At 64.7% G+C, this 56665-nt stretch carries 59 protein-coding genes (1 of these 59 cut by a window edge); 38 read left to right on the top strand and 21 right to left on the bottom strand.

Going from position 1 to position 56665, the window contains the following annotated elements; genetic code table 11:
• The 4 genes from ACIGGF_RS10705 to ACIGGF_RS10690 all read right to left on the bottom strand — a co-directional run.
• A protein-coding gene (locus tag ACIGGF_RS10705) for a hypothetical protein (protein WP_397521297.1) crosses the window boundary here: on the bottom strand, positions 1–201 show its 5' portion. It extends 30 nt beyond the left edge of the window; 201 of the gene's 231 nt are visible here — the first part of the coding sequence; its start codon is at positions 199–201; the stop codon falls past the left edge of the window.
• Between the two features lie 73 nt (positions 202–274).
• Positions 275–1414, bottom strand: coding sequence for a glutamate--cysteine ligase (locus ACIGGF_RS10700; protein ID WP_397521296.1), 1140 nt, complete (start codon positions 1412–1414; stop codon positions 275–277).
• A gap of 31 nt (positions 1415–1445) precedes the next feature.
• Positions 1446–1658 carry a hypothetical protein gene (locus ACIGGF_RS10695; protein ID WP_397521295.1) on the bottom strand — a complete coding sequence of 71 codons (213 nt, stop codon included), beginning with the start codon at positions 1656–1658 and terminating at the stop codon, positions 1446–1448.
• Between the two features lie 8 nt (positions 1659–1666).
• On the bottom strand, positions 1667–2026 hold the full coding sequence (locus ACIGGF_RS10690) for an STAS domain-containing protein (RefSeq protein ID WP_397521421.1): 360 nt from the start codon (positions 2024–2026) through the stop codon (positions 1667–1669).
• A gap of 659 nt (positions 2027–2685) precedes the next feature.
• On the opposite strand from ACIGGF_RS10690, the gene ACIGGF_RS10685 reads away from it, so the two are divergent.
• Positions 2686–3912: a glycosyltransferase gene (locus ACIGGF_RS10685; RefSeq protein ID WP_397521294.1), complete on the top strand. Its 1227-nt coding sequence runs from the start codon at positions 2686–2688 to the stop codon at positions 3910–3912.
• A gap of 205 nt (positions 3913–4117) precedes the next feature.
• Here ACIGGF_RS10685 and ACIGGF_RS10680 read toward each other — a convergent pair whose 3' ends face one another.
• The gene (locus ACIGGF_RS10680) at positions 4118–4411 is read right to left on the bottom strand and encodes a hypothetical protein (protein WP_397521293.1); all 294 of its coding nucleotides are present in this window, start codon (positions 4409–4411) and stop codon (positions 4118–4120) included.
• A 323-nt stretch (positions 4412–4734) separates the two neighbouring features.
• Between ACIGGF_RS10680 and ACIGGF_RS10675 the strand changes: the two genes are divergently transcribed.
• The gene (locus ACIGGF_RS10675) at positions 4735–5229 is read left to right on the top strand and encodes a DUF6328 family protein (protein ID WP_397521292.1); all 495 of its coding nucleotides are present in this window, start codon (positions 4735–4737) and stop codon (positions 5227–5229) included.
• Positions 5230–5394: 165 nt separating this feature from the next.
• A complete protein-coding gene (locus ACIGGF_RS10670) occupies positions 5395–6243 on the top strand; it encodes a GAF domain-containing protein (protein WP_397521291.1) in 849 nt (282 codons plus the stop codon).
• A gap of 34 nt (positions 6244–6277) precedes the next feature.
• Here ACIGGF_RS10670 and ACIGGF_RS10665 read toward each other — a convergent pair whose 3' ends face one another.
• Positions 6278–7138 carry a class I SAM-dependent methyltransferase gene (locus ACIGGF_RS10665; protein ID WP_397521290.1) on the bottom strand — a complete coding sequence of 287 codons (861 nt, stop codon included), beginning with the start codon at positions 7136–7138 and terminating at the stop codon, positions 6278–6280.
• Between the two features lie 63 nt (positions 7139–7201).
• On the opposite strand from ACIGGF_RS10665, the gene ACIGGF_RS10660 reads away from it, so the two are divergent.
• The 5 genes from ACIGGF_RS10660 (at position 7202) to ACIGGF_RS10640 (ending at position 12065) form a co-directional block, all read left to right on the top strand.
• Positions 7202–8014: a class I SAM-dependent methyltransferase gene (locus ACIGGF_RS10660; protein ID WP_397521289.1), complete on the top strand. Its 813-nt coding sequence runs from the start codon at positions 7202–7204 to the stop codon at positions 8012–8014.
• Positions 8005–8979: a phytanoyl-CoA dioxygenase family protein gene (locus ACIGGF_RS10655; protein ID WP_397521288.1), complete on the top strand. Its 975-nt coding sequence runs from the start codon at positions 8005–8007 to the stop codon at positions 8977–8979. Before ACIGGF_RS10660 ends, ACIGGF_RS10655 begins: the two co-directional genes overlap by 10 nt.
• Positions 8980–9017: 38 nt before the next feature.
• The gene (locus tag ACIGGF_RS10650; RefSeq protein WP_397521287.1) at positions 9018–10313 is read left to right on the top strand and encodes an esterase/lipase family protein; all 1296 of its coding nucleotides are present in this window, start codon (positions 9018–9020) and stop codon (positions 10311–10313) included.
• An 81-nt stretch (positions 10314–10394) separates the two neighbouring features.
• Positions 10395–10994 carry an NAD(P)H:quinone oxidoreductase gene (wrbA, locus tag ACIGGF_RS10645; RefSeq protein WP_397521286.1) on the top strand — a complete coding sequence of 200 codons (600 nt, stop codon included), beginning with the start codon at positions 10395–10397 and terminating at the stop codon, positions 10992–10994.
• 156 nt (positions 10995–11150) lie between these two features.
• Positions 11151–12065 (top strand): aldo/keto reductase, encoded by a 915-nt coding sequence (locus ACIGGF_RS10640; protein WP_397521285.1) that lies wholly within the window; start codon positions 11151–11153, stop codon positions 12063–12065.
• A gap of 38 nt (positions 12066–12103) precedes the next feature.
• Here ACIGGF_RS10640 and mftD (ACIGGF_RS10635) read toward each other — a convergent pair whose 3' ends face one another.
• The 5 genes from mftD (ACIGGF_RS10635) to mftA all read right to left on the bottom strand — a co-directional run bounded on the left by mftD (ACIGGF_RS10635) (position 12104) and on the right by mftA (position 16178).
• A complete protein-coding gene (mftD, locus tag ACIGGF_RS10635; protein WP_397521284.1) occupies positions 12104–13282 on the bottom strand; it encodes a pre-mycofactocin synthase MftD in 1179 nt (392 codons plus the stop codon).
• Complete coding sequence (mftD, locus tag ACIGGF_RS10630) at positions 13279–14457, bottom strand: pre-mycofactocin synthase MftD (protein WP_397521283.1); 1179 nt, start codon at positions 14455–14457, stop codon at positions 13279–13281. Before mftD (ACIGGF_RS10630) ends, mftD (ACIGGF_RS10635) begins: the two co-directional genes overlap by 4 nt.
• Positions 14458–14465: 8 nt before the next feature.
• Positions 14466–15689: a mycofactocin radical SAM maturase gene (gene mftC / locus ACIGGF_RS10625; protein ID WP_397521282.1), complete on the bottom strand. Its 1224-nt coding sequence runs from the start codon at positions 15687–15689 to the stop codon at positions 14466–14468.
• Positions 15690–15780: 91 nt separating this feature from the next.
• Complete coding sequence (gene mftB, locus ACIGGF_RS10620) at positions 15781–16065, bottom strand: mycofactocin biosynthesis chaperone MftB (RefSeq protein ID WP_397521281.1); 285 nt, start codon at positions 16063–16065, stop codon at positions 15781–15783.
• 2 nt (positions 16066–16067) lie between these two features.
• Positions 16068–16178 carry a mycofactocin precursor MftA gene (gene mftA, locus ACIGGF_RS10615; RefSeq protein WP_397521280.1) on the bottom strand — a complete coding sequence of 37 codons (111 nt, stop codon included), beginning with the start codon at positions 16176–16178 and terminating at the stop codon, positions 16068–16070.
• A gap of 106 nt (positions 16179–16284) precedes the next feature.
• On the opposite strand from mftA, the gene mftR reads away from it, so the two are divergent.
• Both mftR and ACIGGF_RS10605 read left to right on the top strand, forming a co-directional pair.
• Positions 16285–16890, top strand: a complete 606-nt coding sequence (gene mftR, locus ACIGGF_RS10610) for a mycofactocin system transcriptional regulator (protein ID WP_397521279.1) — start codon at positions 16285–16287, stop codon at positions 16888–16890.
• 145 nt (positions 16891–17035) lie between these two features.
• On the top strand, positions 17036–18034 hold the full coding sequence (locus ACIGGF_RS10605) for a DUF368 domain-containing protein (protein ID WP_397521278.1): 999 nt from the start codon (positions 17036–17038) through the stop codon (positions 18032–18034).
• A gap of 1301 nt (positions 18035–19335) precedes the next feature.
• Here the strand turns inward: ACIGGF_RS10605 and ACIGGF_RS10600 are convergent.
• Positions 19336–19647: an antibiotic biosynthesis monooxygenase gene (locus ACIGGF_RS10600; RefSeq protein ID WP_314142768.1), complete on the bottom strand. Its 312-nt coding sequence runs from the start codon at positions 19645–19647 to the stop codon at positions 19336–19338.
• A 107-nt stretch (positions 19648–19754) separates the two neighbouring features.
• Here ACIGGF_RS10600 and ACIGGF_RS10595 point away from each other — a divergent pair, with 107 nt between their 5' ends.
• Positions 19755–20696 (top strand): helix-turn-helix domain-containing protein, encoded by a 942-nt coding sequence (locus ACIGGF_RS10595; protein WP_341442270.1) that lies wholly within the window; start codon positions 19755–19757, stop codon positions 20694–20696.
• 463 nt (positions 20697–21159) lie between these two features.
• Here ACIGGF_RS10595 and ACIGGF_RS10590 read toward each other — a convergent pair whose 3' ends face one another.
• From ACIGGF_RS10590 to ACIGGF_RS10580, 3 genes are all read right to left on the bottom strand, one after another.
• Positions 21160–22608, bottom strand: coding sequence for an aldehyde dehydrogenase family protein (locus tag ACIGGF_RS10590; protein ID WP_243608729.1), 1449 nt, complete (start codon positions 22606–22608; stop codon positions 21160–21162).
• Between the two features lie 85 nt (positions 22609–22693).
• On the bottom strand, positions 22694–23560 hold the full coding sequence (locus ACIGGF_RS10585; protein WP_008719926.1) for an alpha/beta fold hydrolase: 867 nt from the start codon (positions 23558–23560) through the stop codon (positions 22694–22696).
• A gap of 37 nt (positions 23561–23597) precedes the next feature.
• On the bottom strand, positions 23598–24011 hold the full coding sequence (locus ACIGGF_RS10580) for a hypothetical protein (RefSeq protein ID WP_042940221.1): 414 nt from the start codon (positions 24009–24011) through the stop codon (positions 23598–23600).
• 109 nt (positions 24012–24120) lie between these two features.
• On the opposite strand from ACIGGF_RS10580, the gene ACIGGF_RS10575 reads away from it, so the two are divergent.
• The 3 genes from ACIGGF_RS10575 to ACIGGF_RS10565 all read left to right on the top strand — a co-directional run bounded on the left by ACIGGF_RS10575 (position 24121) and on the right by ACIGGF_RS10565 (position 26492).
• Positions 24121–25095 (top strand): LysR family transcriptional regulator, encoded by a 975-nt coding sequence (locus ACIGGF_RS10575; protein ID WP_243597456.1) that lies wholly within the window; start codon positions 24121–24123, stop codon positions 25093–25095.
• Between the two features lie 294 nt (positions 25096–25389).
• The gene (locus tag ACIGGF_RS10570; protein WP_314142761.1) at positions 25390–25821 is read left to right on the top strand and encodes a cupin domain-containing protein; all 432 of its coding nucleotides are present in this window, start codon (positions 25390–25392) and stop codon (positions 25819–25821) included.
• A gap of 152 nt (positions 25822–25973) precedes the next feature.
• Positions 25974–26492: a MarR family transcriptional regulator gene (locus ACIGGF_RS10565; protein WP_314142760.1), complete on the top strand. Its 519-nt coding sequence runs from the start codon at positions 25974–25976 to the stop codon at positions 26490–26492.
• Here ACIGGF_RS10565 and ACIGGF_RS10560 read toward each other — a convergent pair.
• From ACIGGF_RS10560 to ACIGGF_RS10540, 5 genes are all read right to left on the bottom strand, one after another.
• Positions 26422–27177 (bottom strand): nucleotidyl transferase AbiEii/AbiGii toxin family protein, encoded by a 756-nt coding sequence (locus ACIGGF_RS10560; protein ID WP_314142959.1) that lies wholly within the window; start codon positions 27175–27177, stop codon positions 26422–26424. The two genes, ACIGGF_RS10565 and ACIGGF_RS10560, sit on opposite strands and share 71 nt — an antisense overlap.
• A gap of 23 nt (positions 27178–27200) precedes the next feature.
• Positions 27201–27794: a type IV toxin-antitoxin system AbiEi family antitoxin gene (locus ACIGGF_RS10555; RefSeq protein WP_094662028.1), complete on the bottom strand. Its 594-nt coding sequence runs from the start codon at positions 27792–27794 to the stop codon at positions 27201–27203.
• A 1273-nt stretch (positions 27795–29067) separates the two neighbouring features.
• A complete protein-coding gene (locus tag ACIGGF_RS10550) occupies positions 29068–29595 on the bottom strand; it encodes a hypothetical protein (protein WP_068373957.1) in 528 nt (175 codons plus the stop codon).
• A 101-nt stretch (positions 29596–29696) separates the two neighbouring features.
• Complete coding sequence (locus ACIGGF_RS10545; protein WP_128645484.1) at positions 29697–30599, bottom strand: nucleotidyltransferase; 903 nt, start codon at positions 30597–30599, stop codon at positions 29697–29699.
• Between the two features lie 187 nt (positions 30600–30786).
• Positions 30787–31929 carry an integrase gene (locus ACIGGF_RS10540; RefSeq protein WP_249277103.1) on the bottom strand — a complete coding sequence of 381 codons (1143 nt, stop codon included), beginning with the start codon at positions 31927–31929 and terminating at the stop codon, positions 30787–30789.
• 394 nt (positions 31930–32323) lie between these two features.
• On the opposite strand from ACIGGF_RS10540, the gene ACIGGF_RS10535 reads away from it, so the two are divergent.
• Positions 32324–33118, top strand: a complete 795-nt coding sequence (locus ACIGGF_RS10535) for an SDR family oxidoreductase (RefSeq protein WP_237669138.1) — start codon at positions 32324–32326, stop codon at positions 33116–33118.
• Between the two features lie 54 nt (positions 33119–33172).
• Positions 33173–34174, top strand: a complete 1002-nt coding sequence (locus tag ACIGGF_RS10530; protein ID WP_094650844.1) for a GAF domain-containing protein — start codon at positions 33173–33175, stop codon at positions 34172–34174.
• A gap of 98 nt (positions 34175–34272) precedes the next feature.
• Here ACIGGF_RS10530 and ACIGGF_RS10525 read toward each other — a convergent pair whose 3' ends face one another.
• Positions 34273–34725, bottom strand: a complete 453-nt coding sequence (locus ACIGGF_RS10525) for a helix-turn-helix transcriptional regulator (protein ID WP_094650845.1) — start codon at positions 34723–34725, stop codon at positions 34273–34275.
• A gap of 1194 nt (positions 34726–35919) precedes the next feature.
• On the opposite strand from ACIGGF_RS10525, the gene ACIGGF_RS10520 reads away from it, so the two are divergent.
• From ACIGGF_RS10520 to ACIGGF_RS10415, 22 genes are all read left to right on the top strand, one after another.
• Positions 35920–36996, top strand: coding sequence for a hypothetical protein (locus ACIGGF_RS10520; protein ID WP_143537089.1), 1077 nt, complete (start codon positions 35920–35922; stop codon positions 36994–36996).
• On the top strand, positions 36984–38555 hold the full coding sequence (locus ACIGGF_RS10515; protein WP_121870943.1) for a cutinase family protein: 1572 nt from the start codon (positions 36984–36986) through the stop codon (positions 38553–38555). The genes ACIGGF_RS10520 and ACIGGF_RS10515 overlap by 13 nt, the downstream gene beginning before the upstream one ends.
• Before the next feature lie 58 nt (positions 38556–38613).
• Positions 38614–39390, top strand: a complete 777-nt coding sequence (locus tag ACIGGF_RS10510; protein WP_094650848.1) for a hypothetical protein — start codon at positions 38614–38616, stop codon at positions 39388–39390.
• Entirely contained in the window at positions 39387–40274 is an 888-nt protein-coding gene (locus ACIGGF_RS10505) for a ParA family protein (RefSeq protein WP_147458314.1), read from the top strand. The genes ACIGGF_RS10510 and ACIGGF_RS10505 overlap by 4 nt, the downstream gene beginning before the upstream one ends.
• Positions 40271–40921, top strand: coding sequence for a DUF6668 family protein (locus ACIGGF_RS10500; protein ID WP_259468021.1), 651 nt, complete (start codon positions 40271–40273; stop codon positions 40919–40921). The genes ACIGGF_RS10505 and ACIGGF_RS10500 overlap by 4 nt, the downstream gene beginning before the upstream one ends.
• Positions 40918–41199, top strand: a complete 282-nt coding sequence (locus ACIGGF_RS10495; protein WP_121870945.1) for a hypothetical protein — start codon at positions 40918–40920, stop codon at positions 41197–41199. The genes ACIGGF_RS10500 and ACIGGF_RS10495 overlap by 4 nt, the downstream gene beginning before the upstream one ends.
• Positions 41200–41209: 10 nt before the next feature.
• The gene (locus tag ACIGGF_RS10490; protein WP_032393575.1) at positions 41210–41446 is read left to right on the top strand and encodes a hypothetical protein; all 237 of its coding nucleotides are present in this window, start codon (positions 41210–41212) and stop codon (positions 41444–41446) included.
• 47 nt (positions 41447–41493) lie between these two features.
• Complete coding sequence (locus ACIGGF_RS10485; RefSeq protein WP_121870946.1) at positions 41494–42168, top strand: hypothetical protein; 675 nt, start codon at positions 41494–41496, stop codon at positions 42166–42168.
• Positions 42168–43037: a hypothetical protein gene (locus ACIGGF_RS10480; RefSeq protein WP_241259768.1), complete on the top strand. Its 870-nt coding sequence runs from the start codon at positions 42168–42170 to the stop codon at positions 43035–43037. The genes ACIGGF_RS10485 and ACIGGF_RS10480 overlap by 1 nt, the downstream gene beginning before the upstream one ends.
• A complete protein-coding gene (locus ACIGGF_RS10475; protein WP_121870947.1) occupies positions 43034–44599 on the top strand; it encodes a hypothetical protein in 1566 nt (521 codons plus the stop codon). Before ACIGGF_RS10480 ends, ACIGGF_RS10475 begins: the two co-directional genes overlap by 4 nt.
• Before the next feature lie 65 nt (positions 44600–44664).
• Positions 44665–46152 carry an SCO6880 family protein gene (locus tag ACIGGF_RS10470; protein WP_121870948.1) on the top strand — a complete coding sequence of 496 codons (1488 nt, stop codon included), beginning with the start codon at positions 44665–44667 and terminating at the stop codon, positions 46150–46152.
• 28 nt (positions 46153–46180) lie between these two features.
• Positions 46181–47890 carry a hypothetical protein gene (locus tag ACIGGF_RS10465; RefSeq protein ID WP_206511069.1) on the top strand — a complete coding sequence of 570 codons (1710 nt, stop codon included), beginning with the start codon at positions 46181–46183 and terminating at the stop codon, positions 47888–47890.
• Positions 47887–48195, top strand: a complete 309-nt coding sequence (locus ACIGGF_RS10460) for a transposase (RefSeq protein ID WP_094622100.1) — start codon at positions 47887–47889, stop codon at positions 48193–48195. The genes ACIGGF_RS10465 and ACIGGF_RS10460 overlap by 4 nt, the downstream gene beginning before the upstream one ends.
• Before the next feature lie 4 nt (positions 48196–48199).
• On the top strand, positions 48200–49858 hold the full coding sequence (locus ACIGGF_RS10455) for a peptidoglycan DD-metalloendopeptidase family protein (RefSeq protein WP_206511068.1): 1659 nt from the start codon (positions 48200–48202) through the stop codon (positions 49856–49858).
• Positions 49855–50448, top strand: a complete 594-nt coding sequence (locus ACIGGF_RS10450) for a hypothetical protein (RefSeq protein ID WP_206511067.1) — start codon at positions 49855–49857, stop codon at positions 50446–50448. The genes ACIGGF_RS10455 and ACIGGF_RS10450 overlap by 4 nt, the downstream gene beginning before the upstream one ends.
• Positions 50445–50684: a hypothetical protein gene (locus ACIGGF_RS10445; RefSeq protein WP_206511066.1), complete on the top strand. Its 240-nt coding sequence runs from the start codon at positions 50445–50447 to the stop codon at positions 50682–50684. The genes ACIGGF_RS10450 and ACIGGF_RS10445 overlap by 4 nt, the downstream gene beginning before the upstream one ends.
• A 33-nt stretch (positions 50685–50717) precedes the next feature.
• Positions 50718–52625, top strand: a complete 1908-nt coding sequence (locus ACIGGF_RS10440) for a type IV secretory system conjugative DNA transfer family protein (RefSeq protein ID WP_206511065.1) — start codon at positions 50718–50720, stop codon at positions 52623–52625.
• Entirely contained in the window at positions 52622–53233 is a 612-nt protein-coding gene (locus ACIGGF_RS10435) for a DUF4913 domain-containing protein (RefSeq protein ID WP_294638009.1), read from the top strand. Before ACIGGF_RS10440 ends, ACIGGF_RS10435 begins: the two co-directional genes overlap by 4 nt.
• Before the next feature lie 52 nt (positions 53234–53285).
• Positions 53286–54152 carry a hypothetical protein gene (locus ACIGGF_RS10430; protein ID WP_206511064.1) on the top strand — a complete coding sequence of 289 codons (867 nt, stop codon included), beginning with the start codon at positions 53286–53288 and terminating at the stop codon, positions 54150–54152.
• 41 nt (positions 54153–54193) lie between these two features.
• The gene (locus ACIGGF_RS10425; protein WP_206511063.1) at positions 54194–54631 is read left to right on the top strand and encodes a hypothetical protein; all 438 of its coding nucleotides are present in this window, start codon (positions 54194–54196) and stop codon (positions 54629–54631) included.
• A 134-nt stretch (positions 54632–54765) separates the two neighbouring features.
• Complete coding sequence (locus ACIGGF_RS10420) at positions 54766–55269, top strand: hypothetical protein (protein ID WP_347873387.1); 504 nt, start codon at positions 54766–54768, stop codon at positions 55267–55269.
• Between the two features lie 43 nt (positions 55270–55312).
• A protein-coding gene (locus ACIGGF_RS10415; RefSeq protein WP_374640496.1) for an IS3 family transposase occupies positions 55313–56457 on the top strand; the annotation gives its coding sequence in 2 pieces (ribosomal slippage) (positions 55313–55580 and positions 55580–56457; 1146 coding nt in all).
• Positions 56458–56665 lie beyond the last annotated feature (208 nt).

Here is a 56665-nt window from a genome sequence, read left to right as displayed (position 1 = left end):
AAGTCCGAGGGTCATCATTCCGAACACGAGACCGAACACCGGCGTAGCCACAGCGGCTCCGAGTACGGCGAAGCACACCAGTAGTAGCAGTGAGAGCGCCAGGACCATCGGCCACCGACGCGCTACGCCGTCGGCTCCGTCCACTGCCGACCTCGTGGCCGAGTGGACCGATCGGAAAGCCGCTTTCCGCTGAATGTTCATCTCGACCCCGTTCTACCGACTTCGGTGATTGCACCCGGTCCGGACAGACGCCGCTGGGGCCGACCGGCCGCTCTCACGTCGCCGCGTGCGCCACCGACGCACTCCAGTCGGAGGTGGTGCACCGAGCAGCAACGGTCGCCACCTCAGCGGCATCCCCGGTACGGGCGAACACCTCTCGCTGACGTTGAGCTCCATTGCCCAGGTGCTGCAGACGTTCGAGGCAGGTCTCGACGTACCGGGTGTCACCGGAGGCGGTGAGCGCAGGCTTGATGCATCGCACGAGAGAGCGCAGCAGACTCAGAGCGGGTACCAGCTTTCCGGTGAATGGATCCACTCCATCCCCGGTCAATCCGTACACCCGAGCTCGGTGATATGCCGCCGTCATGTGCCGATCCTCGACGAACGGAGCGTATTCACCGTTCTCGATCGACCGCATCGCAGTGACGACCAGTCCACGGACCAAGGCTGCGGACAGTGCCACTTCGTCGGCAACGGCAGGGACATCGCCGACCCGCACCTCGATCGTCGGCTGGTGAATGCTTGGGCGAACATCCCAGTACAGGGACGCTTCGTCGAGGATCACCCCGGTGTGGATCATGGAGGCAACCAGGTCGTCGTAGTGATCGGCCGAGTGCAGGTACGGCGGTGGACCGGCACTGGGCCACCGCCCCCACACCGTGGATCGCCACGTTGCGTGTCCGGTATCGACCCCGTCGTGTATCGGACTGTTGGACGTCATCGCCAGGAGGGCGGGTAGCCAAGGCCGCACGAAGTTGCACACCTGGACGGCAGTCGCCTTGTTCGGCACTTCCACGTGGATGTGGCCGCCACACGTGGCGACGCTGTCGGCCAGCGCGCCGTAGGTTCGGGCGAGTCGGCGGTAGCGATCGCCGTCCGAAACAGGAAGTGCCCCTGAGTCTGCGCGTGGCACCGGCGACACGCCGGTAGCCAAGAGGCGGACTCCGTGCGAGACGGCTATTGCCGACAGCACGGTACGAGTGGATATCACGTACTCGCGAAGATCGCGAAGATGCTGTAGCGGAGGCGAATTGGTCTCCACCTGCACTTGGGTGAGCTCGGAGACGGCGTCGATCCCCATGCTCCGCGCATGTGCGATGACGGCACCTCGAGTGGCCGTGGGTTGCATCGTGCCGGCGTCGATGATGAAGTACTCCTCTTCCACTCCCACTGTGGGTAGTGCGAAATTTGTCATCGTCGTCTTTCGTCTCGGTCGCCACAAAACGTCACGGTGGTGACGACATTTCCGCATACAGAACTGCCAGCTGCTCGAGCACCGCTTCGGCACGACTACGAACGTCGTCCGAGCTCGTCGAATCTCTTGCCGACGCAATCTGTTTGCTCAGCAGAGGAATCGAGTCCTGCGGAATTTGCGAGGGCCGGGCCGGCTTTCCGCGGAAAGCATCGACTCGGCGTGCCAGCGATTCGTAGTCTGTCATGGCCGTTCCTAAGCCGATCTCGAGGAGGCAGCCCTGTGCGGCCTCAGTCCTGCTCGAATCGCTTCTGCCACCGTTCCGTAGCAATCGATGCTGTGCGGAAATCCGCCCTGCCGAAGTTGATGCTGCAACTCGTTTGTGCAGCAGACCATGACGCGACAACGATGCTCGGACAATCGCGACGCTGCAGCCGACAGGATCGATACCACCGAGGGGTGTACGGATTCGACATCCAGCAGATCGACGACCAGCGAACGGCCGCACACGATTGCTTCCGAAACGCATTCGCCCAGAACCGGTACCGCTGATCTGTCGATCTTCCCGATGATTCGAATGACGACGGGTCCCCCCACCGGCTCGTCCACGGACATGGCGAATGCACTGTCCTCGAAATTGGTGGGACCACAGAACGACAGTCTGATCGACTCCGGGTCGCTGTGAACAGAACGCAGAAATACCATTGCGCACCTCCATTGCCCTTCGACCGGAGGCACCCACGAGTTCCAGAGAACGCGGTCGGCACTTCTCGCAGTCGATGTTTCTGACCACGGGGCTACTCTTCAACCGCGTGAACACAGCTTATACCAATCAGCTCCGGTCGAAACATGTTATGGCACTGGATTTTTTGGTCGTTGACGGTGCAACTTCCCGGTGGTCGGATCAGCGGAGGCAAACCCGGCACACTCCCCGATACAGCACCGAGCGGTGATACTGGAGTCGGTGAGCGACGGACGACCGAGGTTGTGAAGTCGGATTTGTCGTCACTAGTTTTCGCACAGGTAAATATTTCGCCAGAGGTTTCGCAAAGACGCCCGAGGCAATAGGGTGGGGTCGTCGATGCACGGAAGCTGGTCCGGCCGGTGAGCCGACGGCCCGCCACCCGAAGCCGAAGCCCGCGGTGGAAGACCGAGAGCGTACCGACTGCTCGACCTGCACGCCGACTCCAGGATCGGGTCGGCATACCCCGCTTCGTCGCAACCGGGGTATGCGCCCGGATCGGGCCGTGCGAACCCGACAGGGGCGAAGAACCATGCACGTTGCACTCGTTTCCGAACACCTGAGCCCGATACTGGAACCAGCCGACATCGAGTCCGAGCAATCGTGCGCTCAACTCGACCGACTGGCGACGTCCCTGACACGCGCAGGGACGCGGGTCGATGTCTACACGAGGAAACAGACTCCGAAAGCGGACGACGAAGTCCTCGCGCCCGGTGGCTACCGAGTGGTGAATCTGGCTGCAGGTCCTGCACGCCCCATGGGAGAGGAGCAGACACTCCCCCACACGAGCGCCTTCGCTTCGTCATTGCGTGATTGTCTGTCCCAGCACAAGCCCGATGTCGCACATGCTCATTCGTGGGTGTCCGGGCTGGCAACCGCGCTCGCGGCCGGTGCTGCGGAGGTACCGACGGTGGTGTCGTTTCACGGCCTGGCCGATACCGAACACCCAGGATCGTCTGCCGACGGCCATGGTTCGACCGTCCCTAGGGCATCGATGGAGAGAAAGATCGCGCGTTCTGCGGACCGCCTCATCGCATCGTGTCCGGACGAGGCCGAAACGTTGACCCGAATGGGCGTGGCCAGAGCCAAGGTGTCCATCGTGCCGACCGGTGTGGATCTGGACGACTTCGACCCGTCCGGGCCGAAAGCCCCACGCGGCACCGCGTCGTGCCGCGTTGCCATGGTCGGTTCCGATCGCGATTTCTCCACTGTCGCTGCGTTACTCGGCAAACTCGACGACACTGAACTGGTATTCGTCGGCGGCGAACGGCCGGGGACGAGCGGCGTAGCGCGTCTCCGCGAGGTGGCGGCCGCTCACGGGATGGCCGGACGCACGATCTTCACGGGCCCTGTTCGCCACCGCCACATGTCGACATTGTTGAGGTCGGCCGACCTGTTCGTCTGTTTGTCGCCGAGCGAATCCGCGGGCGTCGTCACTCTCGAGGCCATGGCATGTGGCCTGCCCGTCGTCGCATACGGGATCGGCTACACGGGCGATCTCGTGGTCGACGGAATCACCGGCAGGGCTATCGATCCGCCCGACCGGAGGCATCTGGCCCGAGAGCTGGAACTGCTCGTGCACAACGAGTCTCGACGATTCGCCCTGGGCGTGTCGGGTTCGGATCGGGCGCAGTCACGCTTCGCATGGGATCGTGTCGCCGAAGACACGGTGCGCGTGTACGAGGCGACGGCGCGCGCCGCGTACTCGCTCCTGCATCCCGAGCCGCCGATACCCGCAGCTCGCCGGTACGCGGTCTGAGGTGCGCCTCGGACCGGTTGCCGGAGCTAGAGTCCGCGACGACGGAACTCGTTGAGGAGCCGTCGTCGCATCTCTTCCAGCCTCGCGGCATCCGCTGGACTTCCGCCGCGGGCACACCTCAACTGTTGTTCTGTATCGACAAGGGCGGCATCGAGTTCGGCGATGCTCATGCCCCGAACATTCGTGACGGTGATCATGGCAGCGGTCAGCTCGAGATCCACACGCGACGACGCGCAACTGCAGCGATACGAGTGGCGAGCACCGGGCTCACGCCCAGAGCGCCGAGTTCGGTGTCCGAGCAGCGCTCGAGTATGGCAAGCACGCTGCGGTAGAAGACTCGACCGGGCATGTCGAAACGTGACTCGATATCGGTTTCCGGACCGCCACCGGAATTGACCCATCGAAGGGCGTAATCGATCATTGCACGGTCGTCGCATTCGCTGCCTGTAGGAATGGACGGCGTGTAGGTCACCGCTGATTTGTCGGAAGTCGTGGACATTGTTCGTCATCCTTCGATCTCTTTCGGACGCGCTTCCCGGCAGCCAAAACCGACTGAAGGTCCGGAAAACGGCCGATCATTCTGTGCCGACATCGATTTCGGTTGTCGACACGAATGGAGACTGGCGCGGGCTCGACCAGAGTGTCGTCGATCATACTCGGTTCGGGCCGACGCAACGGTGGCCCTGAGCGGCCCCGCCCTCTGACTGTTCAACTGACGAGGCCTGACTCGATCGTCGCGCCCGGGCGGCCACGACCGAGCTTGTTGTCGGATGCCCGACGGCACTACGGCCAAACATCTTTCGATCCGTTTAGCCTTGCACAATGACGACCGACGAAGAGGACGATCAAGCCGAGTGGAACAGCCGGGTACGCAACGAAACCCCGACCCAGCAACTGGATCGCAACTGGGCGGCTCTACTGCAGGAGCTCCGCGTCGTGCAGACCGGCGTGCAACTCCTGACCGGCTTTCTGCTGACATTGCCGTTCCAGACTCGGTTCGACGGCCTGTCCACGACAGGTCACGTGGTGTACCTGGTGACCGTCTCGGCATCGATACTCGCGACCGTGCTTCTCGTGGCTCCGGTGAGTATGCATCGCCTGCTGTTTCGTAGGCGTGCCATCGACGTCGTGGTGCGGATCGGCAACAATCTGGCGATCGCCGGCCTCTTCATGCTGGGTATGACCTTGGTCGGCTCGGCGGCATTGACCTTCGAGATCGTGCTGGGGATCGGCGCGGCGGCACCGGCGGCGGTGGTCGTCGGCCTCTTCGCGGTCGGTTTCTGGTTCGTACTCCCACGCATATATCGCAGCCGTTGACGGGGACATGGAATCGAGGTCGCTGGAGTGATTCTCCAGTAACGAACAAGGGGCGATACAGACGGTCGATTCGGCGTTAGGCTCTATTCAGAGTTCAGGCTGTGGGTGCTGCACGCGCATGCTCGGCCGAGCGCACGTAGGACTGACGCAGTTGAAAGGTCGATCATGGCATCGAACACGCCGCAGAACCCGCCGCAGAACCCGCCGCAGAACCCGCCGACAGACAAGCACTCGCCGACGGATCATTCGGGTACCGACAGCACCGAATTACCACCGGCCTCGACGATTGCCCGAGTTACGAGCTACACCCGCGCCCTGGAGAACATCTCCCGCTTGCTTCTCTCCGGCCACGACGCAGGAGCTTTGATGCAGGCGGTCTGCCGAGAAGTGTCCCTGGCGGTACCGGACGCGGACATGGTCGGTATCACGGTTCTACAAGACGGAGCCGATCACCCGACGACCGCCGCGTCGAGCGATCCCCGCGTCAACGACGTGGATGAGGATCAGTATCGAGCCGATGAGGGCCCGTGCCTGGAGGCAGCGAGAACCGGCCAGATGGTTCGGGTACGTGTCGACGACGTCGCCGAGCGCTGGCCACGCTTCGCGGCGAACGTCACCGGCATGGGTGTACGCAGCTATCTCTCGGCACCGATGTCGATGGACGACCGCCACCTCGGCGCGCTGAACATCTACAGCCGCAACTCGCACGGCTTCGAGGACATCGACGAAGTTCTGGTTCAGCTGTTTTCGACAGCAGTCGAAGCCGCGGTACGTATCACCAGCCGGGTGAAAACAGCGGAGACGGAGCTGAACGGTCTCATCACCGCAATGACAACTCGGGCCGACATCGATCAGGCCAAGGGCATCATCATGGCCGTTCGAGGCGTGTCGGCCGACGAGGCATTCGCACTGCTGTCCGAGCGGTCTCAGAACACCAACGTCAAGGTGAGCGCGCTGGCCGCCGAGATGATTCGATCGATCAGTACCGGTCCGGTCTCGTCCACGAAGGCCTGACCCGAACCGCAACCAAGGTTTTTCTCCGGGCCTGTCAGCGAACCGTTGCCGCGAACACGTCGACCGGATGCGGAACACGCTGCTCACCAACGGCACCGGGCACGGAGACCGCCTCCAAGTAGGCCCGGACGGGGCCGCGTAGCTCGGGAGTCAGACGTGCCTGTACCGCGAAGTCCAACACTTCGTCGCTCGCGGAAGACAGATCGACCAGCGCGTCCAGCGTGACCGTCTCGTCGAGGTCGATCGCGGCGGCCACGAAGGCCTTCTCGACGTCGGCGCTGAACCATTGCCGATGGCCCTCCAGCGGAGGGGCGAGAACTTCGACGAGTGCGTTGAGCGCGGCCGTCGGAGCAACGGCCACCCACAGCTGGCCGCCGGGTCGCAGCAGGTTCAGCGCACTACGCAGGGTTGCCGCCACGTCTGCAACGTAATACATCGAGTGCACGAACATGACGACGTCGAAGGTTTCGTCGACCGGTGAATCGTCGAACGATGCGACGTATGCGTGGGAGTCGAGTTCGGTGGCTTCGAGCGCAACCATTCTGGCGGTGAACAGTTCGGCACTGCCGATCCAGGGGTCGATGCCGACGTACCGCACCGGACGGCCCGGCACCTGTAGCAGCAGACCCGCGGCGAGCCGAGCATCGAGCGAACCGTCGCCGCAGCCGACCGACAACACCGACAGCGGGCCATTCCCCAACCCGGCGAGCCGTCCGGCGAAGTGCTCGGCGATCAGACCGCGCTGATCGGAGAGCATCTCGAAGGCGGCGTGGTGCTCGGCGTAGGACTCGGGCGGCAGGCTCGCCAGCGCCGCAGCTCCGCGCCGCACCGCCCGCAATCCGTCGATGAGCACGGCGGCGGTGTCGGTCGGCGAGTTCGGAGCTATGTTGGACATTGGACCGAGTCAACCATGGCGCCCCGGCCGGTGCGTCGTAGTCGGCTTTCTAGGAGGAATCTCGTGAGCAGCGGAGACACAGCCGAACGCAGTCTCGAGCATTGGAGCGAGGCGGGCCGCACGGGTATGGAAGCGTTCTACGCCTTGGCCACCGAGGACTACCACCAGCTGGCATTGGCGGCCGACTGGCCCACGCTGCTTGCCGACCGAGCGCACGACGGCTGGTCACTACTCGACGTGGCGTGTGGCAGCGGCAAATTCCCCACTGCGCTCCGCCGCTACACCGACCTGTCCGCAGTACCCGAGGTTGCCTACGACCTGCTCGACCCATCCGAATTCTCGGTGGCCGAGGCACGCGGAACCCTTGCGGCACCCTTCGTCCCCCGCCGCGATCTGGTGATGACTCTGCAGGATCTGCCCGACGATCATGCCGGCTACGACGTCGTGTGGGCCACCCACGCGCTCTACGCCCTTCCTCCTGCCGAGCTGGATGCCGCCGCCGAGAGATTCGTGGCCGCATTGGCTCCCGGCGGTCTCGGGCTTGTTGCGCAGGCCACGGAAGCCTCCCACTACATCGCGTTCTACGACGCCTTCCGCGCCGGTGTGCGTGAAGCGACGCCGTACACGACAGCCGAGCAGGTGCGCGACGCGCTGATCCGCGCGGGTGCGGACGTGCGCGATCAACGCGTCACCTACACCACCGGAACGTCCGATCGCGCCGTTGCCGAGGGCTTTCTGCAGCGATGCGCCTTCGACGACTCCGTGTCACTCGACGAGATGGAGGCGGCTCCGGTGTTGGGCGACTACCTCGCCTCGTGCCGCGACGCGTCCGGTTCCTACACCTTCTCGCACGAGGCGGCCCTGCTGTGGCTCTGACCAACGACCGACTCCCAGAACAGAACCGCGATGGCGGTATCGACCAGGAGTGGGCGGGCGACGACCAGGACTGGTGGGACTGGTACGTCACTCTCGCCGCCAACGACACGATGCCCACCGAGCTTGTCGACGGACCGGGCCTGCCGAGCGTCGAGGCGGCCACGGACGAACAGGTCGAGCGTGAGCTCGCCGAGCCCTACGACCTCGACCCCGGCGCAGTCGCCGCATTCGCTCGGAATGCCTTCGTGCGACTGCCCGCGGTGTTCTCGCCCGCCGTTGTACGACGCCTCGCCGAACGACTCGACGAGCTGCTGCGCGCCGAGCACGGCGACGACGTCGCGGGCCGGTTCACCGCGCTCGAGCAGATGTGGCTGCACGACGACCTGATGCGCGCCGTAGCGCTCTCGCCCCGAATCGGCGGCGTGGCCGCGGCACTGCTCGACGAGCCGTCCGTTCGGCTCTACCACGACAACGCGCTGTCCAAGGAGCCCGGCTGCGGCCGCACACCCTGGCACCACGACGCCGAGCATTTCCCGCTGCAGACCACCCAGGCCGTCACGGCGTGGATGCCGATGTCTGCCATACCCGGTCGGATGGGTCCGCTGTCGTTCGCCCGCGGCCGAGACGTGCTGGGCGAGGTGGCCGACCTCGAGTTCGACAAGGTCGGCACGTCGTACGACCAGGCCGTCACCGAGCGCTTCTCTCAGCGCGACGTCGCAGTGGAGTCGCTGCCGTTCGCGGTGGGTGACGTGTCGTTCCACTCCGCACTGTGCTTCCACACCGCCGGGCCGAACCTGACGACGCAGCCGCGACGGGCACTGGCCACCACCTACTTCGCCGACGGGGCACGCGTCGTGGAGTCGCCGACGCTGATCAGCGGCACCTGGCGAGAGTTTCTTCCCGGTATCGAGCCTGGCGGCCTTGCGGCGTCCGAGTTGAACCCGGTGGTCGGCCGCCGCGCCTGAGCCGATCCGTTTCAGTGGACACACGTACACTGAATCGGGTGGGGAAGAAATCTCAGCGCACGCAGGAATTGGGTGAACTCGGCGAACTCACCCTTCGCGAGCTGGCATCGGCCGCGGGGGGAGTTCGCGCGGTCCACTCCGCCATAGCCCGACGCACCTTCGCGGCCGTGAAGCGAGGCGTCGGGCCCGCGGCCCTACCGACCCAACTGATGCACGACGCCATCGCCGCCGGCACCTACGCGAGCATCGCGGCGGCCTGCACCGGCGCAGCCAAAGCCGTCGGAGCCCTGACCGGCGGTGATCCCGCAACCGTCGACGACACATCGGATGACGACCCCCGCCCGTTGCCGTCCCACACCACCCGCGGCGCACAGACCATCGCGGTCCTGCACGGTCTCATCGGCGACGACATGGAGCGCACCGCTCGGGTTCTCGCCTACCCCATGGCGATTCGCGTCGACGGACGCCCCGTTCCTCCGCAGTACCGCTCTCTGGCCGCGGCGTTTCCCACCGCGGGAGCGCACCTCGTGTTGTTCGTGCACGGCCTCGTCGAGACGGAATCGGCGTGGCGGCTCGGCGGGCGTCCGACGTACGGGGAGCGGCTGGACTCCGACGCGGCCACCACGTCGATCTTCCTGCGCTACAACACCGGACGTCGAATTGCCGCGAACGGAGTCGATCTGTCGGACCTGCTGGAGCAGCTCGTGACGGCGTGGCCCGTCCGAGTGCACCGAATAACGCTGGTAGGGCACTCCATGGGCGGCCTGGTCTCGCGAGCCGCGGCTCACCACGCAACCGAGAGCGGCCGCCGATGGGTCGACCTGTTGTCGGACGTATTCACCCTCGGGACACCACATCTGGGTGCGCCGCTCGCACACGGCGTCCATGTCGCTGCGGCCGCCATGGCGCTCGTGCCCGAGACCCGACCGTTCGCACACTTGCTGGCGCGCCGAAGCGCCGGAGTACGAGACCTGATTCATGGAGCGATCACCGAGGAAGAGGGGCACGCCCGTTATGCGGACAACTTCGACGTCGGCGCGGCCGCGGACGTGTCGATTCCGGACAGGGTGCGTCATCATCACGCATCGGCGATCGTCACCGGAAACCCGCGCAACCCGGTCGGCATGTTCGTCGGCGACGGCTTGGTGCGCACGGACAGCGCCATAGGTCGAAACACCCTGCGCAACATAGGACTTCGTCCGGACGACGGCCTGGCAATCAACAGCGCGCACCACTTCACCCTCCTCAACGACGAGAGGGTGTACGAGTGGATGCGTTGCGCACTGGTCGGCCGAAGTGCTGCCGTCGACGCTCCCGGCGACGTCAATAGTTGACACAGCAATCATCCTGGGTACTATCGAATACAGTTGACATCGCAACTACTTCGATGTCCACCCCGACGAAAGGTCACCTCGATGACGAAGATCGCGATCATCTACTACTCCTCGACCGGCCACGGAACCACGATGGCGAACAAACTCGCCGACGCAGCGACGGCAGCAGGTGCCGAGGTACGGGTGCGTCACATCGCTGAAACCCGAGACCCGAGCACCTTCGCCGACAATCCCGCATGGTCCGCCAATTACGAAGCGACCAAGGACCTTCCCGCCGCCAGCGGCGACGACATCGTCTGGGCCGACGGCGTCATCCTTGGATCTCCGACGCGTTTCGGCAACATCGCAGCACCGTTCTCGACCTTCATGGACTCCCTCGGCGGCTACTGGGCCAAGGGCGAACTCGCCAACAAGGCCTACGCAGCCTTCACCTCCAGCCAGACCGCGCACGGTGGCCAGGAGACGACGCTCACCGGTCTCTACACCTCGCTGATGCACTTCGGCGGCGTTCTGGTGCCGCCCGGATACACCGACGGGCTGAAGTTCGCCGACGGCAACCCCTACGGCGTCTCTCACGTCACCGGGCCCGAGAACAAGAACGAACTCGACGACGCAACCAGCGCAGCGCTGACGCACATGGCCACGCGCGTCGTCACCATCGCCGAGGCTCTGGCGAAGTAAGAACTCACCCCTCGGATCAGCTCCTCGGTTTCGAATTCCGGCCCTCGATCGGCGTCGGGTATCCGAAACCGGGGAGCTGATCTGTATGCAAGGCACGGGCATGCTGGTATGCATGGCCCCAGCGCACATTTCCACCCGAACGAAGGTAGCGGCGACATGACTCGACTCGGCCTCGGCCTTGCTGCCCTCGGACGCCCCGAGTATCTGACGGTCGGGCACTCCGATGCCGTCGACGGGCGATTCGATCCCGCGGCCTTGGAGCAGCTGTGTCACGCAGTACTGGACGCCGCGTGGGACAGCGGGATTCGACACATCGACGTCGCGCGCTCGTACGGGTTGGCCGAGCGATTCCTCGGGAGCTGGTTGGCTCGACGGCCGAGCAGGCGCGCGGACATCGTCATCGGCTCCAAATGGGGATACGCCTACGTGGCCGATTTCCAGCCGCACGCCGCAGTGCACGAGGTCAAGGAGCACTCGGTTGCCCGGTTGGCAGCACAGTGGCCGCAGACGCTACGCGAGCTCGGCGGCGCACCCGACCACTACCTGATCCACAGCGTCACCCCGGACAGTCCTGCTCTCGGCGATACCGAGCTGCTCGACGACCTGCGCGCCATCGCGGAGAGCGGCACCCGAATCGGTATCAGCACCAGTGGACCTCACCAGGGCGATGTGGTGGATGCAGCGCTGCAAGTCGGGGTGTTCAGCTCGGTGCAGTCGACGTGGAACCCGCTCGAACCGTCCGCCGGTTCGGCGTTGGAACGAGCACACGAGGCCGGGTGGTTCGTCGTCGTCAAGGAGGCGATGGCGAACGGCCGACTGGTCGCGGAGGATTCGGAGCTGGGGCGAATCGCGGACTCGGCAGGAGTCGGCCGCGACGCCCTCGTCCTGGCCGTTGCGCTCGCGCAACCATGGGCCGATGTCGTGCTCTCCGGTGCGGCAACCGTAGCGCAACTCGAGCAGAACGTCGCAGCTCTCACCGTTGATTCCGAACTGGTGGCAGCGGCCGACATCGACCTGGCCGAACCTCCGAAGCGTTACTGGGACAAAAGGTCTCAGCTGGCCTGGACCTGACCGTTCGACGCGTTCGGTGTCGACGGACACCCACACCGTCAGGCGGACCGGCCCGCCGACTGCGCGTCGAAGTCCGGCGGTATCACCACATCGGACGGTGAGAGTTCGTGCACCGACGCATGTCCGAGTCCGAGGACCGTCGAGTCCAGGCCGCCGCGCAGAATGTCGAGGACGTTCTCCACTCCCGCTTGACCGTTCGCCGCCAGACCCCACAGGTATGCGCGTCCGATCAGCACGGCGCGCGCACCCAGAGCGAGTGCCTTCGCCACATCACTGCCGCGCCTGATCCCGCCGTCGAGAGTGACCTCCACCTGATCGCCCACGGCGTCGGCGATCGCCGGCAACACCCGAATCGACGCCGGAGAACCGTCGAGATTGTTACCGCCGTGATTGGACACCGAGATCGCCGTGACGCCGGCGTCGACGGCCCGCAGCGCATCGTCGACCCGACCGATGCCCTTGAGCATGAACGGGCCGCCCCACTGCTCGCGTAGCCAGGCGATGTCGTCCCACGTGGGCAGCGGGGTGGATTTCCATTCGCGGTACGCGGCGAAGAACGTCGGCGCAGGCTTTCCGGGCCCGGCGAGATTGGGTGCCGTCAAATCCGGAAACGCACCCGAGCGCGCCCACCGGGCAAGCCACCGCGGACGGGCCAGCACTTCCGGTGCCAACCGCAGAATCGCTGGCAGATCGACCCTTTCGGGTATCACCGGGCTCCCCCAGTCCCGGCCCTCCGAGAACGACCAGTCCATCGTCACTATCAGCCCGACGGCTCCCGCAGCGCGGGCCCGCTCGAGCATGTGCAGCAACAACTCCCGCGAACCCACCCAGTGGAGCTGAAAGAACGTCCGCGGGTGTGCCGCGACGACCTCTTCGATGGGCTTACTCGCGAACAACGACAGCCCCATCGAAATGCCTCGCGCAGCAGCAGCTCTCGCTACCGCGACCTCACCGCCGGGGTGCACGGCCTGCACACCCGTCGGCGAGATCATCACCGGGAACGCCAGCGGTTGCCCCATCAGCGTCGTCGACAAGTCGCGTGTGTCGAACAACCCCGCTACATGCGGCGCGAACCCGAGTTCACCGAACGCGCCCGTGTTGTCGCCGGCAGTGATGCCACGCTCCGAGCCCGCGACCAACGCGGCGTATACGGACTTCGGGAGACGCTTGCGCGCGCGACGTTGGGCCTCTGCAACCGACTCGAACCAGGCAGTCACACACCCAGCTTGCGGTCGAACCCGGCGGGCATCACCACATCCGACGGTGACAGGTCGTGCACCGAGGTGTGCCCGAGACCCAGGACCGCCGAATCGACTCCCCCGCGCAGTATGTCGAGCACGTTCTCCACTCCTGCCTGACCGTTCGCCGACAGGCCCCACAGATACGCGCGCCCGATCAGCACCGCCCGAGCGCCGAGCGCCAATGCCTTGACCACATCACTACCACGCCGGATGCCGCCGTCGAGGGTGATCTCGATCTGATCGCCCACAGCGTCGGCGATCGCCGGTAGGGCCCGGATCGGTGCCGGAGTGCCGTCGAGATTGTTACCGCCATGATTGGACACCGAAATTGCCGTGCAGCCGGCATCGACAGCCCGTTTGGCGTCGTCGACACGCATCACGCCCTTGAGCATGAACGGTCCACCCCACTGCTCACGCAGCCACGCCACGTCCTCCCAGGTGGGCAACGGAGTACCCATCCATTCGCCGTACGCTCCGAAGAACGTCGGAGCCGGGCCACCGGTCGGCGGGGTCAGGTTCGGGGTGGTCAGATCTGGAATCTTCCCGGTCTTGGCGAACTCCCACAACCACTTCGGACGAGTGATGCCCTCCGGAGCAAACTGCACCATTGCTTTGAGATCCATTTTCTCCGGAATCGACGGGCTACCCCAGTCGCGGCCGTTGGAGAACGACCAATCCAGCGTCATGATCAGCCCGACAGCGCCCGCTGCGCGCGCCCGCTCCATTCTCTGCAGCAGGATCTCACGTGAACCCACCCAATACATCTGGAAGAACGTCTGTGGATTCGCTGCCGTGACCTCTTCGACGGACTTGCTCGCGAACGAGGACAGCCCGATCGGAATACCCCGCGCTGCTGCAGCTCTCGCTACAGCGACCTCACCGTCCGGGTGGACGGCCTGCACACCCGTCGGGGAGATCATCACCGGAAACGACAGCGGTTGCCCCATCACCGTCGTCGACAAGTCACGCTTGTCCGACAACCCCGCCACGTGCGGGGCGAAGCCGAGTTCGCCGAACGCGGCCATGTTGTCGTCGATGGTCAACCCGCGCTCGGACCCGGCCACCAGCGCGGCGTACACGGACTTCGGTAGACGCTTCTTCGCCCGCCGCTGCGCTTCGGCAACGGTCTCGAACCACGCAGTCTTCGCCATAGCTCTTCCTATTCCATTCCTGCGAGCGGATTTTCGTCGCAGATCTTCGTCGGTGGGCGCATCGTCAACGTCAGCGGCACCGACTTACGGGGTGTTTTGCGTTGCCCGGAACGCGAATGGTCGACGCTGGACTTGGGGATTTCTCCCGCAGCTGCCAACGCCATTTCGCCGTTACCGATGACGCATTCGGGATCCGGACCGTCCATGGGGAGGCCGGTGAAGAATTTCGCTGCCATGCATCCGCCGCGGCATGCGTCGAAGTGGGCACACTTGGTGCACGCACCGGAGGTCTGCGGAGACCGCAAGTCCTGGAACAACTCCGATGTCTGCCATACCGATTGGAACCCACCCATGCCGTCCTTCGCGTCACGGACGATGTTGCCGGCCAGGAAGTTCTCGTGGATGGCGAACGGGCACGCGTATACGTCACCGATCGGGTCGATCAGACACACCACGCGTCCGGCACCACACAGGTTGAGCCCGGGCAATGCGTCACCGAACGCCGAGAGGTGGAAGAACGAATCACCCGTCAACACGCCCTCGCCGTTCGCGACGAGCCAGTTGTACAGCTCGCGCTGCTGGCCGGCCGTGGGGTGCAGATCGTCCCAGACGTCCGCGCCCCGACCCGAGGGCCGCAGACGCGTGATACGCAATGTCGCAGCGTATTTGTCGGCGAGCGCCTTGAAGTCGTCGAGCTGACTCACGTTGTGGCGGGTGACGACGACCGAGATCTTCGCGTCCCGGAAGCCGGCCTCCTTCAGATTCTCCAACGCGCGGCACGCCATGTCGAACGAGCCCGGTCCGCGGACCGCGTCGTTGACCTCGGCGGTCGCGCCGTCGATGGAGATCTGCACATCGACGTAATCGGATGCCGCCAACCGGGCGGCCACCTTCTTGTCGATCTTGACTCCGTTGGTGGAGAACTTCACTCCCACCTGATGCGCCGTTGCGTAGTCGACGAGCTCCCAGAAATCACTGCGGACCGTCGGCTCACCGCCACCGATGTTGACGTAGAACACCTGCATCTTCTGCAGCTCGTCGATGATCGACTTGCACTGCTCGGTGCTCAGCTCCCGCGGATCACGGCGACCGGACGACGACAGGCAGTGCACACACGACAGATTGCAGGCGTAGGTCAACTCCCACGTCAAACAAATCGGGGCATCGAGACCGAGCTCGAACTGATCGACCAATCTACCGACAGGAGCTGGTCTTTCGAGGGTGGAAGTCATAGAAGGACCTCATTCGTACAATCAGAGGAAGACCCGTCGGGGCTGCGACGGACCGTGAAATGCTCAGCCCAGATACGGACCGGACAACAAGTCAGATGGTGCTTATCATTTTCGAGTCGGCCAGCACTGCAAAGGCTTTGACGTAGGGAGCCGAGTCGGAATCGCCGATTCCTGCAGCCGCGATTGCCGACCGCATGTCCGGGTGATCTGGCAGCGACTCGAGGATCGCCACGATCGTCCGGTTCTTCAGGAAGGAGAGCTTGCGAGTTCCGAAGTGGTAGAGCAGCGCCCCGAACGACTCGGGACGCAGCGCCACCTGCGGATGCAATGCCCACCGCACATCCAGATCGAGCGTGTTCTGCACTGCGGTGGTCATGATCAGTAGACCCCGCACATACCGTCGATCGACACTTCCTCCACCAACGACTCCTCGACCAGATCGGACTCGACCGAAGTACCGACCACAGCGTTCTCACTCTTCTTCGACATCGAATTCCTCCACAGGTAGTTGATAGACCACACTCGGAACGAACAGTGGCGTGGACCACACGGTAATGGCACTCGGTGCACAAAGACAGAGTTCGGAGCAAAAAGGATGACAGCAGGCGGGAAACCCTCCAACCGGACGGGTCGACGCCCCTCCACGACGAGGGGTGAGTTGAGCGACCTGGGCATCGAATTGTTCGCCTCGAAGGGCTTCGACGAGACCAGCATCGACGACATCGCCGAGGCCGCCGGCATTGCACGACGGACGTTCTTTCGTTATTTCCCATCCAAGAACGCCGTGCCCTGGGGCGACTTCGACGCCCAGCTCGACGCACTGCGAGCCCATCTGTCCGGCCTACCCGCCGACATCGAACTGGCCGAGGGACTTCGCTCCGCACTGGTGCAGTTCAATACGTTTCCACCGGAGGAGACATCGGTGCATCGGCAGCGGATGTCACTGATATTGGGGACGCCTGCGCTGCAGAGCTACTCGATGGTCATGTATGAGGGATGGCGAGCCGTCATCGCGGAGTACGTCGCCACCAGGACCCGGGCCGAACCGACCGACCACCTTCCACGCACCACAGGATGGATCCTTCTCGGTATAGCAATCGCAGCATACGAGCAGTGGCTCGAGGACGAGAACTCCGATCTCGCAACCCTTCTCACCGCGGGTGCCGTCACCCTGAAGTCGGGTCTGCCGCCTGTGACCTGAGCGCTGAAACGGCACCGATCACTTCGAGTACCTCCGATAGATGTGTGTCGTTTTGCCCGTTCGACGCTTCAGCAACGGCACAGCTCCTCTCGATGCCGATCGAGCCGGTGGCAGGCGGCGAAGATGCATTTGGGACGATTCAGACATGACGACGAACCGGCGGACGCCTTCCGACCATGGGGACAAGGACCAGGGTCGCCCCGGGCTGGATCAGCGACCCGGGCTCGATGATGTTGTCCGGGGGCGGCCGCCGGCGACGGAGTTGGCGGCCAATGTCGTTCGCGGAGGTCTGATCGGTCTGGCAGAAACGGTCCCCGGGGTCTCCGGCGGCACGGTTGCCCTCGTCACCGGCATCTACACCAGGGCCATCGCGTCGGCGAAGCATCTGACGGACCTCCCCAAGGCCGTGGTGACGCGGTCCGACGTGCGCGCCGAGGTCCGTCAGGTCGATTGGTGGCTGCTCGCCACGGTCGGCGTCGGCATGCTGCTGATGGTGTTCTCGGTGGCGGGGATCATGGCGGATTTCGTCACGAATCAGCCCGTCTACTCGAAGGCACTGTTCATGGGCATGATCGCGATGTCGGTCGCAATCCCGTTCATGGAGATCACTCCTGGAGCTTTCCCCACCACCCGGTCCCGACTGTCTGCCATCGTTCTGTTCGTCGTTCTCGCTGTCGGGGTCGTCGTGCTCACGTCGTTACCCGGGGGCGAAGCGTCGAACCCGTCGTTGATTCTGGTGTTCTTCGCCGCGACGATCGCCATCTGTGCGCTCGTGCTGCCAGGCGTATCGGGATCGTTCTTTCTGCTGCTCGTCGGCCTGTATGCCCCGACGCTGACGGCCGTCGACGAGCGAAACCTGACGTACCTGGCCGTGTTCGCCCTGGGCGCTCTGGTGGGTTTGGTCAGCTTCGTCAGAGTGCTCGAGTGGGTGCTGGCGAACTACCATGATCTGGCCATGGTCGCCGCTGCAGGCCTGCTGCTGGGGTCGTTGCGCGCACTGTGGCCGTGGCAAGGCGAGAGCCGCGAGCTGCTCGCTGTGGGCAACGAATGGCCCGCGGCCCTCGGACTGTTCGCCGTCGGAGTTGTGATCGTGGCGGTGGTCGCCGTCGCTCAGCGACGATTGGCAACAACGCGCACGCCCTGACCGACCTGCATCTACGGCCCCCATCGGAATCTGCACCCCCTGCAGGCACCGTGAATTCCCGCACGGGGCGTAGATCTGCCTCGTCGACTCGAGCAGCAGAGCTGTTGGCAGAAAAACTCCGATCCCAGGGATGAAATCGGAGCAGTTGAGCCTCCTAACGGGATTGAACCGTTGACCGCTCGCTTACAAGTATGTTGCGAGACAACCAGATACGTCCGCATGGAACCACCATGGAGCTGCTGACCTGCATCGACCGTCCAAGCGGGACCATCCGAATCCACTCTCGTAGGTACCAACATGTGACACGCTCGTGACACCGAGACCCAACTCCACCCAAATACGGTAGTTGTAAACCGACGTTGTACAACACATCCGACACCTCGGCCCACTGGCTCGAACGAACATCAGTATTCTTTGGACCGACAAACACCCGGTCGTTCGCGCAGTCCCGTTGTTGTTGGTTTCGGTCTTGCCTGGCGTGAGGGCGAACGGTTGACTCGCGGCCCCGACGGGAAAGCGGTGAGCTAAAGAATGGAGCTTGCTCGGCTTCGACGCCGCCGCGAGCTCCGGTGAAACTCCGGTAAAACGGTCGGTACTGGTCGGTCGTCGTCGGTCACCACCGGATGGCAGCGTCCCCCACGCTCGGCGTTTGTGCAGGTCAGCGGCTCGTTCACCCAGTGGGCGCATCAAGCGATAGACGCAGAGCCGACGTGATTAGGTCGTCGGTTCGGTTCTGGTGGTCGCGCGATGCGCTGGCCTCACGGCTCTGCCCGACACCGACGTCGCTCTCCTCTGCGACGGACCCCTCGCCGGCTGAGCGCTCGCGGCCGGCATCCTGTCCGTGTGCCGATAGGCCTCGCTCCGCTCGGCAACGCAGCGTGGCGTTGTGTCGCGACCTGGACGTGCGAGGTGTCAACGGTGCGTCGGCGCAGCGATCGTTGTGTGCGCAGCGAGATGCTCCATGCCGCACGCGCGGCGCGCACGAACGCAACGCCCCGGAACGCCAACGACCCGTCATCGCTGCGACGCGCAACGCGTCTCCCGTCACGGCAACGGATCGCAACCACGACCCCGCCCACGGCGCCTCGCGGGACGGAGGGCAAGTTGACACAGTTGCGCTGCCATGGAGCCGCGCTGGCTCTCTCGATGACCACCGGTGAAACAGTGCCGCTCCAGGCTTGCGCCTGGTGTTGCCTGGCCTCCTCGTGATCGGCCCGTCGGGGATCGTCAACGTGGTGCGGGTGTCGAGGCGGTCGGGTCCGACGGCTCGGCGGGGCGCGATCGTCTCGTGCGTTGGCGGACTACGGGAGCTTGGACGCGAGGACGTCGGCCGCCAGGATCTCGGGTGCTGCGCCGAGGAGGTGCTGGTTGGCCATCAGGGCTGCGACGATGGCGCCGTTGGCGTGGGCGTCGCGAGCGGCCTCGTCGGGGAATGCATCGAAGATCCAGAAGGTGTCGGCGTGGGTCCTAGCCGCGAACCAGACAGTCGTTCCTACTTCTTCGTTGGCTAGTGCGACAGCGCCGGCGAGCAGATCGGCGAGCGCGTCGTGCTGTCCATCGGCCGCGACGATCTTGGCGACGAAGGCATACGGAAGTGATGCGGGTGTGGACATGAGGGGTTCTCCTTGAAGTCGGGGTTCTTCGTGGGGCGAGTTCAGCTTATGACGAGCGAGGGCCGGTGGGGAGTGGCGTATACGACAGTATTGCTATTGTTCGCGCCATGCGTATCGGACTGATCGCGATCGACGGCTGCTTCGGTTCGGCTGTCGCGTCGGTCATCGACATCGTGCGGGTGGCCGACGGAGCCCGCGGCGATGTCGACCCGCGGATCGACCCGATCGAACTCGCCATCCTCGGACCGAAACGGCGAGTGACCACGACGGCATCGATGACCCTGTCGGTAGACCACCCGCTGTCGGAGTCCGGAGAGTTCGACGTGGTCGTCGTCCCTGCGCTTGGAACCCTCACGGCCGCCGCTACCAACGACGCCCTCCAGAGCCGAGATGCACGTTCGGTCATCGCCTCACTCGGGCGCCTCGACGACGCGACCACCCGGATCGCCGCGGCGTGCACCGGCGTGTTCGCCGTCGCCGAGACTGGACGGATGCATCATCGGCGGGCGACGACCAGCTGGTTCCTGGGGCCGGAGTTCCTGAAGCGCTATCCGACCGTCGCCCTCGATCTCGACACCATGGTCGTGGTCGACGGGAACCTCGTCACCGCCGGCGCCGCGTTCGCCCACATCGACCTCGCGCTCTCACTCGTGCGATCGATCAGCCCCGACCTGGCCCAACATGTCGCCAAGCTCCTCATCATCGACGAGCGTCCGTCGCAGGCGGCCTTCGTCGCCTACGAACATCTCCGGCACGAGGACCCGATCGTCGTCGAGTTCGAACGCTTCGTGCGCGCCCGCCTGGACGAACCGTTCAACGTCGCCTTCGTCGCGCAGTCGCTCGGCACCAGCCGGCGCACCCTCGAACGACGAGTCCGTGCGGCGCTCAACCTCACTCCGCTCGGCTTCGTCCAACGGCTTCGCACCGAACGAGCTCGGCACCTCTCAGCAACCACGGACCTCACCTCCGCCGAGATCGCGCTACGGGTCGGCTACGCGAACGCCGAGACTCTGCGCTCCCTCCTGCGCAGGGAGCGACGCCGTTCCTGACCTATCGCCATGCCTGTAGCCGGTGTCCTAGCGCTCGACTGGAACCACCTCTCAGCACGTCGCGTCGACGCTCCTGCGTCGCCCCTGGACGACCCACTCGACACGCCCGCAGCACAGGCCATGTGACGTGCCCCGGCTTCCCGGACGGTCGGGGTCGGGTGGCTGTGATGTCGCTGCGTTCTCGTCGAGGGGGTCAGCAGACCCGATCAGGGTCGATTGGGATGAGCCGCGAAGGCGCTCAGGTCAAGGCGGCCGAAGCCGGCCGGCGGGGTAGCGTCGGACACGTCGAGGTCTTTCGGATGGATGGCGTAGGAACCTCCATCGTCGGGAGACCTCGACGTCTACCTGCGGACCGACGCGCCCGGCCGACCTACACCGTCATCTGGGAAGAGCCGGGAAAGCCGGCGCACTGTGAATTTGCCGTCGGAACAGGCATTCGGAGTTGGGTGGGTCGTGCCGAATCTCAGGGAATCTCGATACCGGTCAGAACGAGCACCTTCTCCTGCGTCAGGTCCTCCATCGCCGAATGCACCCCTTCTTTGCCCATCCCAGAATCTTTGACTCCGCCGTACGGCATCTGATCGGCGCGGAAGCTCGGCACGTCACCGACGATGACCCCGCCGACGTCCAGGACGCGTGACGCCGTGAACGCCGTCTGCAGGTTCGACGTGAAGATGCCCGCCTGCAATCCGAATCGGGATTCATTGACCTGTTCGAATGCCTCCGCATCCGAGGCGACTTTGCAGAGTACGACAACGGGCCCGAAGACCTCGTGGTCCACAACCTTGGCCCCTGGCGGTGCATCCTCGATGACCGTCGGTTCGACGACTGCGCCCGTGCGTCCGCCGCCGGCCAGAACGGTGGCTCCCCCCTCGACGGCTTCCTCGATCCACTCCTCCACGCGTACGGCTGCGCGGTCGTCGATCAGGGGGCCGACGTCGGTCTCGTCGTCGTCGGGTGAACCGGTCGACAGCGACGCGACGTGAGCCAGAATGCGGCGGCGCATGGCGTCGTAGAGACTGTCGTGGACGAAGACCCGCTGCACCGCGATGCACGACTGACCCGCTTGGTACATCGAGAATCGTGCGATCCTCTCGGCTGCGTACTCCTGTTTTTCCTCGTCGGCCCAGTCTGCGCAGACCACCACCGCGGCGTTACCTCCGAGTTCGAGCGTGACGTGCTTGCGCGGAACGAGTTCTCGGATCGACCAACCCACCGGGACCGATCCGGTGAACGAGACAACCGGTAGCCGAGGGTCCACGACCATGTCCGATGCCTTGTCGTTGGAGACGGTCAGCACTGACCACGCACCCGCCGGAAGCGATGTCTCGGCGAGCATTCCGCCGAGCACCAAACTTGTCAGCGGGGTGGCCGGCGCAGGTTTGACGATGATCGGCGCGCCGACCGCCAGGGCCGGTGCCACCTTGTGGGCCACCAGATTGAGCGGAAAGTTGAACGGTGCAATTCCGAGGATGGGACCGCGTGGGACGCGCTGAATCAGCGCCAAGCGGCCGTCCGATCCAGCGTCGGTGTCGAGTCGCTGAAGATGCCCGCTCCATCGTCGTGCTTCCTCGGCCGCCCACCGAAATGTCGACACCGCGCGAGCGACTTCGACTCGCGCCCACTTGATCGGTTTGCCGGATTCGGCAGAGATGAGCCGAGCGATTTCCTCCCGACGCTCGTGCAGACGCGTCGAGACATGTACGAGCGCATCCGACCGAACGTGGGCCGGCGTTCCCGCGAACTCGTCCGCCACCGCGGCGGACGCCTCGATCGCGGCGTCGACGTGTTCCGACGCCGCTTCGAACACCGTCCCCACGATGCGACCGTCGAACGGATTGCGGATCTCGGTAGCGACACCGCTGATAGTCGCTTCGCCGGCAACCCAGAACGGAAAGTGTGTGACGGACATCGGGATCTCCCTTTCGAGGGCCGAAAAGAATGCTCGCCGGCCCCGTGTCGGAGGCCGGCGAGCATCGAGGGCGTGCAGGGTCAGATCAGACGGAGACCGAGGTGGACGCGGATTTCTGCAGAACCTCGAGCGCCTCGATGAGGTACGTCCGGAACACCGGGTGGTTCTCGCTCATCGGGAAGTGCCCGATGTCCTTCATCTCGATGAACTTCGCATTCTTGATCTGCGCAGCTGTGCGGGCACTGTCCTCAGGGGTGGTGAGGTAGTCGTAGTCGCCGGTCAGCATGACGACCGGGCAACGGTCGCCGTCGATCTGGTCGAGCTTGTCGCGCAGGTCGTGGTCCACGGAGTAGAAGTGCAAGTCGCCCTTGAACGCCTCGGATCCCTGCGTGTAGTAGAACCAGGTCTTCCACCGGTCGGCTTCCGGCGACTGTGGTGCCATGAGATCCCATGTGCCACTTGCGCACACCTGCGCAGCGTTCGCGTGGGGGTGCTGCCACCAGTCGAGGTAGAAGCCCGGTGAGTAGTCGGCTCCCTCGACCGGGATGACTCCGGCGAAGCGTTCCGGATGGCGAAGCGCCAGCTGCAAGGCGATGTTGCCACCGAACGACGAACCCATGAAGATCGGATTCTCCAGTTCGAGTGCATCGACCAGGGCCACGATGAAGTTGGCGTAATGGTCGGCCGAGAGCTTGTACTCCTCTTTCCACCACTCTGTGTTCTCCGGCGGATCGGACTTGCCGTGGCGGGGCAGGTCGTACGCGATCACGCGGTAATTCTGCGTGATGTCCTCGTCTTCGAGCAGTCCACGCCACTGGTGGTTGTGGCACCCGGCGGTGTGCTGGCATACCAACGGTTGGCCGGTGCCGTTCTCTAGGTAGAAGACCTTGTACAGAAGACCGTCGACGTCGACATCGACGTAATGGCCGGTCACAGGTGAAATCTTGCTCATGTTCTGTTCCTTCGGTGAGTCGTGTGTGAGTCGGGGACTAGACCGGAACGCCGACGGCGCGCAGCAGTTCGATCTGGCGGGTAACGCAGCGCAGGTTCTGCATCAGGACGAGGACATCTCCCTCGAGCCTCATGTCGCGCTGGAACGACGCCGCCCAGATGCCGTGAAACATCGGTGCCGGAACGGGAACTCCAAAGCCCTGCCACGTCTCGACGCCGGCGCGGATGGCGAACTGATAGGGCCGGTCGAGCGGGCCTGGGTCGACGGCGATTGCGTGGACTTTGCCGTTCGACATCTCGATGACGAAGGAGTGGGTGTCCATGTCGAGGAGGTACGAGCAAGTGAAGTACGTGCCGTGCGCGGAGATCTCGGCGTCTGCGTCGGATGCTTGGGTGAACGCGTCGGCCCACTGTTCCGGGGTCTGGGTGGTGGTGTCGGTTGCTGTTGTCATGTGACCCATCACACGCTGGACCTGCGGGTTCGTCCAATACCAATCGGTCGCCCGATCGATAGGAAACAACTACTGGTGCTGGTCTAGCTGCGGGAATAGCATCGGGGACGTGAATCTTCCGTTGGAGCTCAGGCCGTTGTCGTATTTCGTGGCCGTCGCGGAAGAGCTTCATTTCGGCAAGGCAGCAGCGCGGCTGCATATCGCACAGCCCTCGCTCAGCGTGCAGATTCGCAAACTCGAACACTCCTTGGGAACCGCACTGTTCATCCGCGATTCCCGTCATGTCTCGTTGACCCCTGCCGGGGACAAGCTCCTCGACGGGAGCAGGCAGCTTCTCGCCGATGCCGAGCGTGTCGCGTCGTTGACACGTCAGGTGGGCCGTAGTGGGCGCAACAACCTGATCGTCGGATTCCAGGCGAACGCTGCCGCGGAACTGACGCCGGACATCTTGTCGGCTTTCCGTGCTCTCCACCCCGACGTCGCGGTCGAGATGCAGTCGTTCGACTTCACCGACCCCTACGTCGGGCTCGGCGACGGGTCGGTCGATGTCGCGTTCGTCAGGCCGCCGGTCGTCGTGCAAGACTGGCTTGCGCTCGAGACACTGTTCGTGGAGCCGAGAGTGCTTGTCGTAGCATCCACTTCGCCTCTGGCGCAGCAAGATTCGACCAGTGTCGAAGAAGTGGCGGGGCAACCGTTCGTCGCGAGGCGCAGCCCGGAATCATGGAGGGACTTCTGGCTCGCCGTCAGCTCGAGAGACGGTGAGACCGTTCGTCTCGGTGCCGAAGTCTCCACTGTCGACGAGTGTTTCGAAGCCATCCTCTCCAGCAAGGGCGTGGCGTTCTCACAAGCGTCGACTCAAAGGTTCTATGCGAGGCCAGGTTTGGCATTCGTTCCGGTTACGGGTATACCCCCCACACCGTTGTCCATCGGGTGGCGTTCGGACGTCGACTCGCCTCTGACCCGCGACTTCGTGGCTGCGGCCCGCCGTGTCGCCGTCGATTGTCCGGTTCCGAACTCGTGGGCACCCCCGACCGCCGGCGTTCCGTCGCTGCTCGATCGCTACCAAGCCAAGCTCACGTCCTGAGACCCTCCCACAGGGTCGAGACTTAAAGCTTTCCTTGTCCCGTCCGGACTTCCCCCTTCGGAACACCTCGACACCCATAGTTGATATTTCAACAGTGCGTGTTTACCGTCAAGGTGTCGATGAACGACATCGACACCGGCACGGACGACCGCGGGCATATCCCCGCACAGGAGCGAGTTCGAACCACTCCCAGGTGAACACAATCCGCGGGGTACCACCGGTGATACCGAAAGCGGCGGGGAGACAACCACTCCCGTCGAAGGTTTCACCGTCGCAGCCGGGGAGGGCGAGCGGGTGTGGTTCGTCGCCGACACCATGATCTACAAGGCAACCGCCGAGAACACGGGTGGAAGCTTCGCAGTCATCGAATGCATCACCACCCCCGGCGGTGGCCCGCCCCCGCACATCCACACCAACGAGGACGAGTTCTGGACCGTTCTCGACGGGACGTTCGAGATCACCATCGGCGGCGCGACCCACGCCGCCGGGCCGGGTGACTTCGCGTTCGGTCTTCGAGGAATTGCCCACAGTTTCCGCAACACAGCAGATACACCGAGCCAAATCCTGCTGGGCTTCACCCCCGGCGGGATCGAAGGCTTCCTCCGCGAGTCCGGCCAACCCGCCACCAACAACGGCCCCGCCCCAGCCATCGACGACGCAGAGATCGCACGCATGATGCTCGCCGCACCCAAATACGGGATCGTCCTGATCGGACCAGACGCGTAAGAACACAACGCAGCGCTGCACGTAGCAGTGCACCTTCGATACTTCAGGCAGAGCTCCCGCACCCTGGCGTCACCGCCGGCGAAGCGCGGCCTACGCGATGTCCACCGAGGTCGATGAACGTGCCCGTCGAACTCGAAAACTACACTCGGGCGATGACGAGCGACCCCCAATGGCTGACCCGGGAGGAGATCCGGGCGTGGCTGACGCTCGCCGGTCTGGTCGAGTCGCTGCCGACAGTCCTGAGTGCCCAGCTCAAGCAAGACGCGGGAATCAACAACTTCGACTACATGGTCCTTTCATGTATATCGGACACGCCCCATCAGACGGTCCACATGAGTGACCTCGCCGCATTCGTCGGTGGCTCTATCTCTCGCCTGTCACACACTCTGACCAAGATGGAGAATCGCGGCTGGGTGCGTCGCCGACCGGATACCGACAACGGTCGCTTCACAGAGGTGGCTCTGACGCAGGAGGGTAAGGACGTGGTCGCCCAGGCCGCCCCCGGGCACGTCCGCGAAGTCAGGCGCGTCATGATCGACGTCCTAGGACACTCGCAGACGCTGCAACTCGGCACGCTCCTCGATCAGGTTCTCGCTGCGGTCAACCCCGATGTCCAACGCGTCTTCGATGAGCGCTTCCCCGATGTCGACCTCCACGCTTACGACGGCTGATCGACCACCCAGCTCGCAAGATACGGGTCCGGACGCGCAAAAGCTCGCTCTCCCTATCGGATTCGGTCGGAGCATCCGCGAACTGCAATTCACCAGGCAACTTGTTCGTGGGCCCGAACCTCCGATACAAATCGGCCACTTCCGGTTCGAATGCGCCAATGCAATTGAGTGCCCACAGGTCCCACAGATCACGCGACGCCCGCCGCTCACACCAGGTCACCGTCTTACCCGCAACGAACGCGGGCCGCGTGGGTACCGTCAACTCAGCTCCCGGTGCATCCTCAAACCGTTGTTCGAGTCGCCGGTTCTCCAGAGGCCATGCTGGGCGACCTTCCGCCGACAGCAACTGCACCTTGACCGCCAGTCCGGACTGCGACCTCAACACTGCACCGAGGCGCTCAGGCACCTCGCTGATCGCAGGATCCCACACCAGACGCCCGTGGCTGCGCATCACCGCGCGTGGGAGAGCGCGGTCGAGATCACGAGCGACCTCCGATCTGGAACCGACCGCAATCAGGTCGATGTCCTCACTGAGACGACCATCGACCAAATGGGTTCGAGCCAAGGCTGTTCCGCCGATGAACACAATCCGATCCGCGAAATGCGCACTCAGATAGCCGAGCAGGTGCGAGATCAGGTGATCCCGCTCGACCTGTGCACGCGCGACACCGAATTGCGCGGCCACCGAGGCCAACTCGCGGGGATTCACTACTTCTCCCCCAACCGAGCCTGCAGCCGCGTCAACGTCATTCGCATCTTCTGAGCCCCAGCGATCTCGGCTAACACTTTCGGATCGCACCGTCGATACAACTGCTCCACCGCCGGCCACACCTCAGCCTCGGCGTCACCGAGACCCGGACGCTTTACCAGATCCAACACCGTCTGCTCCGCAGTCGTCACCAACACCGGACCCAACTCGGTATCGATACGCTCCGCATCCAGACGTGCGGTGTCGCGCACGACGAACCGAACCAACGCCGGCCGATCCACCAACCGAATCGGATCGTGTCGCGTCGGCACAGCCACCACAGCCGTCGCCAACGCACGCGGAAGAACACCGTGCAACCGCGCTGCGCTGATACCCATCACCACAGCGTCATCGCGGCCGTACGCCGCGACAGCGATACCAACTGCTGCAGCCTCCAGGCCAGGCATCCACTCGGTCCCGACCCGATCGTCGGGCACGGCCACGTAGAAGCCCGTCGCCACTCGGTGCAGCAGGCCCAGGTCCGTCAGCCGCGCAAGCTCGGCTCGCGGGTGCGCGTAGACATCGGCCGCTGTCGCGGCTCGCACCATCCGCATCGGAAGCCGTGCAAACGCGGGAGGTAACCCGGCATGACGGCGTCGCACATCGCTTGTCGTCACAGTTACCTCCATCAAATGTCGGATACGTAGGCTCCAAGCCTACAGAACCGACACTGATTCCAACACTGCACCTCGGCCCGGCCATCACCTGCCCAGTCCGTACACATCCACCTACATCCACACGAACGCTCACCGATGAGTTAGCGACGAGTTGTGACATTCTGTGACACCGAACGCCGGATCGAGCCGCCGAACCGGCAAAACCCCAGGTCACAAGCGACCCATAAACCCAGGTGGACGAACCGGGCTCGCGCAAGAAACGAGCGGCCGAAATAGGCCAAAAAGGGACGGCCCCAACCGTTTTCGCTGGTCAGGGCCGTCCGAACGAGCCTCCTAACGGGATTGAACCGTTGACCGCTCGCTTACAAGTATGTTGCGAGACAACCAGATACGTCCGCATGGAACCATCACAGATACTCTGACCTGCGTCAATCGTCCAGTCCGTACCACCCGAATCCACCCTCGTTCGTACCGACATGTGACACGCTCGTGACACCGAGATTCGTCTGGTAAAACCGTGTGGACCGTGGTGGATCCGCCTGAATGCACGTTGATTTGGAGCGCTCTGAGCGCTGCAAGTCGTTGCTCTCGAGCCACGACATATTCATCATTACAGTGTAGAACTCGCCTTTCGGACGGGCATTTGAACCCCTAACCTCCTGGTAGTAACTCACACGGTTTCGCGGACCGGTGTGGATCCATATACACCCCCTGAGCTGACGATTCGGGAGTTCAAGTGCCCGCCCGAGTTCAGGTGGGAACATCCGAACCGAGATCAAAGTGTTGAGCGAGTTCCGGGGTCGAGCGTCTTCCGAAGTCCGACGAAGTCAATCGACGTCGACCCGGTAGGCAAGGACCGTTGCCACCTGGGCTGGGCGGTTCCGACCGGTCGCTGCAGCGACAAGTACGTATGTCCGACCATGGAGCAGGTGACTGCACAGATCCTCACCTTTTTCGACATGTGAACACGACGGCCTCTGGCACGCCAGAGGCATAAACCTCAGTTACCGCACCGTCAACGCATCTTGACCTACGCAAGCGATCGTGACGGCGCCCCGTCGGTCGAGCAGGTCTACTACAGTCAAGAATCGACCCTCTACCCGGAGATGTCGCAAGCGTGGAAGCGGCAAGAAAACTCGGGGCAATTCAGAGTGTCGAGTGTCTCACGGGTCGAACTTTTTTTGCACGGCTCCGCCGAAGTCTCCTTTAGTCAGGACAGGGGAAGATCGGCCAGCGATTGGCGGTCCTTCTTTCGGTCGACGTAGGTCAGGTCCATATCTCCGACCGTAAAGCGGTCGGTCCAATACGTGCCGGTGATGTACTTGGGGAGTCTTCCGACCACAGTGAACTCACATGCCCCTCGGTGCGGAGCGCTCCGCGGGCGGTGTTCCGCCCGCGGCTCGTTTCGGTACGTGTAGGTCAGCAGCGTTTGCTCTTTGCTTTCGCCGTGGTTGCGCAATGATGCGATCTCCGACATCGAAGAACTCTCGGCCGTCAGCAGTCGCACGCTGATCGTCCAGAACGTCTGCTCAACGACCACAGCGCTTGTGATCGGCCCCCAGTTCCCACCCTTCGGAATTCGACTCTTCTGGTGCGGCCGGATGGTCGTGCGCCAGGTTCCGTCCATACGTGGTCGCCCTACCAATATATGAACCCCTGGCCACTTCCAGATCCAGAGGTCGAAAGCGACAGCGAGTAACACGGAGGCGGACGGAATGTAGGCGAGAAGTCGTCGCATCGAGTCATCGATATCGACGCCGCTGAGGTAAAGCCCAGCGCCCCAAACCGCGCTGACTGCAACGGCGACGATCCGGACAAGCCGAGCTTGGTCCTTAGACATTAGTAGTCCAGGTACTGCCAGGTCGCGAGCACGAGTTCACGTGCATCGCCCGGAGTCCATTTGGCTCCGGGGTGGAAGAGATACTTCAACCCGTTCGGTTCTTCCCAGTCTGTCCGCACGTAGTTCTCTTCCTTCAATCCGTTCCACAGCCACACGAGCACGGACTTGAACCCGGCGCTGAGATCCGACCCACCCGTGAGTATCTCGTCCTGCACATTCCAGATAAGACACTCCATGAAGTAGGACGGCAGGTCGCTGATGGTGCCGTCTGCGACCAATTGGTTCTCTGCACTCTTCAGAGCACGTGCGAATCTCTTGTATCGGCCGTTGGTCCGTCCGTTCTTGGCCGTGCCGCGGTCGAGTTGCTGTTGCGGGTAGTTGACAATGGGCGATCCAGTTTTCGGGAACACCTTGCTGCCTCTATGCTGCCGGGTTTGGTCGGACGAGTCGTAGCGGACGTAGTCAAAACTTGGGACCACGTCTATGTCGGGGCGGGTGCCGTCGTGCTCGTCGATGGTGATGGCGACGACTCCGGACCCGGAAACCTCGCCTGGGAATTTTGCATCTAGCGCCGCCAAGATTTCGGCGCGCCAGAGTGGCGGTGTCCAATCGCCGTCATATGTAGGGGTCCCTTCACTCGACGGTTGCTCGCAGCCGTTGTACTCGTAGTAAAGGCACTCTCGGTTTTGCACCGCGATGTCGACATCACTGTCGAGGCGGACGTTCGTGTTGTTGGCGTAGGAGCCTTTCGCGTAGATGTGGTACGCCACGCCATTGAAGGCCGGCCACGCGTCAATGGCGCTCTTGACCATCCGTAGAGCGCGGTCCTGCTTGTCCTTCTCGTAATCGCTCGACGGCATCACCCAACGACGAAGAATCGCTTGGCGTTCTACAAGGTTCATATCTGCTCCCGGTTTCTCACCAGGAGGCTACAGCTGGGCACCGACAGTTCTAACTATGCGATGGAGCCCGTGACTCCAAAAGCCTCTGACAGGCGACAACGAAATTGCGAGCACGTACGTGATGCGAATCAACGAGGGCGACCCGGCGGCTCTAGGGTCGCGAGACCGTCACCTCCAGGCAGACTGGCTATAAGCCGATGTCGTTGACGGCATTCCCAACGAGTGGGGTGTGCTCGCGGCGGTACACCTCGACCGAGTCGAGGCTGGCGTGGCCGGTTTGGCGGGCGATGGCGGATCCGTCGGCACCGTTGCGGGTGCCCTGTGTGACAAACCCAGCGCGCAGGGAATGACCTCCGAGCTTGGCGAGAGCGGTTGGGTCGAAGCCCGCGTGGTCAGCACGGCGACGGATGGTCTGGTGGATTGCTGCTCCGGACAACGCAGTGTCCCCCAGGTTTCCGTTCTTGGCGATGGCGCGAAACAGCGGCGCGCGAGCGGCGGTGCGAGGTACTCCCCCACGGCACACGTGCGCGTCGAACAACTCCCGTTTACGGAGCAGCCTAATCACCGACGGCCTGCCGCCGACGTCGAATGCGCCGACGATCTGGACCCAGCGAACGTACGCGCATGGCGGGCAGGTCTCGTGAGAGTCGGTGTACGGCAGCGCTTTCACCGCTCCTCTGCCCTCTTGGTCGGTCTTCGACTTCCGCAACCGGATGTGGAGGCCGTCGTACCGATGCACAGTGACGTCCCCACACGCCATCTCTGACAACTCGCTCCGGCGGTATGCGCCGGCGAAGCCGAGGAGCAGAATTGCCGAGTCACGGCGTTCGAGGACCTCGTCGGCCCACCCGCGACACCGCTTCCGGGCCGTCTCGACAAGGAGTTTCATGTCATCGACAAGCAACGGGTCTCGCGGGGTGCGGGCGCGGTCCCCCGCGGCGGCGTACTCCCGGCGTATCCCGGACAGGGTGGCGGTGACGAGTTCGTGTGCGGACGGGGAGAGGTGTCCGGTGGTGCGGTGCTGGTGGTTGATCGCGGCGATCCAGGTCCCGAAGGTAGAGACGGCGTAGGACCGCTCCCCCGCTTCGGTGCGGGTATCTGCGGCGTCGACGAGATACGCGGCAACGGTGACCGGGTGCGCCGGCAATGCGGCATGTCCCTCGCGTTCGCACCAGCGGGCGAAGCGTCGCCACCCGGCGGCGTAGGTGCGCCGCGTCCCCTCCGACCGCGAAGATTCCACCGCTCTCGCGATCCGCTTCGCGACGGCCGGTGGGATCTCCGGCTCCACGGCCGCAGTTGCAAGTTCCACACGGCCGACCGATGTGCTCACCGCGGGTGTTCTGCCTGGCCGGAAGTCGATAACGGCAGCCTAGCGCAGGTCACCGACAGAGCTGCGGAGCGAAAACTGTGCTGAACTGGCGTTTCAGCCAAAACGGTGCGGAAAATGCAACTTACCGCGGGGACATCCGATGTACTTATAGACGTTGCTCGATACTGACCGTCGTGCAATGCGGTGGCGAGACTTCCGGCCCGAAGTCATTTTCACGCCGACGTTTCATCGTATCTTCGAGCATCTCCGTACGAACGCATCCAACCACTGGGTACAAACCGGAATACAGACCAGCTGGTTGCTAGCGCGACCTTCAGTCATTCGTTACTGTGCCTAGTTACCAAGGGCAGCGAGGTGCGGGAGGCGGCGTTAGATGCCAGGGGAATGGAGAGCAGTGGTCACCGGCGCAGGTTCTGGGGTCGGCCGCGAAATTGCGTTGCAGCTAGCAAGCCAGAAATGGTCACTTGCTCTCGCGGACAACAACTACGACGCACTGCTGGACACGCAGTCCCGATGTGCTGCTATGACCACCGTCGCACGCGCGACCCAAGTCGACGTCGCCAACCGGACCGAGATCAACTCGTGGGCCGAGTCATCACGTAGAGCGCTTGGCGGTCTCGATGCGATCTTCAACGTCGCGGGCGTTCTCTACAGGGGTGACGTCATCGACACTCCCACAGCTGACTTCGATCTCGTGATGGCAACCAACTTCGAGAGTGTGGTGAATAGCTCTCGCGCCTTCCTTCCAGACATCCTGAATTCACGTCGAGGTCGAATCGTCAACGTGTCGTCTGCATTTGGGGTTATGTCCGCACCAGGCTACTCGGCGTACAACTCGTCGAAATTTGCCGTACGAGGTTTCACCGAGGCCCTCAACCAAGAGCTGCGGCTCGCATCACGAACTGCGCGTGCGACGTGCGTTATCCCTGGTGGACTCAAAACGCCGATCGCACGGACGGCACGGGCGGCACCCGGCGTTGATCGCGCGCGAACGGCGAATTTTTTCGACACCCGCGTAGCCAGAACCGCCCCTAAAGTGGCAGCCCAGAAGATCATTGCGGGCGCATGGAAGGGTAAGTCGCAGGTGACAATCGGAAATGACGCCCGCCTCATCGACGTAACCACGCGCCTACTCGGCTCTCATTATCAACATCTGCTGCCTGCGCTCCAAGCACTGCGGCGGCGCTGAGAAGCCGTCACCAATTAACATTTCACTCACCAGACCTGCGGGGGTCGGTCAACCATGTCGAATAGCTGGATCCTGATTGAGACGTTCGGAGACGGGGAGCCGTCGGTCATCGGGGTTGGGTCTTCGCCCAAATCCTTTGTTCCACCTCGTAAAGTTCTCCGTAGCTCCACCAGCCGCGAAGAGGCAGTCGCCGCGGTAGCGGAGGCGCTTTCTACAGGAGCCGTAGTGGATCGGCTATCCAAAGACCGAGTCAGGCGAGTAGTGGCCGAACCACTACAAACGTTTGCTGCCCGTACGCATGGCGCGTGGGTATGGCTTGGCCAGCGTGACGAGACTCCACCTCCACGCCACGCCGCGGGGGCGTGGCAGTTCAACCTCACGAATAGCACGGCAAGCGGTAGCGACGATCTACTCGACCTGTATCGCGTTCCGCAAGACGAGCGCGAGACCCAGCGCGCACTCGCGGGCGCGTTCACCCGACTGGTCACCAACCGTGACGAGAGCGAAGCAATGGCGAAGATCGTGCAATCAGCGCCGGGCACCACTCACCAAGCGGTCTGGACAGTGAGGCGGGACGACGGTGAACTTCGGGCCGCGCACTTCTCGTGCCGGATGATTGCCGAAGACGGGGTTTCGGGAACCGAAGTCATCCTGAGGGGTATCACCCACGACATCGGCCCCGCAGGGGAAATCAATATCGCTCCCCCACCTACGATTCTCGAGCATCGCGTTCTGGAGGCTTCCACCAAAGAAGGCGAGTACCGCGCACTGGTGAACCTCAGAACACTCAACTTGTTGCGCTGGTACAACTCTGAACCCGCACCGGATATCTGCTGGGAAAACCTTCCTGGCGAACCGGTACCTGCGATTCATCCGGACGACGTACCAATTGCGAAGCAAATGTCGAACGCACTCGCACGCGAACGCGCCAACGGCGTGCTTCGCTTCAGAACTCTTGACGGAAACTGGAAGCCGATGACAATCGACGCGGTTTTAGTTTCACTCGATCAGCACACCACGGCCGCACTCGTCACTCTGACCGAATTGTGCAAGTAGTAAATAATTTCGCGGATTCATATGGATCCACAGAGACCGCTGCGGACCGAGAAAGATGGGAACCATTGGGACCCAGATCAGTTTTATAGTTGCGTGATTTACAATACCTGCGCGCGTGTCGTGCGAGCATCGCGCGTTCGACTCCATGCAGCTGCCACCGTACGCGTCGACACCCCATACGTTTCGGCAAACGACTCGATGCGCTCCTCGGTTTCGGGCTTACGCCCACGCTCGATGTCGGCGAGAACGGTGTTCGACATCCCGAGCAGCTGCGCAGCGTCGCCCTGAGACAGCGCGGCGTGCACCCTAAGGTCGGACAATTTCAGCTGAGACTCCGGGATCGGAACAAGCGCTGCGACCGACGTGTGCAGTGCGTTCGCAATTCGGCCAAGCGTCGCAGGCGGTGGCGTCGAGCGCCCCGTTTCCCAGGTCGACACTGCTTGCCTGGTCGCGCCCACCTTGGCCGCAAGGTCGTCAGCACTGAACCCCGCACGTACCCGCAGCTCACGCAACCGGTCGGCGCGAAACCCACGAACTCCGCTTCGCGGCACTGTCCCCAACTCCCTGTCGAACCTACAAGACAGTCCCATCTTGCTCGATCCACCGCAGCCTCGAACTCTTGTGCGTTTTATAGTTGCGCGTTACTGTTGCATCCATGCACCTATTCGATTTGAGTTCCACGAAGCAGAACGGATTGCGCGGTGCACCTAACCTGTTCTACAGTCCTGATGCGCGCCCAAAAGGGATTCCTCGGTGCTTGTCGTTCTCAGCACTGCTTGTAGCGCGGGACATCAGGTCGGTCTGTTCGCAGGTTCCGTCCGATCTTTCCTGTCGGGAGTTCCACATGTTCGCGTCTTTCGCCCTTGCCGCATCGCAATTGCCATCGACGGCTGAGATCAGCAATTGCCGTCGTCGAAGTTCAGCGTTGGGCCGTTACGGACAAAGTGCGACGGCAGGTGCATTCGCCCGACATCGCCGCTTTCGCCGGGGTTACGGGGGCGAATCAAGGTGAGTGCCGCACGGGATGCGATGGTGCCAAATTTCCTCCCGCAGAAACAGTTCTGCGCGTCAATCGTCGTAAATCGGACACATGGCGACTTGATTGCCTGCTCGCTCGACCACGGGCATTCCGGTCGCCACCAATACATCGGTGACGACGGAGCCCTGCTAGCCGAGTGGAGTCCATCCACATCGTGCAAGGAGCGGTCCATTCCTACCCGTAAGCCCTAGACCTGACAGTCCGGACTGCAACCCGACTCGGGTGGGCTTTCGCTGATAGTCCCACTCGTGAGCTACAGGAGCTCCCCCGCGCCCTGTAGCTCGACCGGTGGACCGGCGCGAGGGTCGCGCAGTGAGCGCATTCATCATGTTCAGCGCTGCGCGACCCCGCCGGGACATCACTCCTCGAGATCACACCCGTCCGCACAGAAAGGATTCCGATACCCGATGTGGATTTTTCAGCAGCCTTGGTTCTGGTCGGTGGTGTTCGGCTAGATCTAAATGAGTAAGTGAGGCAATCGGATCGACATCCACACATGCCGATGCGATTGCCCCACATAGCCTCCCTGCTGGTCAATAGCTGAATTGCTCGACCGATCTGAGATCCAAATTTGTTGTAGGTCAACAAATCTCAAAGGAGATATATCACCATGCCGACTCGCTCTTCAACTAAAGCACGCCACCGTGCGATCCCTCGCCCTGTCGCAGCGTCAGCGACAGCAGCGCTCACTTTGACGGTGGCCGCGATGTTCACCGGCGCTGGATTCGCCGTTGCCGCGACAGGGCAGCCCGGGGTAACCACAGAAGTTCCCGGCGGCCAGCCGAGCGTCACTGCACCGTCCCCGTCGGTATCGCAGCAAGATTCAGGCACGACGGCGGACTGGCAGTACGTCGGCCCCTACGTGCCACCGGCGGAGTACCGCAACGCACCGACCCGTTCGGTTCCCAACTACAACGCGCCGATCTACTACAGCGAACCCAAAGTCGAGCAGACGCCGCCGACGCCTGCCCCACAGCCCTCGACCGACGCTGTACCCGAACCTTCCAAGGACGAGACGGTCGTAGCACCGGGTACGCCGGTTGCTCCGATTCAGGCCCCGGACAACACCGTTCGTTTCGGTGCTATCTCCGGCGAGAAGCCAGGTTGGTTGAGCCAGGACGACGCGGACCGTGTCAACAACACCGCCGCTGTGCTCGAAGCCCAAGGCGCGACGTACTTCAACAACCTCGGTATCCCGACGACACGCTCGGACCGGATGGCTGCCGGCACCTCGGCAGGCGTCCTCATCGGAGGAACGACCTCCGCTGTCACGACCTACGCAGTCGTAGCACCAGCGGCGATCTTGGCCGGCGGCCTGATCGGCGGCACCATCGGCGGCATCACCGGCGCAGGAGTCGGGTCGGTTCTGATCCCCGGTGTCGGAGCTGTCCCGGTGGGTGTCGCCGCCACAGCCGGTGGTGCAGCGATCGGTGCAGCGGTCGGCGCTGCTGCAGCGCTGATTCCAGCGGCCGGTGTCGGCGCAGCCGGAGCGGTCATCGGCGGTGTCGTCGGCGGCGCATACGGTGCGGGCGAAAACCTCGGTGAAGCACCTTCGCCCGCCCCAGCACCTGCACCTGCACCTGCCCCGGCACCCACGCCAGTCGCGGCCCCGGTATGGACTCCTCCGGAGGCAGCGAGCATCGCACCCGCGCATCCGTTGGAGGTGCGGGAGATCGTCGCTGCGCAGCCGGGCGGTGCCGATGCACTCGCCGCTGCCGACAACGTTGCAGCGCAGGCGGGATCGTTCCTGGATTCGGTTGCCCCTGCTGGATGGCACCTGTGACCTCGCGTCCTCGACTCCGCGTTGCTCGCGTGGCGTTGGCTGCGGCCGCCACTGTGGCGGTCGTGGTCAATGCCACGTCGCCGGCGTTGGCTGCTCCGAGCGAATCGGGCACGGACCTCATCACAGGTCCGTGCCCGGCGCTGTTCGCCCTCGGCGTGCAAGGGACCGGGGAGTCCGCCCCCGATGCCGCGCCGACGACCGACACCGGGATGCTCTCGCAGGTCTTCATGCCTCTGCTCGCCAAAGCCGTATCCGGTGGTACCGAGCTCGCTGGGCGGGCGTACGTGCCGTACGACGCCGGGTTCGGCGGCGCGGTGCCCGGCGGCAACGTCCCCTACACACAGTCGGTCGAGCGTGCGGAGACCAGCATCGACGCCATGGCTGCGGAGGTCGCTGCCGCATGCCCGGAAACGAAATTCACCGCCGCCGGCTACAGCCAGGGCGCTCACGCGGTCTCGACGTGGGCACAGAAAGTCGGAGCCGGTCAGGGGTCGATTCCGGCCGCCAAGCTCGTCGGGGTCGCCACCTTCGGCGACCCGACTCGGGCCGTGGGTGCACCGCTGTTTCCCGGTGCACCAGGGCAGACGACCCCAAAGCCTGCACCGGGCACCGCAGGGACAGAGGTCTCGAAGATCGAGGCCCTCGACCAGAACGCGCCGACCGGTGGAGGTATCGCGCCCACGTCGGACACGGTGAGCAACTACGGCGCGTTGACCGGCCGGGTCGCGAGCTTCTGCCAGTCCGGAGATCTCGCGTGTGACGCACCGTCGGATTCGCCGATCCTGCGGGTGGTGACCAACATCGCCGGTCAGTCCGAGCTCTCGGCCGGTGACCCGGTTCGGTCCCTGTCCTCGGTCGCGGAAGCGTTGGCGATGACCTCGATCAAGACGGCAGTGACGGTGGTCAACGAGGACATCAAGGGAACGACGCTGGCGAACCTGTCGATCGCTCCGAAGAAGTCCCTGTCCGAGCGTCTCGCGGTGGCATCGGATCCCAATACCCCGCTACCGACTGCCGACCAGGCGATCTCGGCTCTGCTCAAGGTGGGGACGATCGGGTTCAACGCCGTGAAAACGGTCGCGAAAGAGATCCTGACGCCGGCGAATATCGCCGAACTCGCCACAGTCGGGATGTCCAACCCCGTCGCCGCGGTCGGGTTGCTCGGAACCAAGCTCCTCGGCGCGGCCGCCAAGCTCGTTCCCCCGGCCACGACATCGCGGTTGACCAACCAGGCCTTCACCGCTGTCAAAGACAACATCACCGACAACAAGGACCTGTTGAACCTGGCGACCCTGACGAAGTACTCGTCGACCATCGCTCAACACGGCTCCTACGGGTCGACACCGACCACCCCGACAGGTGAATCGGCGACGGCGTTCGTGACCGACTGGTTCGTCGCGCTTGCCAAGGACCTGGCTAACGGTTCGACCGATACGGGCGGCATCGACGCCGACCCCAGCTCCCCACTCCCGAGCACTGCGATCACCACCACCGCCGTCGTCACACCACCGGCCAGCAGCAGGCCGACCACGACGACCCCGGCCGCTCTGCCGAATTGAGAAAGCCCCTGGCGCACACCTGCTGTGCGCCAGGGACTCTCGAAGACAGGAACCAAAGATGATGACATACAACAACGAAGCATCGACCTCCCTCGACTCTTGGTTTCCACCCTTCGATCCCCTCGACGCCACCCCGGTGGCTGATCCCACACCGCCACAGGACGTTCCAGCAGACAAGACCGATGACACCCGCTCCGCCGACGACGGGTCGCACTGGCTTCTCGCGCCCCCACAGCCCGTCTCGACCGATACCCCACGCCCCGCTCGACGCCGCCCCGTCAACGCCCGCGCGCTCGGCATCACCGCGGCGGCCGTCGCGATGACGATCGGTGTCGGAGCACTTGCGGTCTCTGCCTTCACCTCCGACCCGGACACCACGCCCGAGATCGAGGCCGTGTCGACCCCAGCCCCGACATCCGAGCTGCCCGCACCCACGACCACCACCGCTGCGCTCGCCCACTCCTGGTGCCCCGAATCGGTGACCGACGGCGTGGTGACCGGCGCGGGCCCAGGCGGTACCACCTCGGGAAGCGCAGCAATCCTGGCGTTCGAGCACGCCTACTACGTCGAACGCAGCGGCGCGGCCGCCCGCGAGATCCTCGCGCCGAACGCGCAGTTGAAGTCTGCAACCGCCGACGAGCTCCAACGCGGCATCGACACCATTCCCGCCGGTACCGAGCACTGCGTGAGCATCCGGGCCGCCGCCCCGAACACCTACGCCGTGACCCTCGAACAGCGGTACAGCGACGGCACTCGCACCACGGACAAACAGACCATCAGCACCACCGACGCCGGTGGCCGCACCTTCATCACCTCGATCGGAGCAGCACAGTGACCGAAGAGCGCGCCGAATGGATGAGCGAATGGCTCACCCCGCCCCCAGAGAGTCCGTTACCCGACCCCGCGGACCAGGGCGCACGGGTCCTTCCCCTACGTGCTCACCCCGAACCGGTGCCCGCCCCCGAACCGATACCACCGATGACTCTGGTCCTCGGTGCCTGCGGGGGCGCAGGAGCGAGCACGACAGCACTCGGACTGGGCAACGCATGGTCTGCCCGCGGCCACGACGTGGTCGTCGTCGACGCAACACCTGCAGGCGGTGATCTGGTCGAACGCGGCGCAGATTCCATGGTCAGCGACACCGTCATCGAAACCGCCTTCGACAGCTCCGACCCCGACAACGTGCCGGCCTCGGTCGCCGACTGCACCTCTGCGACCTCGGCAGGAGCACACATACTCGGGCGCGCCTGGCTGCAGTCGGCCGAGCCGGCATACCGGGGCATCGATCGCTACCTCCGCAGCCAAGTCGATACCTCGATCTACGACCTCGGACACCGCGGGTTCGGCCGCGCCGCAGCCGATCCGCTGCGGTCCGAGCCCTGGGCGGCGATAGTCCTGGCCGTCCATGCCCGCGCCGATGCCGTCAATCGGATGCGCGCGGCACTGGAAACCATCCGCTACACCGCCACGGATGCAGGCCCACTGCGCACCATCATCGCGATATCCCACCAGCTCCCGGGAACACCTGGAATCGACCTCAACGAACTCCGAAACCACCTGCACGGCAAAGTGTTCGCCGTCCTCGACATCCCCTACGACCCTCACCTGGCCACCGGGCTGCCGATTACGGCCGACGAGCTGAACCCAGCGACGTCCGCCGCCTACGAGCAGCTGCGGGCAAACACCGTCCGCGCTGCCGCCGGAGGGCAGGACCGGTGAGCATTCCCCACCTCGCGACCTCCAGCAACCAGACACCCCGCAAGTCGGGAGATCTCTCGATGCGCCTACCCGAACGCGAGCTCCCGATCTGGGACAGGCCGATACCACTACCGGATCGTTCCCCGTCCCCGATGCTCTGGCTGCTCGGCGCACACGGCGGCGCAGGCGTGAGCACCCTCGCCCACGTCCTCGCTCCCGCCGGCGACTGCGGTGACCGCTGGCCCGGCGGGTACGGAAAGCAAAGTCCCTACGTCGCGATCGTTGCCCGCGAGACCGTCTCGGGACTGGTCAAAGCAGGTGAACTGCTCCGTCAACACACCGCAGGCCACGGTGGACCCTCCACGATCATCGGCCTGATCACCGTGGCCGACCGACCGGGTCGAAAGCTGCCCAAACAGATCCAGCAGACCCGCGACGTGGTCACCGCACTCGTCGGCCGCGACTGGCGCATCGGCTGGATCGAGCAGTACCCACTCGCGCGAGATCCCAGCGGCCTGGCGGTCTGGTCACCGTTCGATCCGCAACCGGAGAAAAAGCGCAGTGCCACAGACGTTCCCGCCGACATCGCCACCGTCGGATCGGAACTACGCGAGGCCATCCTCCTCGACGTTCAACGCTCCACCACCCCGACAAAAGGAAAGCCATGATCCTGCACAGCCTGCACACCGGAATCGACATCCTCGCCCAGATCGAGCTCACCCCCGAAGCGCCCCCGAAGTCCGACGGCTTCCTACGCCTGGGCCGCTGGCTCAGTTGGTTTGTCCTTCTCGCCGGGGTGTGTGCACTGGTCTACGGCGGCGGAAAATTCGGCTGGGAGAAGTACAACGGCGGGGCACTGGAATCGCCGAAGATCATTGTCGGTGCCCTGATCGGCGGTGTCATCGCCACCAGCGCCGGCACCATCATGACCAGCGTCGCCGGATGAGCGTGCACAGGTGAAGACACCACCGACCGAGGTCACCGAACCATTGGTGCAGTTGCTGCAATACCTGCTCTGGTTCGCCTTCGCGATATTCACCATCCGATTGATCTGGGCCGCAGGACGTTTGGCCTACACCCGACGAGAGTCCCCCCACGAGACCGACGCCGCTCAATCGATCGTGGTCACGCTCATCTCGGCCGTGTTCGCCTCTGCCGCAACCGGTATCGCCGCAGCCCTGTTGACGTTCTGACCATGCGAGCGCCCCAGCATCGCGTAACGAAAGAGGCATCTCCGACCATGACCGCATCCACACCCGACGACGGGGCACCCCGCATCCGCGGGGCACGAGCATGGATAGCCGTCGGGCTGCTCGCAGCGGCACTGGCCACGGCCTGCAGCTCCGGCGGCACCGAAGCCACCGATACGGCGGCTCCGACCACCTCGACGGCCCCGGATCCGTCCGCACCACCGACCGGGGTGCGCTGGCAGGACTACCAAGGCATCGCACTGCCTGTCGGCGATCAGGGCCCGGCCCGCAATCCGGGAAGCGGCCCTGTCGGCGGATTCACTCACGACCCGCAGGGTGCGGCCCTGGCAGCACTGCAACAGACCGTGCGGATCTCGGTCGCTCCCGACTACCAATGGCCATCGGTGGTCAATGCCGCGGTCGCTCCCGGACCTGCACGTGACTCGTTCGCCGTCAACCGGCAGCTGATCTCGATCACCGCACCCCCTGCCGCCGACGAGCGTCCCTCGATCGCCGGGTACCGGATCACCGACTACACCGCCGAGCGGGCGGCTCTGACGATCTACACCACCTTCCCCGACGAATCGATCGCCGCATCCGACACCGCAGTTCTCTGGTCGGGCGAGGACTGGCGGCTACTGCTTCCCGAGCCCGGCGACACCACCGTCAGAGTGCGCTCGATCACCGAAGTACCGGCAGAGGCAACACCCTTGGAGAAATCGTGATGAGCACAGCCCCGCGACACAATCCCGTGCCGTCGTCCCCGGGTGACGACGGACAGGTCCTGGGCGGACGCCGGTGGACGCTGGTGCTGTCGGTGATCGTGATCGTTCTCGTCGTCGTCGGCGGCACCGCGGCCGTCCTGATCAACCGCAGCGCCCGCGAGAGCGCCGCGTCGCAACCCGACACCGCCAGTCCCGCCGCGCCGCAGCCGACCCAGAGCAACCGCGCCGACTGGGGACTGCCCTACCTCGACGAACTCGGCTTCCGCGTCGAGGTGCCCCCGAACCCGAACGGCATCGCCCTCGACCAAGACCCCGGCTCTCGCCCCGATCCCAGCTCCGCCGACTACCAGAGCGCCCCGCCTGCCGGGGTGATCTGGCAGAAAGTGCAGAACTATCCCCTCCCGTTCTCCGCCTCCGACGGGCCCACCGCAGTCGACGGTGCCCTCGCCACCGGCTTCGCTCGAACCCCACAAGGCGCGGCCCTGGCGGGACTGCAGCTGGTGAACCGCAGCCAATCCACGTTCGAGGGTGCAGCGGCAGTGATGAGTACCCGAGCGGTCGCCTCGACCCCCGAGCTGCAGACCGAGCTCGACCGCAATCTCGCCAACGCCCAACGTCAGATCGCGGCCGGCAACACCGCGCCGCCGGCCAAGCCATTGTTTCGACAGGAGGCCTACCGCCTGACCTACTACTCCTCGGATTACGCGGTGATCGAATACGCCGGCAAGAACGTCTCCGGCAACGGCTGGACCACGGTGCCGATCGAGCTGCTCTGGCGCGGCGGCGACTGGTCCCTCAAGCTCGCCGAGGCGGGCAAGGTCGGCAACACCCCGACGTTGGCGGGGTGGACGCAATGGCCCGGCAAATGACGACCCTCGCCCTCCGGTACCTCCGGTCGACCGCAGTGGCACTGGTGATCGCGCTTGCGGTGATGCTGACCGGCAGTGCGATCGCGGCCGCGCAGCAACCCACCCCGGACGACACGGCACAGACGGACTCGGCGCAGACCACCGCGTGCGACACCGCCGGCGACGTCGTCGGAGACGTATTGGGCACGCAGTTGCCGGTTATCGGCGATCTGATCGGCGGCGCGAGCGGCGCACTGTGCGCCGCCGATGGCAACCCCCTCGACGCAGCCAAAAACTTCGCCACCAGCCAGTTCGCGGAGATGTGGGAATCGCAGTTCGGGGAGATCGTGCAGTCGATCCTCACCGGCATGGCGCAAGTACTGACCATGGCGATGACCTGGTGGATCAAGATCCCGAACCCGGATCTGCAGAATTTCACTCCGCTGCAGACGATCTCGGAGTACACGGGCTGGATACAACTCGCACTGCTGGTCGCGACGATCATCTTCCTGGCCTTGCGTCTGGCGGCTGCGCGTCGTCACGCACTGCTCAACGAAGCCGAAGAAACCTATAAGGCCCTCTCCCGCACCGTCATTGCCGCCACGATGTTCTCCGTCGTCGTCGCCGCGGGAACCCGTGCCGGGGACGCGTTCTCGGACTGGCTGATCACCGATACCTCCAACCGTGACCCGGTGGGCATGGTCGACTCGATGCTCTCGATCAACTCCTACGGCAGCGCCACCCCGGGGCTGATGCTGATCATCGGATTTGTCGGACTTCTCGGCGCGATCGCGCAGGCAGTGATGCTCGTGGCCCGCCAGGTGCTTCTCATTGCCGCTGTCGCGGCCGCACCGCTCGCGGCCGCGGCCGGAGGTACCTCGGTCGGCTCACAGTCCTACGAGAAGATCGTGGCCTGGATCATTGCGTTCCTGCTCTTCAAGCCCGTCGGCGCACTAGTCTACGCGATGGCGTTCCTGACCGCACAGAACTCGGCGAACGTCACCGAGGGCGAGATCCCCGACATCGACCAGCTCCAACAATCGCTGTTGGGCATCGTCATGCTCACCATGGCCGCGGCGGTTCTGCCCGCGATGATGCGCCTGTTGGTGCCGGCGGTCGCGGCCGTCGGCTCGGGTGGATCCGGTGCCGCCGCAGCAGGAACAGCTCTGATGGCCGGAGCTGCGGTCGCCACGGGCGGAAAGTCCATGGCTGCAGGCAAAGCAGTCGGTGGCGGCAGCGCAGGCGCGGCAGCGTTCTCCGGAGGGGCCGGTGGTGCCGGACGACTCGCCGGCGGTGGCGGTGGTGGTGGTGGTGGTGGCGGCGGCGGCGGCGGAAGTCGCCCGAGCCCACGACCGAACCTGACCCCACCCTCGCCAGGCGGTTCGCCGTCCTCGGCATCAGGCCGACAGAGTCAGAGCGCCAACGGATCTCGCGGAGGATCGGGCGGCGGATCGGGATCGAAGGCAGCCAAGGCGGTGGGGTCCGGAGCTGCGGGCGCAGGACGTTCGGCCGACGACCTCGCCGGTGGCCGAACCTCGAACAACAACAGCAGCAGCGGTAACCGACACGCGATACCGCGATGACCACCCCGACATCGGCCACACCGGTTGTGGCGCAACGTGTTCTTTCCTATCCGAGGAGTGAGTAGATGGCGACGAGAACCGAAGCAGGTCTGCTCTACCACGGGTGGACCAAGCCCCGAAACACCGGATTGTTCGGTGCGACATGGGCAGCGACGATCATCGGGTTCGTCCTGGTGATCTCGGTGATGGTGACCATGATGTTCGCCGGTTTCGGCACAGGCGTGGTCGTCGCAACAATCGCGACAGTTGTTGCCGCACCGCTGGTGTGGAGCAGAGATGGTCGATCCGGATACGAAATGACGGTGCTGAGAATGCAGTGGATACGAGCACGACGCAGGAAAGAGAACATCTACCGAGGCGGGCTGTTCTCCGAACTACCCGGAGGCAAAGCGTTCCTCCCGGGCATCATGGCCCCGACCAAACTCTACGAAGGCGAAGACGCCGCCGGGTTCCGGTTCGGGATGATCCACATGCCCGCCAAGCACTGCTACACCGTGGTGCTGCGCGCCTGGCCGCAGGGCGACGAAGCAGTCGATCAGTCCCTGATCAACAACTGGGTCGGCGAATGGGGAGTCGTACTCGCCGCGATGGGCCAGACTTCCGACATCGTGGCCGTCGTCCCGGTCATCGACACAGTCCCCGAAACCGGTAACCGGTTGCTCGCCGAAGTCGACCGCAACACCGCGCCGAATGCACCTGCCCTGGCTCAGCATTCGATGTACGACCTCGCCGAGTCGCTGCCCACCGAACAGGTCCAGCTCGAGGCCCGGATCGCAGTGACATTCCGCGCCACCACTGATGCCCGCAAGAAGGACCCGTCCGAGCAGGCCGTCGAGATCAGCCGTCGACTACCAGGGCTGTGCGCGGCCCTCAAATCGGCGTCGGTGATGGTCCGGCCCATGCCTGCGGCCGACATCGTCGCCTTCGTCCGGCGCTCCACCGATCCCGCTTCACAGGCAGATCTCGAACGCGCGTCGTCGAGCTCGGCGGGACACGGACTTCACTGGGACGACGCCGGACCGGTTTCGCACGAGGAGAAGTTCGACCAGTACGTCCACGACGGTGGCCGGTCGGTGACCTGGGAAATGGATTCCGCTCCCGCCAGCGCCGTCGACGAGGGCGTCCTTCGGCGCATCCTCGCTCCCAATCCCGACGTGCCTCGCAAACGTGTCGCGATCATCTACCGACCCCACACCGCGGCGGATGCGGTCAAGATCGTCGACACCGACTACAAGAACGCACTCATCGCCGAGCAAGGCGGGCGCGGCATCGGATCGGTGACCGCCTCGATCAAGGTCGAATCGACCTCCCGCGCCCGCGAAGAGCAGGCCCGTGGCCACGGACTCGTGCGCTTCGGGGTGCTGATCACCGTCACCGAGCCCCTCACCGGCGACATCCCGGCCATCGAAGCCATCGTCCGCGATCTGTCGGTGCAGTGCCGTCTCAAGATCCGCCGCGCCTACCGCTGGCAGGCCGCCGGGTTCTACGGCTCCCTCGGCATCGGTGCAGTGCTGCCCGAACACGCCACCCTCCCCGGCGCACTCGCCGGATAAGCACCCGAGACGAGAAGAGGACCCGTCCATGGTCAAGATCCTCGACGACACCGCCCGCGCGGCCCTGGTCGTCGCCGCGAACCGTCCCGGCGTGCGCAGCATGTGGGCCAAACACAGGCTCGCCACCGACGACCGCCGCCGCCGCAACCGCGACGCCGCGGACTACTCGTCCTCGGCCGACGGCTTCGCCCGCTCCACCCTGCGCCTGACCGACCGCGGATTCGCCGGCCCAGGGGGCGGGCGCACCAACACCGTCGGCCGACAGATCGAATACCGCGCCACCTCCGTCCAAGCTGCCGGCCTGTGGCCGTGGTCGGTCGGTGCCGGAGCACCACTGATCGGGACCCCGATCGGGCAACACCTGCTCACCCGCGCCGCGGTCTGCTTCGACCTGCTCAACTGGTTCATCGAAGGTCTGATCACCGCACCGGTGGGCTTCGTGCTCGGACTCAACGGTTACGGCAAGTCCTCGTTCGTACGACGCGTGGTCCTGGGCGGTATCGCACAGAACGTCACCACCCTCGTCCTGGCCGACGTCAAGCCCGACTACCGCAAGGAAATCGAAGCCGTCGGAGGCCAGGTGATCGATCTCGGCTACGGATACGGACGCATCAACCCGCTCGCCGGTGGGGTCCTGGGATCGGTGATCCCCACCCTCTCGGCGTTCCCCGACCTGCAGCGCCGCATGCTCGCCGAGCTCCGCGGCCGCCAGGTCCAGGTCGTCTCGGGACTGATCGAACTCTCCCGCGGCGGCCAGGTGCAGGACTTCGAGGAAACCATCCTCGCGACCTCGCTGAACCTGCTCTACGGCGAGATGGGCTACACCCCCGATCGCCCGCCCCTACTCGGTGACCTGCTCGCCCTCGTCATCGACGGACACCCCGAACTGATCGCCGACGCCGGCGAAGACACCGTCGAGGAGTACCGACGCTCGACCAAACGCCTCCGGCAATCACTGCGCGGGCTGATCAAAGGACGGTTCGGTGAAGTGTTCAACGGACACACCACCACCGAAATCGACATCGACGCCGTCGCCATCTGCATCGATGTCTCGCACATCGCCGAAGGCGACACCAAACTCAAAGCGGCCGTGATGCTCGTGTGCTGGTCCGACGGCTTCGCCGCCATCGAAGCCGCACACGCCCTCGCCGACGCGGGCCTGGGACCGCAGCGCTACTTCCAGGCCATCATGGACGAGCTCTGGCAGGTCCTGGGACTGGGCGACTTCATGGTCGACCGCGTCAACGCCCTCACCCGCTTGAACCGAGCCATCGCCACCGCGCTGTGGATGATCACCCACACCATCACCGACCTCGAATCGCAGTCGACGACCGGATCGGCGAACAAAGCCCTGGGCTTCCTCGAACGCGCCCGCGTCAAGGTCATCGGCCCGATCCCGGAAAAAGAAGTCGAACGCCTGGCCGGCATCGTCAAGTTCACGGCCACCGAATCCGACATGGTCAGCGGATGGTCCGCGCCGCCGCCCATGACCGGAGATCGCCGCAAACACGACGAGCCGATCGAGCCCCCATCCGGACTCGGCAAGTTCTTGATCAAGATCGGCGAGAGCGAACTGAGCCCCGGCATCCCGGTACAGCTGATCTTCTCCGCCGCCGAGATCGACGCCGGCATCCACGACACCAACTCCCGGTTCAGTGAGTTCGCCGACGCGAACCTCGTCCGCGAGGTCATCGAAGCCGACATCGCCGCCCCTGAGCAAGCAGGAGCGCTCGCATGATCGCCGAACGCAAGTACAAGCGCCTCACCCCCGAACTGCGGGCAGCAGCAGTACAGACCGTCGCCAAGGTCGCCACCGAGGTGTCCTCCCGGTGGAGAGCGATCGAGCTCGTCGCCGAAACCCTCGAGGTCCACCCGAACACCCTGCGCAACTGGGTCGTGGCCGCCGGCCGCGACGCCGCCCCCGTCACCACCGAAGAAGCTGAGCGCCGCGCCCGCGAACACAAAGTCCAGCTCGCGGCCGCGACGGAGCTGATCGCCACCCTGACCGCAGGAATGGGTCCGCACACCGGTCGGCGCGCATAGCGACGTGGACGCCAAGAAACTCCTCGTCGCCACCGCCGCGACACTTCTCGGGCTGGTCCTGATCGTGGTGGTCATCCTCGCTCCGGCGTCGACGACCATCGCCTGCGCTCCCCCGTCCGGTGCCGCGGCCGGCGCGATCGCGCCGGCCGGGACGCTGGTCAAGCCCACCGCCAGCGACACCACCACCGACAGCTCCGGTTTCGGCCCCCGGTGGGGCACCGTCCACCAGGGCATCGACCGCGCCGGCCCGGTCGGCACCCCGATCTACGCCTTCACAGACGGACGTGTGGCCGAAGCCGGGGAGGCCGCCGGATTCGGGCACTGGATCATCCTCGACCACGAGATCGACGGCCGGACCTACTCCACCGTCTACGGTCACATGTTCGCCGACGGTGTCCTCGTCTCTGCCGGCCAGCACGTCTCGGCCGGCCAGGAGATCGGAAAGATCGGCAACGACGGCGAATCGACGGGCGCACACCTGCATTTCGAGGTGTGGGAGGGCGCGCGGCTCCCCGACGGTGCTGGAACCGCAGTCGACCCCGCGCCGTGGGTCGCCAAGGCCGCCGAGCCCGGCACCGCCGCCCAGCCACAGACCTCGAGCTCCCCCGGTGCAGGAACGGGCGGCCTCAATGCCGCACAGCTCGCACTGGCGAAACAGACCGTAGCCATCGGCGAGGCGATGGGGGTACCCGAACAGGGAATCGTCGTCGCGCTCGCCACCGAAGGCCAGGAGTCGACCTATCGGATGCTCGCCAGCTCGAACGTCCCGGACTCCACGAACTACCCCCACGACGGCATTGGATCGGATCACCTGTCGGTCAACCAATTTCAGCAACAAGTCACGATCTGGGGCACGACGGAAGAGCTGATGAATCCAGTGACCGCGAACATCAAGTTCTACACCGCCCTGCTGAAGATCCCCGGCTGGCAGTCGATGGCTGTCACCGACGCCGCCCAAGCAGTGCAAGGGTCTGGCCACCCCGGGGCCTACGCCGACGACGAACCACTCGCCCGCCAGCTCTACGCACAGTTCAAAGGTGCCCGCGCCGACCTGACCGCCGACGACCTCGCAGCGATCGCCAACAACGGCACCGGCGCTGTGGCCACCGCCGTCGTCGACGGCGGCACCGCCCCCGGTGCCTGCACCCCGCCTGCCGGCGGAGCGAGCGGAGGACCGACCTTCGTCCCCGGCGGCCCGTTCGGAGCCAATGTCATTGCCGCAGCGTCGAGATGGATCGGCACACCCTACGCATGGGGAGGCGGAGATTCGAGCGGTCCGACCCGAGGAATCAGCGACGGTGGAGGCGCAGCCGACGCGAACGGCGACACCGCCAAAACCGGGTTCGACTGCTCCGGATTGACCCTCTACGCGGTCTTCCAAGCATCGGGCGGAAAGATCACGCTCCCGCACTACACCGGCGACACCTCCAACCCCGGACAGCTGGGCGACCCACGGGGACAACAGATCCCGTTCGAGGACAAGCAACCCGGAGACCTCATCTACTTCGGCTCCGGAGGCAACACCCACCACGTCGGTATCTACACCGGCACCGAAGGCGGCCAGGACATGCTCCTCAACGCCCCCCAGTCCGGCCAAACCGTCTCGATCATGCCGCTCTCCGGCTGGGCCGGAGAAGACATGTACGTCAGGAGATTCGGATGACCACCACACCACGCACCCACCGACGCGCCGCTTTGGCCTTGCTGGCGGCCCTCACCTTGGTCATCGGTGGCTGCGGCAGCGACGACTCCGGTCAGGACACCGGTGACCAGCCTCTCGATGCCGGCGGACCGACGACCTCGCTACCCGCGCCCTCGACCCCGGACCTGCCACAGGCCTTCGCCGGGGTCGACCAGACCGATCCCGAGCAGGTCATGCTGGCCGCCGCGACCACTCTGTTCTCCTACACCCCGGCAGACGAGCCCAACCAGCTCGCCGCAGCGAAGCGGGCGCAGCCGCTGTTCGACGAGCGCTACTACGCCGACAACGCCGCTTCGTTCATCGCCCTCGCCCCGATCACCGGCAACCAGTGGCAGGACTGGGCACAGGCAGGTGCCCGCGTCATCGCGGTCGCCGCGATCGGCGGCGACGACCATCCCGCCGATCAGAGCGGCCGAGTCTCACGCGTGGTCACCGTCACCCAAACCGCCACGACCCCCGACGGAAAGACACTGGGAACCAACACCTTCGCGGCCTACTTCACCGCCACCAAACTCGGCGTGTGGCGCATCAACGCGGTGGCTGTGCGATGAGCTTCCTGGTCCTCTACGGCCACGGCACCGCCGCCGGGCCTTCTCCCGCCCCCGCCCTGCAGATCGCAGCCGACAGCATGGTCGGCTACATCGACGAGCTCGAACGAGGCCACACATTCGTTGCCGTACAGGGCCATTCGCACGCCGTGACACCGCTCCAGGTAGCCGATCCACCGGGATCGCGCACCGCCCCCGGCTTCACCGTCACCATCACCGCCATCGTCGAAGTCTCCTGACACACCCGCCCACCAACGAGAAGGACTCCACACATGCGCACTCGCAGCGTCAAAGACCCCGCCACCACCGACGGCTCCCTGGTCCTGCTCGGCTTCGGTGCCGCCGTCGCCGCCCTCGCCGGAGGCGGACTGTGGGCCGGCATTCACCTGGGCACCGACCAACCCGCCCCGGACAATCCCATCGCCATCGCCAAACGCCTGTTCCGCGGCGATCTCGTATGGCAGACCGGCTCGACGATCGTCGTCGTCCTCTCCGCACTGGTGCTGCTCGCGGCGGCGGTCGGAGCGCTGGTGCTGCTCGGTCGCTACCGGAGCAAGAAAACCCGCGTCGACGACAAGGCCCGCCACCTCGGCCGTGGCCGCGACATCGAATCGCTCAGCGAGAAAGGATGCAGACGCAAAGCAGCGGACCTGGCGATCGAGCTGACACCCACACAGGTACCCGGCGTCCAGGTCGGCCGTCACCTGCTCTCCAAACAGATGCTGCGCGGCAGTTACGAGGACCTGCACTGCGACATCTGGGGGCCGCGGACCGGTAAGTCCTCCTCGCGGGTCATCCCGGCGATTCTCGACGCCCCGGGCGGGGTGATCACCACCTCCAACAAACGCGACGTCGTCGACGCGACGCGGCTCTGGCGCAGCGTCCGTCTTCTCGACCGCGTCACCGGGGAACCGGTCAAGGCCGCGGCGGTGGACTGGAGCACCTACGGCGACAGTAAGGCCGTCCCGGCCAAGGGCATGGTGTCCGTCGAGTCCCTCGAGCGGCGCCCGGTGTGGGTGTTCGACCCGCAGCAGGTCGCCGACGAACAGCCCAGCTGGTGGTGGAACCCGCTGACCTGGGTCACCGACGAAGTCAAAGCCGCCGACCTCGCCGAACACTTCGCCTCCGGCGACGACGGGGTCGAAGCCAAGAAGGACCCGTTCTTCGACCCCGAGGGCCAGGACCTGCTCGCCGGGCTGATCCTCGCCGCTGCAGTGGCCGGACGCCCGATCACCGACGTCTACACCTGGGCAACGCAGGAGAAGAACAAGGAGCCCGTCGAAATCCTCCGAGGCACCGCCGACGGCCGATACCGCCTGCAAGCGGACGGCCTTGCCGCACAGTACAACCAGACCGAGAAGCAGCGATCCGGCGTCTTCACCACCGCCAAGAAGATGATCCGATCGCTCAAGCTCTCCGCAGTGCACCCGTGGATCCGTGCGAGCGGACCCGGCGATACTCGCCCGCACTTCGACCCACGGGCGTTCGTCGCCGAGGGCGGCACGATGTACAGCCTCTCCCGCGAAGGAAACGGCTCCGCCGGTCCCCTGGTCACCGCCCTGACCGTGGCCATCATCGACGCCGCCGAACAGCTCGCCACCACTTCCCCCAAAGGCCGTCTCCCCGTCCCCCTCCTCGCACCGCTCGACGAGGTCGCCAACGTCGTGCGCTGGGCGAAACTACCCGGCCTCTACAGCCACTACGGCTCCCGCGGCATCATCATCATGGCCGTCCTCCAGTCCTGGTCCCAAGGCGTAAACGTCTGGGGCACAGAAGGAATGCGCAAACTCTGGTCCGCCGCCAACGTCCGCGTCTACGGCGGCGGCGTCGCGATCGACGACGGCGAATTCCTCCGCAACATGTCCACCGCGATCGGTGATCACTGGGAAATCAGCGGATCGGTCTCCACGAGCGATCACGGCCGCAGCGTCTCACGCTCGCGCACCAAACAACGCACCTTCACCGAAGCCGAACTCGAAGCCCTCCCCCGCGGACGCGCCATCGTCCGATCATCGGGCAACACACCGGTTCTCGTGCGGACCGTGCCGTGGTGGGAAGGACCGAACCAGGCCGCCGTCGTCGCGTCCATCAGAGTCCACGACCCCGAAGCCGATCGCACCCTCGCCGGCGCAGTCACCCTCGTCGGGAACGTCGACCTGACCAGAGAGGGTGCAGCGTGAGCGAGGATTTCAGCTTCGACGGCCTCGACGACACCGCCACCGAAGCTGCCACCGGATCGTTGAGCGAGCCGATGCAGGCCCGGGTCCAGGCGGGCGTCGATCGACGCCTGAGCGCCGAAGTCGACGCGATCGCCGCCGCACAGTTCGAGGAGCTCCTGACCCCCGAGCTGCACCACCAGCTGGCCGAGGCGACACGGGCTCGGATGGAAGCCGAGCTCGACGCCGCGATAGACGCGGCCAGCAACGAGCCCGAACCGCTCAAGTTCGGGTCGGTCGAGGAGTTCGTGCGCGACCACCTCGCCGTCCTCTACCGCCGCGAGGTCGAAGACGTACCGTACCGGTGCTGGTGCCCGCAGTGGTGGCGGCACGCCGAAGCCGTCGCCCGCCTCGAAGCGCTGTGGCGATCGTTCGAGCACCTGCGCAAGGACCCACACACCGGCATGAGCGTGTGGCTGCGCGATCACGCCGACCACCACATGGAAAAGCTCTTCGCCTCCGACGGCCCCTTCCAGAACTGCGATACCCGCACCGGACACTCCGACCGGCTGCATGCGCTGCCCGTGGACCCCGCGCCGCCGGCGATGTTCCCCGACCAGCGACAGCGCTGACCCCCCACCGATCCGGTAACGAGCCGGACCGCCGATTGAAAGGTGACACCACATGTCCGATGACGAGCTCGGCTCCGCCAGTAGAGAAGTGGGGATGGTGTTCCGCGTCGGGATGCAGCTCGCATCCCGTTTCGCCGAACAGAGCGCCCGCCGACGTGAACAGCAGTCACGCGAGGCCGAGCAGCACAGCAACCAAGCCACACGTGAATACAGCGAACGGCTCCGCACCGAACGGATCGCCGCCGAAACCCAGCTCCGCAGGCCTTTCGCCCCTCAGTGGTGGGACCGGGCGACACCTCACGACATCACGACCGTCTACGAGCAGGCCAAGGCATGGGAAAGCGAGTCGGAGATCGCCACGCAAGCCGCAGCAACGGTCCGCAGCGAAGTTCGTCGTCGATACGGCGTCGACATCACCGATGACCGCGGGGCCCGAGCGTTCATCGACGACAGCCAGCGTAAAGATGCCCTCGCCCAGAACTCCGACAGAGCGGCAGGACTCGATCGCGCCCAGGCCGCTGCACTCATCGCGGACGCCGAGCGCCAGGACGCCGAAACGCAGCGGCTCTCACAGGACGGCTACGGATCCGGCCCTGGCATAGAAGACGCGGAGGCCCAGCCGATGAACGAACGTGAGGCCCGGGACCAGAACTCGGAGCATGCTGAGCGGTCGCAGGAAGCAAACGGACGTGCTGAGGCCGATCGCAGCTACGACAGCGCCGCACGCCGCGAGCAGTTTGCCTCGGACATGCGCGCGGCCGGTGTCGACGACGAGGCGATCGCCGCGCGGATCTCTGCAGACATCTGCCAGGGCGCACCCGCCGGTGCCATTACAGTGCCTTCGACGAAATCACCTCGAGCGCGCAAAGGACGGCCCGGCAACGGAAAGCACACCGACCGCGAACGTTCCGGCCGCTGACCTTCTTTCACGCCTAACACCCATCCAACACAGGAGATCCCATGAACACCATCACCCGCACTGTCGCCACCGCAGCCATCGCCGCCGCAGCATTGATCGGCGGGACCGGTCTCGCAGCAGCGGACGTGCCTCCTGCAACTCCGAGCCTGACCGGCGACGACATCGTCACCGTCGGAGACAACGGCGGCTGCAACGGACCCATCCACATCGACCGCACCACCGACCGAGCCCACCCCGGCCAGCTGACCATCACCGCCACACCCCGCGGAGACCTAGGCGCGCGTCCGGGCTGCGGAACAACTATTCAGGTCGACTGGGTGAACGGCATCGCACCGTTCACCCACTCCGCACAACTCCCCCTCGACGGAGGCCCCGCCACCATCACCGTCGACGCCGGACTCGGCGCAAGCTGGGTGACCGTCTCCGTACTCCCCCAGCGAGCATTTGCCGTATCGAACTACATATGGATCGCTCCGTAGTCGCGAACTCGGAACGAACACGACTGTCCACTTCGAGCTTCGAGGTGGGCAGTCGTGTCGGAGCGCTTTGCGACAATCTGCCGTCACAAGGCACCCACCCACTCTGTTCGACTGCTCACCAGCGGAGGTATCCCATGACCGGCTACTTCATCGGTCGTCCGAACGATGATGTGTTCCCGTCCCCGCCCCAAGCTGCCGTGCGGGCGGTGCGATCGCTGCTGCCCAAGCATGTACCGGCACTACTCGACGGCCTCGACGCGGTTGTACGCCCGCGGCTGGACGATGTGCTGCGCTACCACCAGCAGATGGCACCCAGATGGGACCACCCGCAACCACAGTTGAGCGAGGCAGAACGATTCGAGCGGTACAGCAACTTCGCTGTACGGCTGGCGCTTTCGGTTACCTCCGGCGCAGTCAGTGGCGAGACCTTTTACGCATCGCCTGAAGCGTCGGCCCTCGTGCAGGAGGCATCGGCACAGCCTGCCGACCTCGTCCCCGCGACAGTGGCCGATCTACCGTCCCCCAGCGGGTTCGCGTATTTCGGTGCGGCCGTACCCGAGGAATCGTTCTACCTGCTCTGGCACACAGACAGCGATCCCACTGGCGTGTCCCCAGTGAACGGGGCCACCTTGTTTTAGAGTCTTGTTGCCCATGAGCTGGGCGGATAGGACGATGGAGAACATGGCTGGACGGAAGCGGAACTCTGCCGAGGACATCGTGCGCAAGCTGCGCCGTGCTGATGAGCTCACGGCTGCGGGCAAGACGCAGGAGGAGATCGCGGCGGAGCTCGAGGTGTCGGCGGCGACGTTGTACAACTGGCGTCGTCAGTACGGCGGGATGGACACCGATGCCGCGAAGGAACTCAAAGAGTTGCGCGAGCAGAACGGCAAGCTCAAGCGCCTGCTCGCCGAGGCCGAGCTGGAGAAGGATGCACTGCGGGAGGTAGCGAAGGGAAAATTCTGAGCCCAGCCGCCAAGCGCCGCGCCGTCGACATGCTCGTGGACACGATGAGTGTGTCGAAACGTCTGGCGTGCAGAGCAGTTGGGCTTGCCCGCTCCACCTATGCACGAACACCGATCGCCGAGACGCCCGCGGATCCCGACGCGGCTCTGAGGGCGTCGTTGCGGACATACGCAGGCTCGCATCCGCTGCACGGCTTCCGTCGCGCCTGGGCGCATCTGAGGCACGACCAGGGCGTGGCGGTGAACAAGAAGAAGGTGCACCGGCTCTGGAAGGAGGAGGGTCTGCAGGTTCGGATCTACCATCCACGCAAACGCGCCGGTATCAGCTCGTGCCCGCAAATCGAAGCCGATGCGCCGAAAGTGGTGTGGGCTATGGATTTTCAGTTCGATTCGACCGTCGACGGGAAGGCGATCAAAATCGCGTCGATGATCGACGAACACACCCGGCAGTCCCTGTTGAATATCGTGGAGCGTTCGATCACCGCACAGCGGCTGACCGACGAGCTCGACAAGACGTTCGCGCTGTGGGGCGGGCCGCCGTTGGTGCTGCGGATGGATAACGGTCCGGAGTTCATTTCCCATGTGCTGCAACAGTTCTGCCGAGACCGTGTCGGTATCTCCTACATCCCGCCGGGGACGCCGTGGAACAACGGACACATCGAATCGTTCAACAATCGGCTGCGGAAGGAGTGCCTGAACCGAAATCACTGGACTAGCTTGCTCGAAGCGAGGGTGGTGATCGAGGACTTCAAAGACGACCACAACCATCGACACCGGCACTCGTCTCTGGGCTACCTGACGCCCGCTGAGTATGCTGCCCGATGCACCCACACGCACCAACCCGTGGGCTGCGAGATCGACTGAAATCAATCAAACCGTGACTCTAGAACGCGGTGGTCCGACTATCGGGGACCTGCCACCACGTCCTCCAACAGCGTCGGCATCCAGATGGCGACGGCAGCTGGCCTCGAAGCATTCTGAGGTTCCCCCCGAAAAGTGGACAGTGGTCACGCGGCCATGATGGGCGCGATCAGTGACTGTTCGTACGTGGTGGGGCTGAGCATCCCGATCG

Origin of the sequence: Rhodococcus sp. NPDC078407 (genome assembly GCF_044542515.1) — a bacterium.
Taxonomy (GTDB): domain Bacteria; phylum Actinomycetota; class Actinomycetes; order Mycobacteriales; family Mycobacteriaceae; genus Rhodococcoides.
Note: the sequence above shows the minus strand (reverse complement) of the source record. Positions and strands in the feature narration are given on the sequence as shown.

Bases quoted from the DNA above. Each gene is read 5' to 3' on its own strand.
- mftA (WP_397521280.1), bottom strand. From the start codon at position 16,178: ATGTCGAAGAAGAGTGAGAACGCTGTGGTCGGTACTTCGGTCGAGTCC.
- ACIGGF_RS10665 (WP_397521290.1), bottom strand. From the start codon at position 7,138: ATGTCCAACATAGCTCCGAACTCGCCGACCGACACCGCCGCCGTGCTC.
- ACIGGF_RS10515 (WP_121870943.1), top strand. From the start codon at position 36,984: ATGGCACCTGTGACCTCGCGTCCTCGACTCCGCGTTGCTCGCGTGGCG.
- ACIGGF_RS10555 (WP_094662028.1), bottom strand. From the start codon at position 27,794: ATGCGGATGGTGCGAGCCGCGACAGCGGCCGATGTCTACGCGCACCCG.
- ACIGGF_RS10595 (WP_341442270.1), top strand. From the start codon at position 19,755: ATGCGTATCGGACTGATCGCGATCGACGGCTGCTTCGGTTCGGCTGTC.
- ACIGGF_RS10430 (WP_206511064.1), top strand. From the start codon at position 53,286: ATGTCCGATGACGAGCTCGGCTCCGCCAGTAGAGAAGTGGGGATGGTG.
- ACIGGF_RS10425 (WP_206511063.1), top strand. From the start codon at position 54,194: ATGAACACCATCACCCGCACTGTCGCCACCGCAGCCATCGCCGCCGCA.
- ACIGGF_RS10445 (WP_206511066.1), top strand. From the start codon at position 50,445: ATGAGCTTCCTGGTCCTCTACGGCCACGGCACCGCCGCCGGGCCTTCT.
- ACIGGF_RS10680 (WP_397521293.1), bottom strand. From the start codon at position 4,411: ATGTCCACGACTTCCGACAAATCAGCGGTGACCTACACGCCGTCCATT.
- mftD (WP_397521283.1), bottom strand. From the start codon at position 14,457: ATGGCGAAGACTGCGTGGTTCGAGACCGTTGCCGAAGCGCAGCGGCGG.
- ACIGGF_RS10605 (WP_397521278.1), top strand. From the start codon at position 17,036: ATGACGACGAACCGGCGGACGCCTTCCGACCATGGGGACAAGGACCAG.
- ACIGGF_RS10510 (WP_094650848.1), top strand. From the start codon at position 38,614: ATGATGACATACAACAACGAAGCATCGACCTCCCTCGACTCTTGGTTT.
- ACIGGF_RS10670 (WP_397521291.1), top strand. From the start codon at position 5,395: ATGGCATCGAACACGCCGCAGAACCCGCCGCAGAACCCGCCGCAGAAC.
- mftB (WP_397521281.1), bottom strand. From the start codon at position 16,065: ATGACCACCGCAGTGCAGAACACGCTCGATCTGGATGTGCGGTGGGCA.
- ACIGGF_RS10480 (WP_241259768.1), top strand. From the start codon at position 42,168: ATGAGCACAGCCCCGCGACACAATCCCGTGCCGTCGTCCCCGGGTGAC.
- ACIGGF_RS10495 (WP_121870945.1), top strand. From the start codon at position 40,918: ATGATCCTGCACAGCCTGCACACCGGAATCGACATCCTCGCCCAGATC.
- ACIGGF_RS10485 (WP_121870946.1), top strand. From the start codon at position 41,494: ATGACCGCATCCACACCCGACGACGGGGCACCCCGCATCCGCGGGGCA.
- ACIGGF_RS10700 (WP_397521296.1), bottom strand. From the start codon at position 1,414: ATGACAAATTTCGCACTACCCACAGTGGGAGTGGAAGAGGAGTACTTC.
- ACIGGF_RS10545 (WP_128645484.1), bottom strand. From the start codon at position 30,599: ATGAACCTTGTAGAACGCCAAGCGATTCTTCGTCGTTGGGTGATGCCG.
- ACIGGF_RS10695 (WP_397521295.1), bottom strand. From the start codon at position 1,658: ATGACAGACTACGAATCGCTGGCACGCCGAGTCGATGCTTTCCGCGGA.
- ACIGGF_RS10475 (WP_121870947.1), top strand. From the start codon at position 43,034: ATGACGACCCTCGCCCTCCGGTACCTCCGGTCGACCGCAGTGGCACTG.
- mftC (WP_397521282.1), bottom strand. From the start codon at position 15,689: ATGACTTCCACCCTCGAAAGACCAGCTCCTGTCGGTAGATTGGTCGAT.
- ACIGGF_RS10675 (WP_397521292.1), top strand. From the start codon at position 4,735: ATGACGACCGACGAAGAGGACGATCAAGCCGAGTGGAACAGCCGGGTA.
- ACIGGF_RS10685 (WP_397521294.1), top strand. From the start codon at position 2,686: ATGCACGTTGCACTCGTTTCCGAACACCTGAGCCCGATACTGGAACCA.
- ACIGGF_RS10465 (WP_206511069.1), top strand. From the start codon at position 46,181: ATGGTCAAGATCCTCGACGACACCGCCCGCGCGGCCCTGGTCGTCGCC.
- ACIGGF_RS10420 (WP_347873387.1), top strand. From the start codon at position 54,766: ATGACCGGCTACTTCATCGGTCGTCCGAACGATGATGTGTTCCCGTCC.
- ACIGGF_RS10470 (WP_121870948.1), top strand. From the start codon at position 44,665: ATGGCGACGAGAACCGAAGCAGGTCTGCTCTACCACGGGTGGACCAAG.
- ACIGGF_RS10530 (WP_094650844.1), top strand. From the start codon at position 33,173: ATGTCGAATAGCTGGATCCTGATTGAGACGTTCGGAGACGGGGAGCCG.
- ACIGGF_RS10565 (WP_314142760.1), top strand. From the start codon at position 25,974: ATGACGAGCGACCCCCAATGGCTGACCCGGGAGGAGATCCGGGCGTGG.
- ACIGGF_RS10550 (WP_068373957.1), bottom strand. From the start codon at position 29,595: ATGCGACGACTTCTCGCCTACATTCCGTCCGCCTCCGTGTTACTCGCT.
- ACIGGF_RS10585 (WP_008719926.1), bottom strand. From the start codon at position 23,560: ATGAGCAAGATTTCACCTGTGACCGGCCATTACGTCGATGTCGACGTC.
- ACIGGF_RS10640 (WP_397521285.1), top strand. From the start codon at position 11,151: ATGACTCGACTCGGCCTCGGCCTTGCTGCCCTCGGACGCCCCGAGTAT.
- ACIGGF_RS10440 (WP_206511065.1), top strand. From the start codon at position 50,718: ATGCGCACTCGCAGCGTCAAAGACCCCGCCACCACCGACGGCTCCCTG.
- ACIGGF_RS10590 (WP_243608729.1), bottom strand. From the start codon at position 22,608: ATGTCCGTCACACACTTTCCGTTCTGGGTTGCCGGCGAAGCGACTATC.
- ACIGGF_RS10450 (WP_206511067.1), top strand. From the start codon at position 49,855: ATGACCACCACACCACGCACCCACCGACGCGCCGCTTTGGCCTTGCTG.
- ACIGGF_RS10520 (WP_143537089.1), top strand. From the start codon at position 35,920: ATGTTCACCGGCGCTGGATTCGCCGTTGCCGCGACAGGGCAGCCCGGG.
- wrbA (WP_397521286.1), top strand. From the start codon at position 10,395: ATGACGAAGATCGCGATCATCTACTACTCCTCGACCGGCCACGGAACC.
- ACIGGF_RS10600 (WP_314142768.1), bottom strand. From the start codon at position 19,647: ATGTCCACACCCGCATCACTTCCGTATGCCTTCGTCGCCAAGATCGTC.
- mftR (WP_397521279.1), top strand. From the start codon at position 16,285: ATGACAGCAGGCGGGAAACCCTCCAACCGGACGGGTCGACGCCCCTCC.
- ACIGGF_RS10690 (WP_397521421.1), bottom strand. From the start codon at position 2,026: ATGTCCGTGGACGAGCCGGTGGGGGGACCCGTCGTCATTCGAATCATC.
- ACIGGF_RS10460 (WP_094622100.1), top strand. From the start codon at position 47,887: ATGATCGCCGAACGCAAGTACAAGCGCCTCACCCCCGAACTGCGGGCA.
- ACIGGF_RS10580 (WP_042940221.1), bottom strand. From the start codon at position 24,011: ATGACAACAGCAACCGACACCACCACCCAGACCCCGGAACAGTGGGCC.